Origin of the sequence: Streptomyces sp. NPDC051020, from assembly GCF_040683105.1 — a bacterium.
Taxonomy (GTDB): domain Bacteria; phylum Actinomycetota; class Actinomycetes; order Streptomycetales; family Streptomycetaceae; genus Streptomyces.
The window spans coordinates 1-55,700 of the sequence record NZ_JBFBCG010000019.1 but is presented as its reverse complement, the minus strand read 5'-3'; the positions used below and the strand labels follow the sequence as shown (position 1 = coordinate 55,700).

At 69.8% G+C, this 55,700-nt stretch carries 54 protein-coding genes, 1 tRNA gene and 1 pseudogene; 28 read left to right on the top strand and 28 right to left on the bottom strand.

Annotation, left to right across the window (positions count from 1 at the left end):
• Window positions 1-375 precede the first annotated feature (375 nt).
• The 3 genes from AB0N06_RS13100 (at window position 376) to AB0N06_RS13090 (ending at window position 3,959) form a co-directional block, all read left to right on the top strand.
• Window positions 376-564 (top strand): hypothetical protein, encoded by a 189-nt coding sequence (locus AB0N06_RS13100; protein WP_366134754.1) that lies wholly within the window; start codon window positions 376-378, stop codon window positions 562-564.
• A gap of 126 nt (window positions 565-690) precedes the next feature.
• Window positions 691-2,574, top strand: coding sequence for an ABC transporter ATP-binding protein (locus AB0N06_RS13095; protein WP_366134753.1), 1,884 nt, complete (start codon window positions 691-693; stop codon window positions 2,572-2,574).
• Window positions 2,575-2,681: 107 nt separating this feature from the next.
• A complete protein-coding gene (locus tag AB0N06_RS13090) occupies window positions 2,682-3,959 on the top strand; it encodes an MFS transporter (protein WP_366134751.1) in 1,278 nt (425 codons plus the stop codon).
• 166 nt (window positions 3,960-4,125) lie between these two features.
• On the opposite strand, the gene AB0N06_RS13085 is transcribed toward AB0N06_RS13090, so the two are convergent.
• Entirely contained in the window at window positions 4,126-4,926 is an 801-nt protein-coding gene (locus AB0N06_RS13085) for a VOC family protein (protein ID WP_366134750.1), read from the bottom strand.
• 117 nt (window positions 4,927-5,043) lie between these two features.
• The gene (locus AB0N06_RS13080) at window positions 5,044-6,519 is read right to left on the bottom strand and encodes an acyl-CoA synthetase (protein ID WP_366134749.1); all 1,476 of its coding nucleotides are present in this window, start codon (window positions 6,517-6,519) and stop codon (window positions 5,044-5,046) included.
• A 104-nt stretch (window positions 6,520-6,623) separates the two neighbouring features.
• On the opposite strand from AB0N06_RS13080, the gene AB0N06_RS13075 reads away from it, so the two are divergent.
• The gene (locus tag AB0N06_RS13075; RefSeq protein WP_366134748.1) at window positions 6,624-7,055 is read left to right on the top strand and encodes an Lrp/AsnC family transcriptional regulator; all 432 of its coding nucleotides are present in this window, start codon (window positions 6,624-6,626) and stop codon (window positions 7,053-7,055) included.
• Here the strand turns inward: AB0N06_RS13075 and AB0N06_RS13070 are convergent.
• The 3 genes from AB0N06_RS13070 to AB0N06_RS13060 form a co-directional block, all read right to left on the bottom strand.
• Entirely contained in the window at window positions 7,033-8,553 is a 1,521-nt protein-coding gene (locus AB0N06_RS13070; protein ID WP_366134793.1) for a GAF domain-containing protein, read from the bottom strand. The two genes, AB0N06_RS13075 and AB0N06_RS13070, sit on opposite strands and share 23 nt — an antisense overlap.
• Before the next feature lie 93 nt (window positions 8,554-8,646).
• Window positions 8,647-9,684, bottom strand: a complete 1,038-nt coding sequence (locus tag AB0N06_RS13065; RefSeq protein WP_366134747.1) for a rod shape-determining protein — start codon at window positions 9,682-9,684, stop codon at window positions 8,647-8,649.
• Window positions 9,685-9,832: 148 nt separating this feature from the next.
• Window positions 9,833-10,396 (bottom strand): hypothetical protein, encoded by a 564-nt coding sequence (locus AB0N06_RS13060; RefSeq protein ID WP_366134746.1) that lies wholly within the window; start codon window positions 10,394-10,396, stop codon window positions 9,833-9,835.
• Between the two features lie 78 nt (window positions 10,397-10,474).
• Between AB0N06_RS13060 and AB0N06_RS13055 the strand changes: the two genes are divergently transcribed.
• Window positions 10,475-11,314, top strand: coding sequence for a hypothetical protein (locus tag AB0N06_RS13055; protein WP_366134745.1), 840 nt, complete (start codon window positions 10,475-10,477; stop codon window positions 11,312-11,314).
• On the opposite strand, the gene AB0N06_RS13050 is transcribed toward AB0N06_RS13055, so the two are convergent.
• Window positions 11,311-11,748 (bottom strand): MarR family transcriptional regulator, encoded by a 438-nt coding sequence (locus AB0N06_RS13050; protein ID WP_366134744.1) that lies wholly within the window; start codon window positions 11,746-11,748, stop codon window positions 11,311-11,313. The genes AB0N06_RS13055 and AB0N06_RS13050 overlap by 4 nt on opposite strands.
• 129 nt (window positions 11,749-11,877) lie before the next feature.
• Between AB0N06_RS13050 and AB0N06_RS13045 the strand changes: the two genes are divergently transcribed.
• The 4 genes from AB0N06_RS13045 (at window position 11,878) to AB0N06_RS13030 (ending at window position 15,064) form a co-directional block, all read left to right on the top strand.
• Window positions 11,878-12,897 (top strand): NADP-dependent oxidoreductase, encoded by a 1,020-nt coding sequence (locus AB0N06_RS13045; RefSeq protein WP_366134743.1) that lies wholly within the window; start codon window positions 11,878-11,880, stop codon window positions 12,895-12,897.
• Between the two features lie 88 nt (window positions 12,898-12,985).
• Window positions 12,986-13,414, top strand: a complete 429-nt coding sequence (locus AB0N06_RS13040) for an organic hydroperoxide resistance protein (protein ID WP_366134742.1) — start codon at window positions 12,986-12,988, stop codon at window positions 13,412-13,414.
• A gap of 226 nt (window positions 13,415-13,640) precedes the next feature.
• Complete coding sequence (locus AB0N06_RS13035; RefSeq protein WP_366134741.1) at window positions 13,641-14,441, top strand: EI24 domain-containing protein; 801 nt, start codon at window positions 13,641-13,643, stop codon at window positions 14,439-14,441.
• A 14-nt stretch (window positions 14,442-14,455) separates the two neighbouring features.
• Complete coding sequence (locus AB0N06_RS13030; protein WP_266985987.1) at window positions 14,456-15,064, top strand: LysE family transporter; 609 nt, start codon at window positions 14,456-14,458, stop codon at window positions 15,062-15,064.
• 14 nt (window positions 15,065-15,078) lie between these two features.
• Here the strand turns inward: AB0N06_RS13030 and AB0N06_RS13025 are convergent, their stop codons facing one another.
• From AB0N06_RS13025 to AB0N06_RS13015, 3 genes are all read right to left on the bottom strand, one after another.
• Window positions 15,079-17,016, bottom strand: a complete 1,938-nt coding sequence (locus AB0N06_RS13025; RefSeq protein WP_366134740.1) for an FAD-dependent oxidoreductase — start codon at window positions 17,014-17,016, stop codon at window positions 15,079-15,081.
• A 257-nt stretch (window positions 17,017-17,273) separates the two neighbouring features.
• Window positions 17,274-18,275, bottom strand: coding sequence for an aldose epimerase family protein (locus tag AB0N06_RS13020; RefSeq protein ID WP_366134739.1), 1,002 nt, complete (start codon window positions 18,273-18,275; stop codon window positions 17,274-17,276).
• 50 nt (window positions 18,276-18,325) lie between these two features.
• Entirely contained in the window at window positions 18,326-19,243 is a 918-nt protein-coding gene (locus tag AB0N06_RS13015; protein WP_366134738.1) for an SGNH/GDSL hydrolase family protein, read from the bottom strand.
• A 350-nt stretch (window positions 19,244-19,593) separates the two neighbouring features.
• On the opposite strand from AB0N06_RS13015, the gene AB0N06_RS13010 reads away from it, so the two are divergent.
• Window positions 19,594-20,088, top strand: a complete 495-nt coding sequence (locus AB0N06_RS13010) for a DUF3145 domain-containing protein (RefSeq protein WP_366134737.1) — start codon at window positions 19,594-19,596, stop codon at window positions 20,086-20,088.
• A gap of 228 nt (window positions 20,089-20,316) precedes the next feature.
• On the opposite strand, the gene fabF is transcribed toward AB0N06_RS13010, so the two are convergent.
• The 5 genes from fabF to AB0N06_RS12985 form a co-directional block, all read right to left on the bottom strand.
• Window positions 20,317-21,579: a beta-ketoacyl-ACP synthase II gene (gene fabF, locus AB0N06_RS13005; RefSeq protein WP_366134736.1), complete on the bottom strand. Its 1,263-nt coding sequence runs from the start codon at window positions 21,577-21,579 to the stop codon at window positions 20,317-20,319.
• A gap of 77 nt (window positions 21,580-21,656) precedes the next feature.
• Entirely contained in the window at window positions 21,657-21,905 is a 249-nt protein-coding gene (locus tag AB0N06_RS13000; RefSeq protein ID WP_030925892.1) for an acyl carrier protein, read from the bottom strand.
• Between the two features lie 63 nt (window positions 21,906-21,968).
• Window positions 21,969-22,970: a ketoacyl-ACP synthase III gene (locus AB0N06_RS12995; RefSeq protein ID WP_366134735.1), complete on the bottom strand. Its 1,002-nt coding sequence runs from the start codon at window positions 22,968-22,970 to the stop codon at window positions 21,969-21,971.
• A 13-nt stretch (window positions 22,971-22,983) separates the two neighbouring features.
• Window positions 22,984-23,898 (bottom strand): ACP S-malonyltransferase, encoded by a 915-nt coding sequence (locus AB0N06_RS12990; RefSeq protein ID WP_366134734.1) that lies wholly within the window; start codon window positions 23,896-23,898, stop codon window positions 22,984-22,986.
• A gap of 89 nt (window positions 23,899-23,987) precedes the next feature.
• Complete coding sequence (locus tag AB0N06_RS12985; protein WP_366134733.1) at window positions 23,988-25,187, bottom strand: helix-turn-helix domain-containing protein; 1,200 nt, start codon at window positions 25,185-25,187, stop codon at window positions 23,988-23,990.
• A 143-nt stretch (window positions 25,188-25,330) separates the two neighbouring features.
• On the opposite strand from AB0N06_RS12985, the gene AB0N06_RS12980 reads away from it, so the two are divergent.
• Both AB0N06_RS12980 and AB0N06_RS12975 read left to right on the top strand, forming a co-directional pair.
• Entirely contained in the window at window positions 25,331-25,987 is a 657-nt protein-coding gene (locus AB0N06_RS12980; protein WP_366134732.1) for a pirin family protein, read from the top strand.
• Between the two features lie 119 nt (window positions 25,988-26,106).
• On the top strand, window positions 26,107-26,751 hold the full coding sequence (locus AB0N06_RS12975; RefSeq protein WP_366134731.1) for a dihydrofolate reductase family protein: 645 nt from the start codon (window positions 26,107-26,109) through the stop codon (window positions 26,749-26,751).
• Window positions 26,752-26,784: 33 nt separating this feature from the next.
• Here AB0N06_RS12975 and AB0N06_RS12970 read toward each other — a convergent pair whose 3' ends face one another.
• The 3 genes from AB0N06_RS12970 to AB0N06_RS12960 form a co-directional block, all read right to left on the bottom strand.
• Window positions 26,785-27,375, bottom strand: a complete 591-nt coding sequence (locus tag AB0N06_RS12970) for a GNAT family N-acetyltransferase (RefSeq protein WP_366134730.1) — start codon at window positions 27,373-27,375, stop codon at window positions 26,785-26,787.
• 109 nt (window positions 27,376-27,484) lie between these two features.
• Entirely contained in the window at window positions 27,485-27,679 is a 195-nt protein-coding gene (locus AB0N06_RS12965; protein ID WP_366134728.1) for a DUF397 domain-containing protein, read from the bottom strand.
• Window positions 27,639-28,487, bottom strand: coding sequence for a helix-turn-helix transcriptional regulator (locus tag AB0N06_RS12960; protein ID WP_366134727.1), 849 nt, complete (start codon window positions 28,485-28,487; stop codon window positions 27,639-27,641). The genes AB0N06_RS12965 and AB0N06_RS12960 overlap by 41 nt, the downstream gene beginning before the upstream one ends.
• A gap of 85 nt (window positions 28,488-28,572) precedes the next feature.
• Here AB0N06_RS12960 and AB0N06_RS12955 point away from each other — a divergent pair, with 85 nt between their 5' ends.
• Window positions 28,573-29,010, top strand: a complete 438-nt coding sequence (locus AB0N06_RS12955; RefSeq protein ID WP_366134726.1) for an ATP-binding protein — start codon at window positions 28,573-28,575, stop codon at window positions 29,008-29,010.
• A gap of 6 nt (window positions 29,011-29,016) precedes the next feature.
• On the opposite strand, the gene AB0N06_RS12950 is transcribed toward AB0N06_RS12955, so the two are convergent.
• Window positions 29,017-29,838 carry a serine hydrolase domain-containing protein gene (locus AB0N06_RS12950; protein WP_366134725.1) on the bottom strand — a complete coding sequence of 274 codons (822 nt, stop codon included), beginning with the start codon at window positions 29,836-29,838 and terminating at the stop codon, window positions 29,017-29,019.
• A gap of 117 nt (window positions 29,839-29,955) precedes the next feature.
• Between AB0N06_RS12950 and AB0N06_RS12945 the strand changes: the two genes are divergently transcribed.
• On the top strand, window positions 29,956-30,417 hold the full coding sequence (locus tag AB0N06_RS12945; protein ID WP_366134724.1) for a MerR family transcriptional regulator: 462 nt from the start codon (window positions 29,956-29,958) through the stop codon (window positions 30,415-30,417).
• Complete coding sequence (locus AB0N06_RS12940) at window positions 30,417-31,433, top strand: aldo/keto reductase (protein ID WP_366134723.1); 1,017 nt, start codon at window positions 30,417-30,419, stop codon at window positions 31,431-31,433. The genes AB0N06_RS12945 and AB0N06_RS12940 overlap by 1 nt, the downstream gene beginning before the upstream one ends.
• Window positions 31,434-31,558: 125 nt before the next feature.
• On the opposite strand, the gene AB0N06_RS12935 is transcribed toward AB0N06_RS12940, so the two are convergent.
• The 3 genes from AB0N06_RS12935 to AB0N06_RS12925 form a co-directional block, all read right to left on the bottom strand.
• Window positions 31,559-32,518 carry a DUF4429 domain-containing protein gene (locus AB0N06_RS12935; RefSeq protein ID WP_366134722.1) on the bottom strand — a complete coding sequence of 320 codons (960 nt, stop codon included), beginning with the start codon at window positions 32,516-32,518 and terminating at the stop codon, window positions 31,559-31,561.
• Between the two features lie 246 nt (window positions 32,519-32,764).
• A complete protein-coding gene (locus AB0N06_RS12930) occupies window positions 32,765-33,976 on the bottom strand; it encodes an alpha/beta hydrolase (RefSeq protein WP_366134721.1) in 1,212 nt (403 codons plus the stop codon).
• A gap of 224 nt (window positions 33,977-34,200) precedes the next feature.
• Window positions 34,201-34,896 carry a TetR family transcriptional regulator gene (locus AB0N06_RS12925; RefSeq protein WP_366134720.1) on the bottom strand — a complete coding sequence of 232 codons (696 nt, stop codon included), beginning with the start codon at window positions 34,894-34,896 and terminating at the stop codon, window positions 34,201-34,203.
• A gap of 116 nt (window positions 34,897-35,012) precedes the next feature.
• Between AB0N06_RS12925 and AB0N06_RS12920 the strand changes: the two genes are divergently transcribed.
• Together AB0N06_RS12920 and AB0N06_RS12915 are read left to right on the top strand one after the other, a co-directional pair.
• Entirely contained in the window at window positions 35,013-36,623 is a 1,611-nt protein-coding gene (locus AB0N06_RS12920; RefSeq protein WP_366134719.1) for an MFS transporter, read from the top strand.
• A gap of 175 nt (window positions 36,624-36,798) precedes the next feature.
• A complete protein-coding gene (locus tag AB0N06_RS12915; RefSeq protein WP_366134718.1) occupies window positions 36,799-37,188 on the top strand; it encodes a peptidase inhibitor family I36 protein in 390 nt (129 codons plus the stop codon).
• Between the two features lie 56 nt (window positions 37,189-37,244).
• On the opposite strand, the gene aceE is transcribed toward AB0N06_RS12915, so the two are convergent.
• On the bottom strand, window positions 37,245-39,977 hold the full coding sequence (aceE, locus tag AB0N06_RS12910; protein WP_366134717.1) for a pyruvate dehydrogenase (acetyl-transferring), homodimeric type: 2,733 nt from the start codon (window positions 39,975-39,977) through the stop codon (window positions 37,245-37,247).
• Between the two features lie 481 nt (window positions 39,978-40,458).
• On the opposite strand from aceE, the gene AB0N06_RS12905 reads away from it, so the two are divergent.
• The 6 genes from AB0N06_RS12905 (at window position 40,459) to AB0N06_RS12880 (ending at window position 45,122) form a co-directional block, all read left to right on the top strand.
• Window positions 40,459-40,896 (top strand): DUF3052 domain-containing protein, encoded by a 438-nt coding sequence (locus tag AB0N06_RS12905; protein ID WP_358858917.1) that lies wholly within the window; start codon window positions 40,459-40,461, stop codon window positions 40,894-40,896.
• 175 nt (window positions 40,897-41,071) lie between these two features.
• Window positions 41,072-41,530: a peroxiredoxin gene (locus AB0N06_RS12900; RefSeq protein ID WP_366134716.1), complete on the top strand. Its 459-nt coding sequence runs from the start codon at window positions 41,072-41,074 to the stop codon at window positions 41,528-41,530.
• A 171-nt stretch (window positions 41,531-41,701) separates the two neighbouring features.
• Window positions 41,702-42,277, top strand: a complete 576-nt coding sequence (locus AB0N06_RS12895; RefSeq protein WP_037696943.1) for a TerD family protein — start codon at window positions 41,702-41,704, stop codon at window positions 42,275-42,277.
• 180 nt (window positions 42,278-42,457) lie between these two features.
• A complete protein-coding gene (locus AB0N06_RS12890; RefSeq protein ID WP_366134715.1) occupies window positions 42,458-43,033 on the top strand; it encodes a TerD family protein in 576 nt (191 codons plus the stop codon).
• A gap of 70 nt (window positions 43,034-43,103) precedes the next feature.
• On the top strand, window positions 43,104-44,246 hold the full coding sequence (locus AB0N06_RS12885) for a DUF475 domain-containing protein (RefSeq protein ID WP_366134714.1): 1,143 nt from the start codon (window positions 43,104-43,106) through the stop codon (window positions 44,244-44,246).
• Between the two features lie 141 nt (window positions 44,247-44,387).
• A complete protein-coding gene (locus tag AB0N06_RS12880; protein ID WP_366134713.1) occupies window positions 44,388-45,122 on the top strand; it encodes a Tellurium resistance in 735 nt (244 codons plus the stop codon).
• Window positions 45,123-45,145: 23 nt separating this feature from the next.
• Here the strand turns inward: AB0N06_RS12880 and AB0N06_RS12875 are convergent, their stop codons facing one another.
• Window positions 45,146-46,018: a TerD family protein gene (locus AB0N06_RS12875; RefSeq protein ID WP_366134712.1), complete on the bottom strand. Its 873-nt coding sequence runs from the start codon at window positions 46,016-46,018 to the stop codon at window positions 45,146-45,148.
• 219 nt (window positions 46,019-46,237) lie between these two features.
• Here AB0N06_RS12875 and AB0N06_RS12870 point away from each other — a divergent pair, with 219 nt between their 5' ends.
• From AB0N06_RS12870 to AB0N06_RS12855, 4 genes are all read left to right on the top strand, one after another.
• The gene (locus tag AB0N06_RS12870) at window positions 46,238-47,401 is read left to right on the top strand and encodes an HpcH/HpaI aldolase/citrate lyase family protein (protein WP_366134711.1); all 1,164 of its coding nucleotides are present in this window, start codon (window positions 46,238-46,240) and stop codon (window positions 47,399-47,401) included.
• Between the two features lie 10 nt (window positions 47,402-47,411).
• Complete coding sequence (locus AB0N06_RS12865) at window positions 47,412-49,907, top strand: phosphoribosyltransferase (RefSeq protein WP_366134710.1); 2,496 nt, start codon at window positions 47,412-47,414, stop codon at window positions 49,905-49,907.
• A gap of 11 nt (window positions 49,908-49,918) precedes the next feature.
• Window positions 49,919-50,767: an HAD family hydrolase gene (locus AB0N06_RS12860; protein WP_366134709.1), complete on the top strand. Its 849-nt coding sequence runs from the start codon at window positions 49,919-49,921 to the stop codon at window positions 50,765-50,767.
• A gap of 174 nt (window positions 50,768-50,941) precedes the next feature.
• Entirely contained in the window at window positions 50,942-51,601 is a 660-nt protein-coding gene (locus AB0N06_RS12855) for a class I SAM-dependent methyltransferase (protein WP_366134708.1), read from the top strand.
• A gap of 33 nt (window positions 51,602-51,634) precedes the next feature.
• Here the strand turns inward: AB0N06_RS12855 and AB0N06_RS12850 are convergent, their stop codons facing one another.
• The 4 genes from AB0N06_RS12850 to AB0N06_RS12835 all read right to left on the bottom strand — a co-directional run bounded on the left by AB0N06_RS12850 (window position 51,635) and on the right by AB0N06_RS12835 (window position 54,822).
• Entirely contained in the window at window positions 51,635-51,859 is a 225-nt protein-coding gene (locus AB0N06_RS12850) for a zinc ribbon domain-containing protein (protein WP_366134707.1), read from the bottom strand.
• 98 nt (window positions 51,860-51,957) lie between these two features.
• A complete protein-coding gene (locus AB0N06_RS12845; RefSeq protein ID WP_366134706.1) occupies window positions 51,958-52,479 on the bottom strand; it encodes a DUF4383 domain-containing protein in 522 nt (173 codons plus the stop codon).
• Window positions 52,480-52,627: 148 nt separating this feature from the next.
• Window positions 52,628-53,995: a hypothetical protein gene (locus AB0N06_RS12840; protein ID WP_366134705.1), complete on the bottom strand. Its 1,368-nt coding sequence runs from the start codon at window positions 53,993-53,995 to the stop codon at window positions 52,628-52,630.
• Between the two features lie 71 nt (window positions 53,996-54,066).
• Window positions 54,067-54,822, bottom strand: coding sequence for a DUF4097 family beta strand repeat-containing protein (locus tag AB0N06_RS12835; RefSeq protein WP_366134792.1), 756 nt, complete (start codon window positions 54,820-54,822; stop codon window positions 54,067-54,069).
• 241 nt (window positions 54,823-55,063) lie between these two features.
• Here AB0N06_RS12835 and AB0N06_RS12830 point away from each other — a divergent pair.
• Window positions 55,064-55,138: transfer RNA gene (locus tag AB0N06_RS12830), tRNA-Val, on the top strand.
• 63 nt (window positions 55,139-55,201) lie between these two features.
• Here the strand turns inward: AB0N06_RS12830 and AB0N06_RS12825 are convergent.
• Window positions 55,202-55,342 (bottom strand): annotated as a pseudogene (locus AB0N06_RS12825) (site-specific integrase); the annotation flags it as partial.
• Between the last annotated feature and the right edge of the window lie 358 nt (window positions 55,343-55,700).

Below are 55,700 nucleotides of genomic sequence, written 5' to 3'. Positions count from 1 at the left end.
GAGTCATCAGAAATCCCGTGCACGGGCCTGGTTGGTGTGGGACACGGTGTGGCTCATCGTGCATATGCCAGGTGCATATGCAATTGGCATATGCGCGCTTCACGTCGGGTGTGCGGATGCTCGGTCGGGTGCGCCTTGCCGCGGCGAGGCACCGTCAGGTCGATTGAGCGAGGGCCCCGTACCGCCCGCCGGCGGGCGGTACGGGAGGGGTGTGCCGGAGAGTCACGTGTGGCGAAGCCCGAGAATTCGGGGCATTTCCTAAGTTTCGCCCGAATCAGCTCTTGCCCGACTTGTTGCGAGTTGGGGGTGGTCGTAATGTCGGAAGTGCCGCAGTTGGAGCAAGGGGCGGCACATCAACCTCGTAAGGAGCTGGAGATGAACGCACGTAGCATCTTCCGCCACGGCGGAGGCGGTGGCTGGGGGTACGGCCGTGGAGGATACGGCCGTGGCGGATTCGGCCGTGGCGGATTCGGCCGTGGCGGATACGGCCGTGGCGGATTCGGCCGTGGCGGATTCGGGCGCGGCGGATTCGGCCGTGGCGGATTCGGGCGCGGCGGATACTGACCGTACATCCCCATCCCAACTGCTTCGAGGCTGGCTCGCGCTCCCGCGCGGGTCCGCCTCGAAGTGTTGGGGCCTGCGTCTATGGCGACGGACCCATAGCCCGAGCACCCCTGTGACGTGACGCCCATGAGCCTTCGCAGCTCACCCCGGCATGCGGCCCGCCCCGACGGGCCGACCCAGGACTCGGCGACGGATGTGCCGATCCGCACCGACCCCATCAGTATCGCCGTCTCGTTCCGGCGCTTCTGGCCACTGACGCGAGGCGATCGACGCTGGATCGCCCTGATCTGTCTGTTCGCCGTCATGGCCGCGATCGCCGAGACCGTGACGATCCTGCTCTTTGCCGAACTCACCGACAAGGCCCTGCAGGCAGGCTCCGTCAGCGCCTTCTGGAGGCCTGCCGGTCAATGGTTCGCCGTGGCCGCCGTCGGTGCGGTGGTGGGGTATCTGGGCAGTTCGCTCGCGGCCTGGACCGCTGAACGCTTTGTGCTGCGGCTACGGGCCCAGGTCTTCTCGCATCTTCAGACGCTGCCGCCGCACTTCTTCCAACGCAACCGCCGCGGTGATCTGGTGGAGCGACTGACCGGCGACGTGGAAGCCATCGAGCAGCTCGTGGTCTCCGGCATCGTCGGGGTGGCCTCGGCCGTCTTCAGCACCGTCGTCTTCTCCGCCGCTGCCTTGTGGCTGCGGTGGGATCTGGCCCTCGCCACCTTTGTGCTGGTCCCGCTCTTCTTCGCCGTGACCCGCATGTTCACGCGGCGTCTGCGTGACGTGTCGCGTCGCGGACGTGCGGCGGACGGTGCCATCACCGCAGTGGTCGAGGAGACGCTGGTCAACGTCGTTCTGACCCAGGCGTACAACAGGCAGCGGGAGGAGGAGGAAAGGCTCCAGGACAAGGCGCGCAAGCGGCTGAAGGCGGCGGTGTCCGGCGTCCGCCTCAACGCGCTCTACACCGAGGCCGTGGAGATCCTCGAAACGCTCTGCGTCCTGACGATCATCGGTCTGGGGGCATGGGAGATCGCCGCAGGACGGATGACCCTGGGACAGCTCCTGGCCTTCGCCGCCTTCATCGGCTACCTCTACCCGCCGGTGCGCTCGCTGGGCCAGCTCGGCCTGACGGCCACCGCTGCGACTGCCGCTGCCGAGCGGCTGCTGGAGATCCTCGACGCCCGGCCCGCCGTCACCGACCCGGCCGATTCGGTGCCCGGGCCCGTCCGCAGCCGGGCATTCGGCACGGTGGAAGCACGCCAGGTCTCCTTCTGCTACCCCGGCAACAGCGAGCCGGTTCTCCGCGACGTCTCCTTCACCGCGGGCCCTGGGGAGCTGCTGGTCATCACCGGCCCCAGCGGCGCGGGCAAGTCGACCCTGGCGGCCCTGCTGCTGAGGTTCTACGATCCCGACTCCGGCAGCATCCGACTGGACGGCGTGTCCCTGGACCGGATGCCGCTCACCCACCTCCGCCGCAACATCACGCTCCTTCCCCAGGACACGCTCGTCCTGCACGACACCATCGAGGAGAACATCGGCTGCGGACGTCCCGGCACCACCCACAGTGATGTCGTGGATGCCGCGCGGGCAGCCGACGCCGACGGCTTCATCCGGGCCCTTCCGGACGGCTACGGCACCGTTATTTCCCCCGGAACCGCCCGGCTCTCGGGAGGCCAGTTGCAGCGCGTCGCCATTGCCCGCGCCATGTTGCGTGACGCGCCCGTTCTGCTACTCGACGAGCCCACCACGGGGCTGGACACCGTGGCCGCTCAGCGCATCCTCGGACCGCTGCGGCGCCTCGCCGAAGGGCGCACCACCATCGTGATCACCCACGATCTTGCCCTGGCCTCGGACGCCGACCGCATTCTGGTGCTGGACGAGGGCCGGCTGGTGGAGTCGGGCACGCATGCGCAACTCCTCGGTCGGAGTGGTCTGTACGCCACGCTGTTCTCCGACCGGTCCCCGCCGCGGAACGGCGTCGCCCGCCCTCCTGCCGGCCCGTCAGAAGTCCCCTGGCAGTGAGCGGGTGAGCCCCGGCGTGCCGGTCCGCGCCGGACGGCAGGCCCCGGCTTCGGCGGCAAGGGCAGCTCCGGGCGAAGGCGGGCGGGGGCCGGTCGTTACGATCCGCTGTGACCGAAACGAGCGAAGAACCCGCCCAGCGCCTCCGCATACTCGCCGACCTGACCCCACTGCGGACCTCGCTCGACTACCGCAGGCTCTGGTTCGGGAACACCGTCTCCTGGATCGGGCAGGGGATGACGGCGCTCGCCGTGTCCCTGCAGGTGTACGACATCACCGGATCCGCCTTCTCGGTCGGGCTGATCGGAATCTGTTCGTTCCTGCCGCTGGTCGTCTTCGGTCTGTACGGCGGTGCCGTCGCGGACACCGTCGACCGTCGCAAGCTGGGGCTGGTCAGCTCGTCCGGTTCGTTCGTGCTCTCCGTCGCCCTGGTCGCCGCCACCGTCGCAGGGGTGGAGCAGGTGGGGCTGCTGTACGCCGTCGTCGCCCTTCAGGCGGTCTGCTTCGCGCTCAACTCACCGGCCCGCAGTTCGATGATCGCCCGGCTGCTGCCGGCCGAGCAGCTGCCCGCCGCCAATGCGCTCAACTCCATGACCAGCACCACCGGTGCACTGGTCGGGCCGATGCTCGGCGGGCTCATCGTCGGCTGGTGGGGGTACCGGGCGGCGTACAGCGTCGACGCCGTCACCTTTACCGCCTCGCTGTACGCGATGTGGCGGCTGCCCCCGATGCTTCCCGAACGGGGGGACGGTGCGGGGAAGGGCAGCGGGGAGAAGCGGGCGTCCGTCGCCGACGGGCTGCGTTTCCTGGGAGCGCGGCCCAATCTGCGGATGACCTTCTTCAGCGACCTGTGCGCCATGGTCCTCGCCCATCCGCGGGCCCTCTTCCCGGTCGTCGCCGTGGTCTGGTTCGGCGGTGACGCGAAGACCACCGGGGTGCTGGTCGCTGCTCCGGCGCTGGGGGCGCTGCTGGGCGGGGTGTTCTCCGGCTGGCTGGGCCGGATCAGGCGGCACGGGCTCGCGGTGATCGTCGCCGTGATGTGCTGGGGGAGCGCCATCGCCGTTTTCGGGCTGACCCGTCAGCTCTGGCTCGGGCTGATCCTGCTGGCGCTCGCCGGGTGCTCGGACACCATCTCGATGGTCTTCCGCAACACCATGCTCCAGGCGGCGGTGCCGGACGAGATGCGGGGGCGGTTGCAGGGCGTGTTCATCGTGGTGGTGGCCGGTGGGCCGCGGCTCGGCGACTTTCTGGCGGGCTCGGTCGCCGACCTGACGTCCCCGGCGGTGGCGGTCACCGGGGGCGGGATCGCATGCGTGGTCGCGGTGTCGCTGCTCGCGCTGAGGTGGCGTGGGTTCACCCGGTACGACGCGCGTGATCCGCAGCCGTGACCGGTCGGACGCCGTGCTCTTCAAGTGCGAAGCTCGCGGTCCGGAGCAGCGCTCTCGCTTCTGTGCAGTTGTGTACGGAGCCGAGGGGAGGGGCAAAGACAGCAGCCGGTCGCCGACAGACAGCGACCGGCTGCCGGTGGGCCGGACGGCCGGACTGTGCCGCCGCTCAGGTGGTCGCGTTGGAGAACTCCGGCATGTCGCCACCGGTCGTCTTGACGTCAATCACCGAGAACGCCGCACCCTGCGGGTCGCTCAGCGCGGCGAACCGGCCGAAGGGGCTGGTCATCGGACCGAATCGGAGGATCGCCCCGCGCTCCGTCGCCTTCGCCACCGCCGCGTCGCAGTCCTCGACGGTGAAGTACACGTTGATGTACGGCGGGACCTCGGGCGGGAAGTCGTCCGTCATCTTCATCCGCCCGATGATCGGGTCGGCGCCCAGGTCGTAGATGGAGAAGTCGATCGCCTCGTCCTTCATCTGCTTCACGTTGTACGGGAAGACAGCGGGGAAGAAGGAGTCCGCCGTCGCGGGCTCCCGGGTGAACACCTCCGACCAGCAGTACGCACCGGGCGTGCCCTTGGCCTCGAATCCCTCGTGCTTCCCCGCCTGCCACACGCCGAACGTCACACCGCTCGGATCGCGGGCCAGCAGCATCGAGCCGAAGTCGCCGACCTGCATCGGGCCCATCAGCACCTCGCCGCCGTTGTCCCGGATCTTCGTGGCGGTGGCGGCGGCGTCGGGCGACGCGAAGTACAGACACCATGCCGACTGGCCCTCCTGGCCGGGCATGGGCGGTACGACGGCGGCCACCGCCTTGCCGTTCGCGTACGCCTGCGTGTAGTTGCCGAACTCCGACGACGCCTCGCTGAAGGTCCAGCCCAGCACGTCACCGTAGAAGCTCTTCGCCCCCTCGATGTCGGTGAACATGGCGTCCGCCCAGCACGGCGTGCCCTCAGGTTGTGCGGCCATCTCTCTGCGCTCCTGACTCGATGATTGGTCCGGTTTTTCACGCTAACCAGCCATTCGTCGCCCCGCGCGGTGGACTCGCCGTCGGATGCCGCGATCGCCTGCCGCGCCCTCGGCCGCCTACGTACCGAGGGACCGCTTCATGATCTTGCCCATGTCGTTGCGGGGCAGCGCCTCCAGATAACGGACCGTGCGCGGCCTCTTGTGCGGGGCGAGCTGAGCCGCCACGTGGTCCGCCAGCTCGGCCTCCGTGGGCGGGGCGCCCGGATCGGACGGCACCACCCAGGCGACGATCCGCTCGCCCAGATCCGGGTCCGGCTCCCCGGTGACGGCGGCCTCGCGGACGCCCGGGTGGTCCAGCAGCGCGTTCTCGATCTCGCCCGCGCCGATCTTGTAGCCCCCGCTTTTGATCAGGTCGGTCGCCTTGCGGCCGACGATCCGTACACAGCCGTCCGCGTCGAGGGCCGCCATGTCGCCCGTACGGAACCAGCCGTCCTCGGTGAACGCGGCCGCCGTCGCGTCCGGGCGGTTCAGATAGCCGGTGAAGACGTTCGGGCCGCGTACCTGGATCTCGCCCACAGCGCCCTCGGCCGTCGGGTCGGCGAGCGGGATGCCGTCCTCCTCGACCAGCCGGAGTTCGACGCCGAGCAGGGGTGTGCCGACCGTCCCGGGCCGCGGTTCGCCGTCCGCGCGGACACCGGTGTTCATCAGGGTCTCCGTCATGCCGTACCGCTCGACGACGTGACGCCCGGTCGCCGCCGCGATCCGCTCGTGGTCATGGACGGGCAGCGCAGCCGACCCCGAGACCAGCAGCCTCGCTCCTGCCAGCGCCTTCGCCAGCCCGGCAGCGTCCGTCGCCGGACTGTCGCCGAGGGTCTCGGCCAGCCGGTGGTACATCGTCGGTACGCCGAACAGCATCGTGCCACCGGACCCCAGCTCCCGGGCCACACCCTCGGCGGAGAACCGCCCCAGATGACGCACCGAACCGCCTCGGCGCAGCGGACCCAGCACGCCGAGGATCAGACCGTGCACATGGAACAGCGGCAGGGCGTGGACGAGGACGTCGTCGCCGGTCCACTGCCAGGCGTCCTCAAGCGCGTCCAGGGAGGCGGCGATCGCCCGGCGCGGCAGGATCGCGCCCTTGGGCGGGCCCGTGGTGCCGGAGGTGTAGACGATCAGGGCGGGGGACTCGGGGGAGGGCTCGGGGAAGCCGGCGCCGCTCGCCACCGTTGCCGACGTGCCGACATCCGTACGGTCCAGTGCGCCCAGCACGGGCGGGAGCACGTCGCCCGCTCCGGCCAGCACCGCCGACGGGGCGCTGTCGGCGACGATGTGGGCCAGTTCCCGCTCGCCCGTCCTCGGGTTGAGGGGCACGGCGGGCACCCCGGCCCGCAGCGCCGCCACCACCGCGACCACGGTCTCCGGGGTCGGTGTGGCCCAGACGGCGACCCGCCCGGCGCCCGCGAGCCGCGAGGCGAGGGCGTCCGAGGCCGCGGCCAACTGTGCGTACGTCAGGGTGCGTCCGCCGAACCGGACGGCTTCCCGGGAGGCGGCCCGGCTGGAACCGTCTTGGAGCGCAGGCAGAAGAGGAGTCACCCTTGCGACCTTAGGGCGTCCGAGGACGTACTCCTTGTGGGGCACGGGAACCCGGCCTCAGGTCTCCGTAGTCGCAATCCGGCACAAGCTGCGACAATCGCGGTATGGACCGTCTGGACAGGGAAATCCTCAGCGTCCTCCAGGAGGACGCGCGGATCTCGTATCGCGATCTCGGGGTCCGGGTCGGCCTCAGCGCCAACGCCGCGGCCGACCGGGTGCGCCGGCTGCGCCGGGACGGCGTCATCCGCGGCTTCACCGTGATCATCGACCCAGCCGCCGACACCCGGACGGGCCTGGTGGTCTTCATCGATGTGACGCTGCGTATCGACACGAGCAACGAGGTGTTCGAACGCGCGGTGCTCGCGCTGCCCGGCATCACCGAAGTGGTGCATGTGACGGGCGGGCACGACTATCTCGTACGCGCCACGGTCGCCGATACCGCCGCCCTGGACGGACTTCTGCGCAGGCTCAAGCGTGAGGCGGGCGTCGCCCACTCCAGCACCCGGGTCGCGCTCAGAGCGGCGCCTGCCAGGTGACGGTCGCCGAGCGCGAGCCGTCCTCGGTGCGCCCGTCGTCGGCAACCAACAGCCGGACCGCGGACCGTCCGTCCGGAAGCCGCGCCGTCGCATCCACCTCCACCTCTATGGCCGACACCCCGGCCCGCCGGTGCGCCGCCGCCAGGGCGCCCCGCAACGCCGCGAGGAGCTGCTGGTCCACCGGCTGCCGCACCAGGGCGTCCACCGCCCCGGAGAATTGCACCGACGGCTGGAATCCGAGGACGGCGGCCGCGCCCCCGGTCTCCCGCAGCACCCGGCCGCGGAACGTGGAGGGCGCCTCGGTGGGCGGCTGCTGGAGGGCGAAGATCGCGGTCCGCACTTCCTGAATGGTGGAGTCCAGCTCGTCGACGGCCCGGCTGAGCAGCTCGTCCGTCTCCGGCGCGACGGCCCGGCGGCGGGTTGATTCGAGCATCATTTCCGTCGCGAAGAGCCGCTGGACGACGAGATCGTGCAGATCGCGGGCGATCCGGTCACGGTCCTCGTACACCGCGAGCTGTTCCCTGTTCTGCTGGGCGTCCGCCAGCACCAGGGCGAGCGCCGCCTGCGAGGCGAACTGGGAGGCCAGCAGCCGGTCCACCGCTGTGTACGGCGCGCCGCCGCGCCGCCGGGGCAGAGCGAGGGTGCCGATGAGCCGACCGCCGCTCTGCAGCGGCAGCATCATGCTGGGACCGAACCGGGTCCGTACATGCGTCGTCATCCGCGGATCGGTCGCCGAGTCGTCGATGAAGACCGGCTCCCCGCCCAGCAGCTGCACCAGTACGGGAGAGCCGGGCTCGATGGTGGTGCCGACAATGCCGGCCGGGTCGTCGAGCGTGGACGCGGTGACGATCTCCATGCCGCCGTCCGCGGTCGGCTGGAGTATCACCCCGGCCGAGGCGTCGGCGAGGATCCTGGCCCGCTCGGCGACGGTCATGAGCGCCTCGGCCGCGTTCGTGCCGCTCAGCAGGGCCGTGGTGACGGCTGCCGCTCCCTCGATCCAGCGCTCCCGCTGCCGGGCCGTCTCGTACAGCCGGGCGTTGCCGATCGCGATCCCGGCCTGTGAGGCGAGAACCTGGATCAGTGCCATGTCCGTATCGGTGAAATGCCCCGTGATCTTCTCCGTGAGGTAGAGATTGCCGAACACCTCGTGGTGCACCCGGATCGGAGCCCCGAGGAAGGAACGCATAGGCGGATGGCCGGGCGGCACACCGCAGGAGCGCGCATCGGCGGTCAGGTCGTCGCAGCGCAACGGCTGCGGATGGTCGATGAGCACGCCGAGCAACCCCGAGTGCCCGTCCGGGAAGCTGCCGATGCGCTCCCGCTCGGCGTCGGTCAGACCCGAGGTGAACAGCTCGGTGATGGTGCCTGCCTCGGGATCGAGGACGCCGAGCGCTCCGTACCGCGCCCCGGTGAGCGCGGTGGCGGTGTCCACGATCTGGGTGAGCGTGGCCCGCAGTTCGAGATCGGTGCTGACGCCGAGCACCGCCTCCAGCAGCATCGGCAGCTCGGGAGGCTCGCCGCTGGAGCGGTCCGCCGCCGGTCCGTCCGCCGCGCCCTGGTCCTCGTGCGTCATGCGGCGCCCCCGCGGTCGTCAGGCGGCCAGCGGGTTGAGGACCAACGGCTGGATCTTGCCGTCCAGCATGGCGCCGAGCCCCAGGACGGAGCAGACGTCGGGGCGCTCGGCGATCTGTACCGGCATGCCCGTCGCATCACGCAGCATCTGGTCGAGACCCGGCAGCAGCGCGCTGCCGCCGACCATCATGATCCCTCGGTCCGCGAGATCGGCCACCAGATCGGGCGGGCAGTCGCGCAGCACCTTGCCGACGCCGTCGTGGACCGCGGTCAGCGGGGTCTCGATGGCCTGCCGCACGGCGGCGGTGTCGACGTGCACCGAGCGGGCCAGACCGGTCGCCACGTCACGGCCGTGGATCTCGGTCGTCGCGGGACCGTATGGGGTCAGACCGTTGCTGCTGAGCGCCAGCTGCAACGGGCGTACCGCCTGACTCGGCAGCATCAACTCGTGGTGCTGGCGCAGATGCTGGATCACCGCGTGGTCGATGGCGTCGCCGCCGATCGGGATCCGGGCGGCCGTGACGATCGAACCGAGCGAGAGCACCGCGATCTGCGTGGTCGCCGCCCCGCACACCATGATCATGCTTCCGACCGGCTGCTCGACCGGGAGCCCACAGCCGACGGCCGCCGCGATCAGCGTGTCGACCAGCTCGACCCGCCGGGCGCCGAGCCCGACCAGGGTTTCGACGGCGGCCCGCTGGGCGAGCGGATCGCTGTCGTGCGGGGTGCAGGCGGCCGCCCGCAGCCGCGGCTTGCGGCGCAGCTGGCGGCGGAGCTTCTCGTCGAGCAGATAGCGGAGCATGCGCTGGGCCATCTCGATGTCGATGACGGTTCCGCCGGAGACCGGGCGCGCCACCCGGATGTAGTCGGGGGTGCGGCCCGTCATCTGCTCGGCGAGCGCACCGACGGCGATGAGCGAGCCGGTACGGGTGTTCACTGCGGCGACGCTCGGCTCGTCGACGACGAGCCCGAGCCCCTTGACGTACACGCGGGTGCGGGCGGCCCCGAGGTCGACGGCGACATGGCAACGGCGCAACTGCTCAAGACTGACGGTCACGGCAGGTTCTCCCGAGAGCGCTGATGGGGGTGCCGACGGCAGCCGGCCCTCTCTGCATCGTGCGCCGCCCGGACGAATCGCGCGCGTTGGGATGAGCCGGAGGGAGTATGAAGCTGATGGGTCGACAGATGCGGGCGGCGCGCCGGAGTCAGCCGGGCAGCAGTCGCTGGAACAGCCCCCAGGTGAATTCGGCTACGTACAGCGCACCCGTCAAGGGGTCGGTGATCGCGAGCGCCCAGCGGGTCGGCGCGCTGCCCTCCATCGGGCGGGCCGGGGCGAAGGCACGCGCCACCTCGTCGACGGTGCACGACCAGGGGCGCAGATCCTCGACGGTGCGCAGTTCAGGGCCGGCCGCCCCTGGGGCTCTGACCAGCCATTCGTTCCATACGGCCGCGCCGGGCGCGACCATCACCTCGAACCGCAGATCCGGCCAGAGCGGCACCGGCCAGCGCAGGGCATCGCACTCCAGGTCGCCGATCCGGCGGCGTACGGAGGACTCGGGTTCGCCCAGCACCGATCGGTAGCGGCGCAGCGAACCGCGGCCGCGGGGCGCGCGCACCATCGCCTGCCAGCGGCGGTTCGCCTCCCGCATCTCGGAGAGCGAGGCGTTCAGTTCGTGCCGGGCGTCCTCGACGAGGACCGGCTGGTGGTCGGCCATCCGGCGGAGCAGGACGAGCTGGAATTCGAGCGGACCGAAGGGGGCGGTGGTCATGGAATCAACGCTTCCACACAGGATCCTCACCTGAGCGGCTTTCTCTGGTGTCCTGTCGGCACTTAATCTGCGGGCGCCATGGATTACTGCCACCCGTGTCAGCGGCATCTCAACGGAGCCCTCGCCTGTGCCGGGTGCGGTACCCCCGTCGAGGCGCTGAGCCACTACGCCATGCCCGCCCTCTCCGGCCACGAACCGGACGCGGAGCGCGCGAAGACCGCGCCGCCCATGCCGGCCGGACGCCGCCGCTCCCGCGGCGCCGCCGAACCTGCGCGGCGCGGTGGCCGGGCGGAGAGCGGCGGCAGCGACGGACCGGGCGGCCGGCCAGAGCGGGGTGGCCGGGGCAAGCGACGTGGCCGGGAAGGGCGAGGCGTCAAGGAAGGCCGTGGCCGTCGGTCGCACCGCCGCCGCGGCCGTACGGCTCTGCTCGCCGTCCTCGGAGTCGTGCTCGCCGCCGGCGCCCTGAGCCTCGCCCGTTCGGCCATCGACCCGAACGGCGACGACCACGCCTCCGACTACGTACGTGAGGCCACCGACGTCACGACCGAACCGGCACCGGACCCCTCGTCGAGCCACGACATCGACAGCCCCGCACCGGTGGACGGTCCCCCCGTGGCCCCGGCCCCCGATGGGCACACTTCCGGCACCGGCCGTCCGGCCGCCTCGACCGACACCGGGGCCCCAGGGGGTGAGGGCTCCGCCCCGCCCGCGGCCACCACCACGCCCTCCGGCGGCGCCGGCCCCTCCACGGAGCCGCCGTCCGGACCGAGTCCCTCCGGGACGCCCCGCGACCCGGCGGAGTCGGGGCAGCCCACCGGCAGCACGTCACCGCCCCGGAATCCGACGCCGCCCGCACCCGCGCCCGCGCCCAGCCCGACCGGGACGGAGACGTGCTGGTTCCTGTTCTTCTGTTCCTAGGACTCCGCGTCCACGCCCAGCATCCGTCGCAGCAGATCCCGCAGCACCGCGCGGTCCGTGTCCGACAGCTTCGCCAGGGGCTCCCGGGCGAAGCTGAGCGACTCGCGCAGCTGTCGCGCGGTGTCGATGCCCTTCTCCGTCGGGGCGGCCAGTTTTATCCGCCGGTCGGCCGGGTCGGGCCGGCGCTCGACCAGGCCGCGGGTCTCCAGCCGATCGACGATCCCCGTCACGTTCGACGGCTCGCACTTCAGCTTCTGAGCGATCCTGCGCATCGGCATCGGCTCCAGGGAGAGCAGTCCGAGAACCCTGGCCTGCGCGCCGGTCAGCGAGTGCGCGGCCGCTGCCTGGTCGTACTCCTCGTAGTAGCGCGCCACGACAGTGCCGATGAGCTCGACGACTTCGAGGGTCAGAGGGTCTGTTCGCGTGGTGGCCATGACGCTCAGGGTACCCGGTTACTTGACAACATGAAATATTTAGGAGCATGGTTGTTTCACGTCATGAAGCTTTCCTCCGTTGCAGGAACGCTTCCCCTACCCGTAAGGCATTGAGGAGAACCTGAGCCCATGTCTGCAGCACTTCCCACGTCCAGCCGTGAATGGCACCTTGTCGCCCGCCCCCACGGCTGGCCGAAGGCCGAGGATTTCGCGCTGCGTGAGGCCGCGGTCACCGCTCCCGGCGAGGGGCGCATCCTCGTCCGCAATATGTACTTCTCGGTCGACCCGTACATGAGGGGAAGGATGAACGATGTGAAGTCGTACACCCCGCCCTTCAAGCTCGACCACCCCATGGACGGTGGCGCGGTCGGCGAGGTCATCGCCTCCAACGCCGAGGGGATCGCGGTCGGCGACCACGTCCTGCACGGTCTGGGCTGGCGCGAGTACGCCGACGTCCCCGCCGAGCACGCAGTGAAGGTCGACCCGGACCTGGCCCCGCTCTCCGCCTACCTCGGCGTGCTCGGCATGACCGGCCTCACCGCCTACGCCGGCCTCTTCGAGGTCGCCTCCTTCAAGGCGGGCGACGCCGTCTTCGTCTCCGGCGCCGCCGGTGCGGTCGGCAGCCAGGTCGGCCAGATGGCCAAGCTCAAGGGCGCCTCGCGGGTCATCGGCTCGGCCGGATCCGACGAGAAAGTCAAGCTCCTCGTCGAGGAGTACGGCTTCGACGCGGCGTTCAACTACAAGAACGGCCCGGTGGCCGAGCAGCTGCGCGAGGCCGCCCCCGACGGCATCGACGTCTACTTCGACAACGTCGGCGGCGAGCACCTCGAAGCGGCGCTCTCCTCGCTCAAGGTGCACGGCCGCGCCACCATCTGCGGAATGATCGCCCAGTACAACGACACCGAGCCGGTCCCCGGCCCGCGCAATCTCGCCCTGGTCATCGGCAAGCGGCTGCGTCTGCAGGGCATGCTCGTCAGCGATCACGCCGCGCTCCAGCCGCAGTTCGTCCAGGAGGTCGCCGGCTGGCTGGCCTCGGGCGAGCTGAAGTACAGCGAGACTTTTGTCGAGGGCATCGAGAATGGCTTCGACGCCTTCCTCGGTCTGATGCGTGGCGAGAACACCGGAAAGATGATCGTCTCCCTCGCCTGACAGCCGCTCACAGGCACCCGTTAGTCTCATCACAGGCCGTCGCGATCGTGGGCGCGAGTCGCGGCGCTACAGCAGAGGAACCCTCAGCATGACCATTCAGGACATAACCGTCGCGTACACCGCTGTCGCCACCGCGGAGAACGGCCGTGACGGCCGCGTCTCCTCCAACGACGGCCGGCTCGACGTCGTCGTCAACCCGCCGAAGGAGCTGGGCGGCAGCGGCGCGGGCACCAACCCGGAGCAGCTCTTCGCGGCCGGCTACAGCGCCTGCTTCCAGGGTGCTCTCGGCGTCGTGGCCCGTCAGGAGAAGGCCGACATCTCCGGCTCCACCGTGACCGCCGCCGTCTCCATCGGCAAGACCGCCGAGGGCGGCTTCGGCCTGGAGGTCGCGATCTCCGCGACCATCCCGAACGTCGACACCGCGACCGCACAGTCGCTCATCGAGAAGGCCCACCAGGTGTGCCCGTACTCGAACGCCACGCGCGGCAACATCAAGGTCGAGCTGTCGGTCGCCTGATCGCCCGTACGGCTCGTACGTGACCGAGGGCCGCATCCCCGCCAGGGTGCGGCCCTCGGTTTTCCAGTGCCCCTCCCGGCAACCTTTGCCCCAACCCGGAAGCGTGCCGGATCGTCGGGATCAACCGGCGGACCGGGAAGTACTGGCGCTACGGACGCAACGCGTCCGGCGGCCTGGCCCCGACTCCCCGGTCACCGGTGTCCGCCGTCGCCAGTACGCTGACGCCATGCGTGATCTAGGGGCGGGTTTCAGCTATTTGGTCAAGGGGCAGAGCTGGGTGGCCCGGCACGGGCGATGGTTCGGCTTCGGCCTGATCCCCGGGCTCATCACACTCGTCGTGTACGCGGGAGCGCTCATCGGTCTCGGCTACGGCGCCGACGACCTCGTCGTCTGGGCGACTCCGTTCGCCGACGACTGGTCCAGCCCCTGGATCGGTCTGCTCCGCACTACGCTCACCGTGCTGGTCTTCGCTCTCGGCCTCTTCCTCGCCGTGATCACCTTTACCGCCGTGACCCTGCTGGTCGGCCAGCCGTTCTACGAGTCGCTCTCCGAGGAGGTCGACCGCACGGAGGGCGGCGAGGTCCCCGAGTCGGGGCTGCCGCTCTGGCGCGAGCTGTGGATCTCCGCCCGTGACAGCATCCGCATCCTGGTACGCGCCACGCTCTACGCCGTCCTGCTCTTCGCTCTCGGGTTCGTCCCGGTCGTCGGCCAGACCGTGGTCCCCGTCATCGGCTTCTGCGTCACTGGCTACTTCCTTGCCGAGGAACTCACCGCCGTCGCGCTCCAGCGCCGCGGCATGGTCCTGGCCGACCGGCTCGTCCTGCTGCGCGGCCGCCGCATGCTGGTCCTCGGCTTCGGCGTACCGCTGGGGCTCGCCTTCCTGGTCCCGTTCGTCGCCGTGTTCCTGATGCCGGGCGCCGTCGCCGGGGCCACCTTGCTCGCCCGGCACCTGGTGGCGCCGCCCGCCGACAACGAGGAAGGGGACGAGGGCGCGTCCCCTTCTCCGTACAGCCTCAACACGGACTGAGGAGACCTGAGCCGATGACCGAGATCATCGCCGTCGCCGTCATCACCGTCCTCGCCGTCATCAGCCCGGGCGCCGACTTCGCGATGGTCGTGCGCAACAGCTATCTGTACGGCCGGACGACCGGGCTCCTCGCCGCCGCCGGTGTCGCCGCAGGTGTCCTGGTCCATGTCACGTACACCATGCTCGGCGTCGGGCTGCTGATCGCGTCCTCGACCGTCCTGTTCACCGCGATCAAGCTGGCGGGTGCGGCGTATCTCGTCTACATCGGGGTACGGACCTTCTTCGCCCGCAACGACCTCGCCGTCGACCTGGAGTCGAAGCCGGGACTGAGCCGTCTCGGGGCCCTGCGCACCGGCTTCCTCACCAATGCGCTGAACCCCAAGACCACCCTCTTCGTCGTGTCGACGTTCACCCAGGTCGTCGGACCCGACACCGGCCTGTGGCGGCAGGCCGGCTACGGGCTCTTCATGTCCCTCGCCCATCTCGGCTGGTTCGGACTGGTCGCGCTGTTCTTCTCGCACGCCCACCTGCGCACCGCGATGCTGCGGTGGCAGAAGGTCCTCAACCGGGGCATCGGATCGGTGCTCGTCGGACTGGGTGTCACGCTGGGACTCGCCCGCTGAGTCCGTGACGGACGTCAGCTCGTGTGCACTTCCAGTGCCGTGCGGACCGCCGACTCCAACGCCCCTTCGATCCAGGCGGGCTTGACCGAGGTGTGACAGCCCGCGAAGTGCAGCGGCCCCTCGACCGAGCGCACATCGGCGAACAGTTCGGTGTGCTGGCCGGGCAGCAGCACCGATGCTTCGCCGTACGCGTACGGGTCGCGCATCCACGACTGGGTGGCGCCGACCCCCGTGTAGAAGACCTCGATGCGCTGCCCGTACACGTCCTGCACGCCGCCCAGGGCGTGCGGGTAGCGCTCGTCGTCGTCCAGGGAGTCCCACTTCAGGGCGTCGTCGGCCCAGCTGTACGAGGCGAGGAGGACACCTCCCTTGCTTCCGTCGACCGGGTGGGAGGGCTGGAACATGAAGCGGTTGGCGTTGTCGGTGACGGATCCGCCGCCGATGACATGCGCCGCCTCGGGCTGGTCGCGGGCGGTCGCGCGGTACGCCGCATAGTGCACGCGCTGGTTGGGCGGAAGATGTCCGGGCGGTACGGAGGGGTGCGCGCCGAGCAGTGAACCGTCGGCCGGCGCCTTGCCGAGCCGGTAGGCGTCGTACAGACCGGGCCGGATCCTGTCCAGCTCGGCCTTCCAGTCCTTCTCCTCGAACTCCCACCAGCGGAGGCTGAATTCGAGCAGCACCTTGGTGGCCGCGTCGTAGTGGACCTCGGTGATCGCGCGCCGCTTGCCGTACGAGAGCGCGGGCGTGACCGGGATGTGGCGCAGCCCGGAGAACGGCACGGTGACGATCGCCCGGTCGCCGGTGAACGTCTCCCGCACGACCTTTCCGTTACGGCCCTCGGACACCGTCTCGACCCGGACGCTGTCGGCTTCGTAGCTGATCCTGGCGGCCCGGCGGTCCAGCCGCACCAGGCCCTTGACCCGTGCGTACATGGCGTCGGCCAGGGTCGCCGTGCCGCCGGGCAGCTCGTAGAACGCGGTGTCCGGGCTGATCAGGGAGGCTCCGATGAAGCTGTGCACAAAGGCGAGATGGAGCCGCGAGGTGAGGTTCTCGACCGTGCCGATGAGGTCGATGGTGCGCTCGTCGAGCTTGGCCGCCTCGGTCAGGAAGCGGAACATCGACCAGTGTCCGTACCGCTGGATGACGCGCGCCCAGCCCTCGACGAGCTCCCGGCCCTCCTTGCCCTCGAACTCCTTGCGTACGGGCGCGAAGGCCTCCCGCACGATGGTCGCGGCGGTCTTGTTCTCGAACTCCGCGGGGACCCCGAAGGAGCGGTTGAGCACCTGCGGCTTCTTCGCGTAGTCCGCCTTGCGGACCCGGATGCCGTTGACGTGGATCCAGGTGTGGTTGACGGGCTCTCCCGCGCCGTCGACATCGACGAGGTAGAAGCGGCGGCGCTTCAGACCGAAGCTGTCCATGAGCCCGGTGACGAGCGGGTGGCTGTCGGGAATCCGCATCGCCCCGGCCTCGGCGTACTGCCTCGAGTCGGCGAACGGAGCCTTCGCGTTCTCGTGGCCGCCCTTGCGGAAGGTCTTGATCCGGCCGCCGACCCGGTTGCCGTTGGCCTCGATCACGGTGACGGTGTGCCCGGCGCTGCTGAGCAGATGGGCGGCGGTCAGGCCGGCCGGACCCGCACCGATGATCAGCACCTTCTTGGGGGGCTTGCGGCTGCGCGGCAGGCCCGTGGAGAGCAGGATGTCGCCGTAGTGCGGCACCAGCGGCTCGTCCTGCTCGTCGCGTACGAGGATGGCCCGGGCGATGGCCAGGCAGGCGTTCCAGTCGGAGCCGGGGGCCACCTCGGGGGCCGCAGGCACCGCGAGGGAGTCGGGCGTGGCCGCGTTCGCCGAGGTCACGGCGGTCGTGACGAGGGTGGCGGCGCCGGCGGCGGCGCCCGCGATCATGGTGCGCCGCGAGGGCAGGGCAGAGGTCGCTTCGGCTGGCTCGGTAGTCATGCGGACACCCTGGTGGCGAGGAAGGGAGCGCGTTGCCCGGACACGCGCAGACCGCGCGGAATCACTCGCAGGTGCCGCTTATCGATCTTGTCGTATCGGTGTTGTCGCAGGTCATCTCACTCGTGAGTGGAGTCGTCGCGCTAGCTCGGCGGCGTGCGCCCGACTGCGGCCACGGAGGTCAAGGAGGAGCGGCAGCCCCTCGGTCCGGAGAGCCGTGGAGCGGCACCTGACCCCGCTCCGGGGCTCTCCTCGTCCGGTCACCGCACCGAGAACCCGTACACGGTCGTCGACACGTACTCCTCGCCCGGCCGCAGCACCGTGCTCGGGAACTCCGGCCGGTTCGGCGAGTCCGGGAAGTGCTGCGTCTCCAGCGCGATCCCGGCGCAGGGCCGGTACGGTCGCCCGTCGAAGTGGTCGGCGGTGTACAACTGCATCCCGGGCTCGGTCGTGGCGACGGTCAGGACGCGCCCCGAGCCGGGGTCGCACAGCTCGGCCACCGGACCGTCCACCGCCTCGTCCAGCACGAAGTTGTGGTCGTACCCCGTACCGACCGTCCGCGCCTCACGGAAGTCGAACCGGGTGCCGTCCACCGGCAGCAGCTCGCCCGTGGGAATCGACTCGCCGTCCACCGGGGTGATCCGCCCGGCCGCGATCCGCAGGGTGTGCCCGGTCGCACTGCCACTGTCGGTGCCGGCCAGATTCCAGTACGTGTGACTGGTCAGGTTCACCACGGTCGGTGCGTCCGTCGTCGCCCGGTACGCGATGCGCAGCGCCCCGTCCTCGTCCAGGGTGTACGCGGCCGAGACCGCCAGCCGCCCCGGGAAGCCCTCCTCGCCGTCCTCCGCGACCAGCGACAGCTCCACGCCGCCCGGGACCTCCCGCGCCTCCCACACGCGCTTGTCGAAGCCGCAGGCCCCGCCGTGCACATGGTTGCGCCCCTCGTTCCGGGTCACGTGGTGGGTCTGCCCGTCGAGCACGAAGGAAGCGCCCGCGATCCGGTTCGCGTACCGTCCGACCAGCACCCCGAAGTAGGGGCCCGAGAACGTCTCGTACGCCGCGAGGTCCGGCAGCCCGAGTGCCACCCCGGCCCGCACGCCGTCCCGTCCGGGCACCTCCACCGACTGCACGATGCCGCCGTAGGTCAGGACGTGTACCCGCGTACCGGCCCGTTCCAGCGTCCAGCGGTGGACGGCGGTGCCGTCCGCGAGGGTGCCGAAGAGTTCCGTACGCATCGCCGTGCTGCTCACACCGGTGTCCATGATCACGGACCTTAGACCGACCGGCACATGGGGGGCGACGTCGCGGGGGGCTACGCCGGGGGCTTCCGAGCCGTGATATTGCGGTACGCGATCTCGGCGAGCCGGGCCTGGCCGCTCAGCCCCGGATGGAACCAGTCCCACGGACTGAGCTGCCGGCCGGTGAACCGGTAGTCGAAGACGGCACCGCCGTCGTACCGGCAGCGCAGATCCTTCGCGCACACGTTCCGCAGCACCTCGTTGTACGCCACGACCCGCTCCTGCACCGAGGCGCGGCGCGCCTCGGCCCCGGCGCTCATGTCATCCGCATGGCCCAGCATCGACTTGCAGATGCCCAGCTTCCAGATCTGCTTGCCCAAGGGGTTGTCGCGCCCCGTCGACCAGAGGCGTTTGAGATCCGGCACGCTCGACACGTACACCTGCGCCTTCGGCGCCTTGCTGCGGAGCTGACGCATCGACGCCTCGAACGAGGCCCGGAAGTCCGCCACCGGCGTCATCAGTCCCGCCGAGTCCCGGCAGGCGTCGTTGGCGCCGATCATCACGGTCACCAGGTCCGGCTTCCGCTCCGCCGCGAGAGCCATCTGCTCCGGCAATTGGGCGATCCGGGCCCCGGTCTCGGCGTGGTTCCAGCTGCGCGAGGCCGCGCCCGAGGAGCCGAGCAGCCGCACGGCGAGGCTCCGGACCTGGCTGTCCGTGCCGGTCGCCCAGGAGACCTCGGGGCAGTCGGCCAGCACGGAACAGGCGTCGAAACCACGCGTGATGGAATCCCCGACCGCGGCGACCGACCCTGGACTCGGGTTCCAGACGGGGGACGGTGCGGCAGACGGGTGGTGCCGCCCGGCGGCGGACCCCTTGGTCGTCGTGTCCGGCCCGGTGTCACAGCCGGCCAGCGCGGCCACGGCGATCACCGGAAGCGCCGTCAGAACGGCGGCACTGGTGCGCGAGCGATGGCTCGCGGAACGATTCTGCATCCCTCATGCCCTCCCGTTTATGCCCCCGGCAACCCCCGTGGTCCCAGGCGACACACCCGCGCGCCCTGCCGGGTGAAAGCTCTGCGATTGATGGGCCCAGGACCGACGGTACGTCACACCTCGGGCGCCAGCGCACGGTAGCTTTTCTCCGTCGAACCAGTGCCGCGTTCCGCCACCCGACTCCACTTGGGTGGCTTCGTATCATCACATCACGTCACATACCGTCCCTTTTCCGGAGATTAACCCCCGATGCTGTTTACTGACGACAGCCTCGGGGACCGGCCGAGTAAAGGCGGTACGGGCGCGAGGCCGCTGGGGAAGGCGAACCTCGTCCCACACTGGAGGTCCCGGTGACGACACGTGGAGTTCTGTACGTTCACTCCGCACCGCGCGCGCTCTGCCCACATATCGAATGGGCGGTGGCGGGTGTCCTCGGTGTGCGGGTTCAGCTCGACTGGATCAGACAGCCGGCCTCGCCCGGTACCTGGCGGTCCGAGTTCTCCTGGAAGGGTGCCGCGGGTACCGCGTCGAAGCTTGCCTCCGCACTGCGGGGGTGGGATCTGCTGCGCTTCGAGGTGACGGCGGAGCCGTGTGCGACGGCGGAGGGTGAGCGGTACAGCTCCACGCCGGAGCTGGGCATCTTCCACGCGGTCACCGGCATGCACGGCGACATCCTGGTGCCGGAGGACCGGCTGCGGGCCGCGCTGGCGCGGTCGGTGCGGGGGGAGACGGAGCTGGAGGCGGAGATCGCCAAACTTCTCGGCAAGCCGTGGGACGACGAGTTGGAGTCGTTCCGGCATGCGGGGGAGGGGGCTCCGGTGCGGTGGCTCCACCAGGTGGTGTGAGGGGCGTCTGCGGCGGGCCTGTTCCCCTGGCCGCCCCTTCCCGAAACCGGGGCCCCGCGTCTCACACGCCGGCGAGGCCGGAATCCGGCGCGACACAAATCAGCCCCGCCGGCGATTGAGGAGCGGGGCCCGAAGACAGAGCCCCGCCGAAACGTCCCGCACAGCGGACGAGGCCCGCCTCCCCACTCGGGGGAGGCGGGCCTCGGTGTACCGGGCGCGGGCCGTGGATCAGACGCTGCGGAACGCCAGCACCACGTTGTGCCCCCCGAACCCGAACGAGTTGTTGATCGCGGCGATCGGCCCCTCGGGCAACGGACGGGGCTCATCGCGCACGATGTCCGCATCCACCGCCTCGTCGAGGTTTTCCACGTTGATCGTCGGCGGAGCCATCCGGTGGTGCAGCGCCAGGACCGTCGCAACGGTCTCGATGCCGCCCGCGCCACCGAGCAGGTGACCGGTCATCGACTTCGTCGCGGAGATCGCGACATGGTCGAGGTCGTCGCCCAGAACCTTGCGCAGAGCCTTCAGCTCCGCGACGTCGCCCTGCGGCGTCGACGTGGCGTGCGCGTTGAGGTGCACGACCTCCGACGGCTTGAGATCCGTCTGGTCCAGCAGGTTCTGCATCGCGGCAGCGATCCCGCGCCCCGTCGGCTCGGGCTGGGCGATGTGGTGGGCGTCCGCGGACAGCCCCTGCCCCAGCACCTCGCAGTAGACCTTGGCGCCCCGCGCGGCAGCGTGCTCCGCGGACTCCAGGACCACGACGCCCGCGCCCTCGCCGAGCACGAAGCCGTCACGGCCCGTGTCGTACGGACGAGACGCCTTCTCGGGCTCGTCGTTGTTCTTGGACATCGCCATCATGTTGGCGAACGCCGCGATCGGCAGCGGGTGGATGGCCGCCTCGGTGCCACCGGCGAGCACGACATCGGCGCGGCCGGAGCGGATCATCTCGACGGCGTACCCGATGGCCTCGGCGCCCGACGCACAGGCGGAGACCGGGGTGTGGACACCGGCCTGTGCGTTGACCTCGAGGCCGACGTTGGCGGCCGGGCCGTTCGGCATGAGCATGGGCACGGTGTGCGGGGAGACGCGGCGTACGCCCTTCTCCTTCAGCACGTCGTACTGGTCGAGGAGCGTGATCACACCACCGATACCGGAGGCGATGACCGAGCCGAGCCGGTCGGGCTGGATCTTCTCGTCCTCACCGGCCTTGCCGGTGAAGCCGGCGTCCGCCCACGCCTCGCGGGCCGCGATCAGCGCGAACTGCGCCGAGCGGTCCAGCTTGCGGGCGAGCGGGCGGGGCAGTACGTCGCCCGGGTCGACGGCCGCGAGGGCGGCGATCCGGACGGGCAGTTCGGCGAAACGCTCGCCCTCGAGAGGCTTGACGCCGGAACGACCGGCCATCAGACCTTCCCAGGTCGACGCCGAGTCGCCACCCAGCGGAGTGGTTGCGCCGATACCGGTGACGACCACGGTGCGATTGGTCGAGTTCACTGGAAAATCTTCTCCACGTGTAGAGGGTCGTGAATCAGCGGCGCCACCGCCGGGTGGCGACACACGAGCCGGCTGGATCAGGCCTGGTGCTTCAGGATGTAGTCGGCAGCGTCGCCGACCGTCTTGAGGTTCTTGACGTCCTCGTCCGGGATCTTGACGTCGAAGCGCTCTTCGGCGGCGACGACGACCTCGACCATGGACAGCGAGTCGACGTCCAGGTCGTCGGTGAAGGACTTGTCCAGCTGGACGTCCTCGACCGGGATACCGGCGATCTCGTTGACGATCTCGGCGAGACCGTTGACGATCTCTTCCTGGGTGGCGGCCATGTTGGCGCTCCTTCGATGTGTTTCTGCAGGGTACGGACGTCCGGACCGGAAGGTCCGGTGTGCCTAGGGGAGAGTAACGACCGTCGCGGCGTAGACGAGACCCGCCCCGAAGCCGATGACGAGCGCGGTGTCGCCGCTCTTCGCCTGACCGGTCGCCAGAAGCCGCTCCATAGCGAGCGGAATCGAGGCGGCGGAGGTGTTGCCGGTGGTCTCCACGTCACGGGCGACCGTGACATGCTCCGGCAGCTTCAGGGTCTTCACCATCGAGTCGATGATCCGCATGTTGGCCTGGTGCGGGATGAAGACGTCCAGGTCTTCCGGGGCGATCCCGGCCGCGTCCAGCGCCTGCTGGGCGACCTTCGCCATCTCGAAGACGGCCCAGCGGAAGACCGCCTGACCCTCCTGCGTGATGGCCGGGAACTTCTCCGGGCGCTCGGCGTGGAACTCGTCCCACGCCACGGTCTGCTTGATCGTCTCGGACTTGTCGCCCTCGGAGCCCCAGACCGTCGGGCCTATGGCGGGGACCTTGGAGGGGCCGACGACGACCGCGCCGGCACCGTCGCCGAACAGGAACGCCGTCGCGCGGTCGTGCAGGTCGGTGAGGTCGCTGAGCCGCTCCACGCCGATGACGAGGACGTACTCCGCCGAACCCTCGACGATCATGCCCTTGGCGAGGGTCAGACCGTAGCCGAACCCGGCGCAGCCGGCGGAGATGTCGAACGCGGCGGGCTTGCCCGCACCGATCTTGTAGGCGATCTCGGTCGCGATGGCCGGCGTCTGCTTGAAGTGCGAGACGGTGGAGACGATGACGGCGCCGATCTGCTCCGGCATGATGCCGGCATCCGCGATGGCCTTGCCGGACGCTGCCACGGACATCGCGGCCACGGTCTCCTCCTCGGAGGCCCAGTGGCGGGTGGCGATGCCGGAGCGGGAGCGGATCCACTCGTCCGACGAGTCGATCGTTTCGAGGATCACCTCGTTGGGCACGACACGGGTCGGGCGGTAGCCGCCGACACCCATGATCCGTGCGTACGGGGCGCCCTGACTGGGCTTGATCTTCGACATGCTCTCGGGCTCCTTAGGCGTCTGCGTGCTCAGCGAGGAGCGCGCGGGCCGCGTCGAGGTCGTCGGGGGTCTTGAGCGCGAGGGTCCGCACCCCGGGCAGTGCCCGCTTGGCGAGACCGGTCAGGGTTCCACCCGGGCAGGCCTCGATGAGCGTCGTGACTCCCAGCTCCTTGAACGTCTCCATGCACAGGTCCCAGCGGACCGGGTTGGCGACCTGCCCGACCAGCCGCGAGACGACCTCGGCGCCGGTGGCGACCGGCTTCCCGTCGGCGTTCGAGACATATGTCACAGTCGGCTCGGAGACCGTCAGTGCCGCGGCGGCCTCGCGGAGCCGGTCGACCGCGGGAGCCATGTGGTGCGTGTGGAAGGCGCCGGCGACCTTGAGGGGCACCACGCGGCGTACGCCCTCGGGCATGTCCTTGGTCAGCGCGGCGATCTGCGCGGCGGTGCCGGCGGCGACGATCTGGCCGCCCCCGTTGACGTTCGCCGGGGTCAGCCCGAGCATCTCCAGGTGAGGGACCGTCACGTCGGGGTCGCCGCCGAGCAGCGCCGCCATGCCGGTCTCCGTGACTGCTGCGGCGTCCGCCATGGCGAGCCCGCGGGTGCGTACGAGACGGAGCGCGGCCTCCTCGTCGAGGACACCGGCGAGCGCCGCCGCGGTGATCTCACCAACGCTGTGACCTGCGACGACATCGGGTGACGCGGCCAGTGCGGCGGCGGACAGCAGGCCCGCGGCGACCAGCAGCGGCTGAGCCACCGCGGTGTCGCGGATCTCGTCCGCGTCGGCCTTCGTGCCGTAGTGGGCGAGGTCGAGCCCGATGGCGTCGGACCAGGCCGCGACGCGGTCGGAGGCACCGGGGAGGTCGAGCCAGGGAGTCAGGAAGCCGGGCGTCTGAGCGCCTTGGCCGGGAGCGACGAGTACGAGCACCCTCACACTCTCTCTTGTGAACGGTCCTGAACGCCCGTGGGGACAGGGACGAAGAACCGTAGGGGGAATTGTTGATGTCCGACAAAAGTTTAGGACTGGGTATCCCTGTCGGCCAGGCGCCCCAGAATCAGGGCGATTCGCAGCGTGAACGCCGAGCGGACATCGGAGGGTGACCATCCGGTGACGTCTGTCACACGTCGAAGCCGGTAGCGCACGGTGTTGGGGTGCACGAACAGCATCCGGGCCGCGCCCTCCAGGCTGCTCGCCTGCTCCAGGTACACGCTCAGTGTCTCCAGCAGCGCCGAGCCCGCTTCCTCCAGCGGTCTGTAGATCTCCTCCACCAACTGGTCACGCGCGGCGGGGTCGCCCGCAATGGCGCGCTCCGGCAGCAGGTCATCCGCCAGAACCGGCCGCGGTGCGTCCTGCCAGGCGCCGCACGCCTTGAGCCCGGCGGCGGCGGCCTGGGCGGACCGGGTGGCCGCCAGCAGGTCGGGCACCACGGGCCCGGCGACGACCGGGCCGGCCGCGTAGGGGCCGATCAGCGCCTTCGCGACGTGCAGCGGGTTGTCGCTGCCGCCCGCGATGACGACCAGACGGCTGCCGAGCACCCCGGTGAGGACCTGGAGTTTGGCGTGGCGGGCGGCGCGCCGGATCGCCTCGACGGTCAGTTCGCTGTCGCCGTCGGGGGCCGTACCGAGGATCACGCACACATGCTCGGGGGAGTTCCAGCCGAGCGCGGCGGCCCGGGAGACGGCGCCCTCGTCGGCCTCCCCGGACAGCACCGCGTTCACCACGAGCGATTCCAGCCGGGCGTCCCAGGCGCCGCGCGCCTCGGCCGCCTGCGCGTACACCTGGGCCGTCGCAAAGGCGATCTCCCGCGCGTACACGAGCAGCGCCTCGCGCAGCAGCGACTCGTCGCCGGGCGCGGCGACCTCCTCGATCGCGGCCTCCATGACCTCGATCGTCGTGCGCACCATCTCGACGGTCTGGCGCAGTGTGATCGCTCTGGTCAGCTCACGCGGAGCCGTGCCGAACACATCGGTGGAGATGGCCTGCGGCGTCTCCGGGTGCCGGAACCACTCGGTGAAGGCGGCGATTCCGGCCTGGGCCACCAGGCCGATCCAGGACCGGTTCTCCGGCGGCATCGCCCGGTACCAGGGCAGCGACTCGTCCATGCGGGCGATCGCGTTCGCGGCCAGCCGGCCGGAGGACTGCTCCAGCCGCTTCAGTGTCGCGGCATGCAGGTGGGCGTCATTCGCAGCAGGCTGCTCAGGATCGGGTCGGGGCACGGAGACAAGACTGCCTTATCGGGCCGCGGGCACGGTGGGCCGGGGCCACCGCGGGTCGTACGTCGGGTGCTGTCGCGGGTGGTACTGCCGAGTAGCGGCGAGGGTGGGGGGGCGGGGCCGCCGCACCGGGCTACCGTGGGCGGGTGATATCCGTTCAGCGCTCCGACGACCGCTTCACGGGTGGGGACGAGGCCGCCGGCATCGAGTCCCTGCACGCCTTCTCGTTCGGCGCCTTCTATGATCCGGACAACCTCCGCTTCGGCGCGGTCCTGGCCTGCAACGAGGAGCGGCTCGCCCCCGGCGCGGGCTTCGACGAGCACCCGCACAGCCATACGGAGATCGTCACCTGGGTCGTCGAGGGCGAGCTGACCCACCGCGATTCGGCCGGCCATGCGACTGTCGTGCGGGCCGGGGATCTCCAGCACCTCAGCGCCGCGGCCGGGGTGCGCCACGTCGAACGCAACGACGGAGACGTTCCGCTGACGTTCCTTCAGATGTGGCTGGCCCCGCTCTCCCCGGGCGGCGAACCCTCCTACACGATCGTTCCCGGCATCGCCGACTCCACCCCGTACGCCCTCCCGGAGGCGGGCGCCCTGCTGCATGTGCGCAGACTCGCCGAGGGCGAGCGCACGGCGGTGCCGGACGCGGCGCGGGTGTACGTCCACGTGGTGGCCGGGGGTGTGCGGATCGGCGACGAGGAACTGGCACCCGGCGACGCGGCGCGGATCACCGGGGAGGAGGGGCTGGAGTTGGTGGCGGTCGAGCCGGCCGAGGTGCTGATCTGGGAGATGGCGGCCTGAGCCGGCAGGACACTTGCAGCCCGAAATCCGGTTGGTCACGGACGTGGCGATGAGTTTTCCTGGCTCGAAGAGTCTCATCATTGTTGCCGAAGTTGTTGCCGAAGAAACGGGAGGAACGCATGGCTCAGCTACTGAGAGTCCAGAACTTCAATGTCTCAAGTGACGGAGTCGGGGCCGGTGAGGACCAGAGCTTCGAGAGTCCGTTCGGCCACGTCAACCCCGAGAGGCTGTTTGCCTGGGCCGGCGCCACGGCGAGCTGGCCCATGCGCACAGACCCCGGAGGGAGCCGGGGCCTCGACGACTACTTCACGCGCGACTACGCACACAACATCGGCGCCGAGATCATGGGCCGCAACAAGTTCGGGCCCCAGCGCGGGCCCTGGCACGACCACGAGTGGCGCGGCTGGTGGGGCGACGAGCCCCCGTTCCGCACCCCAGTGTTCGTCATGACCCACCACGGGCGTCCTTCGTTCACGCTGTCCGACACCACGTTCCACTTCGTCGACGGGGATCCGGCCGCGGTCCTCCAACAGGCGCGGGAGGCGGCCGAGGGCAAGGACGTCCGACTCGGCGGCGGAGTCGCCACCATCCGGCAGTTCCTCGACGCCGGTCTCGTCGACACCCTGCATGTGGTGGTCTCGCCGGTGAAGCTCGGATCCGGACTGCGGCTCTGGGAGTCACCCGATGAGCTGCTCGACCGGTACCACCTGGAGGTCGTCCCCAGCCCGAGCGGTGTGGCGCACCACCTGTTCTGGCGGAAGTGACACGAGGGGCCACTCGGAGAGGACGGCGGGGCGCTACCGGTCCGCGCCCCGCCGCCACATCGACCACATCGGTGGCCCGGCCCGGAACGTCATCTCCTCCTGCACGACGAAGCCGTGCCGCCGGTAGAAGGTCAGATTGCGGCGGTTGCTCGACTCCAGGAACACCGGGCGCCCGTCCGCGTCCGCCTGCTTCAGCAGCCCGCCGAGCACCTGCGACCCGCGCCCGGTGCCGCGCGCGTCCGCGTGGGTGCCGATGTACTCGACGTACCAGTGCGCGGGGTCGGCCGGGTGGCGGTGCTCCAATGCGAGCAACCGCATTCCGGTCCGGGGAAGTTGGGCCCGCCCCGCCAGCAGGAGCGTGCCCGCGTTGCGCAGCAGATAGCTCACCGGGAGCTTCCACTTCCCGGGCTCGGCCCACACCGCCGCCACCGTGCGGTCCGGGTCGGTCCACACCCGGCCCGCCGGGACCTGCTGCGCCAGATGCGCGGTGAACAGCAGCCGCAGCCGCCGGTCCCGGTCGTGCGGCATCAGCCAGGACCAGACGGGGTCCTCGGCATAGGCGCTGGCGAGTACGGAAGCGAGCGCCGGTACGTCGGAGGCGGCGGCGCGGACTATGTCGGCCATGGCCGAGGAGGGTAGCGGTTCCCCAGGCCTCGGACGAGGGCCCGTCGCCCCCGGGCGTGTGTAGTGCATATCCGTCCCGAGCCCCTTCGGCGGAGGGCTTCGGGTGCGGTCAGCGGAGCCCGTCGACGAAGCTCTGCCAGGCGGCGGCGCCGATGGTCAGCACGGGGCCGTCGGGGTTCTTGCTGTCGCGGACGGGGACGGCGCAGGGGAGGCCGTCGGCCACCTCGACGCATTCGCCGCCGGTGCTTCCGCTGTAACTGGACTTACGCCACCGCGCGTTCTTCAGTTCGGGACCGGTCTCCATAACGCTCCTCCATCACGCGGGTGATCAGAGCCGCGGAGTCCTCGACAGAGAGGGCGGCGGCCTGCAAGCGAGCGTAACGGAGCGCGGCCTCCTTGACCGTGTCGAGGTTGGCCGTCATATGGCCGGAGACGATGTCTTCCGTGTAGACGATGTCGGGATCGTCATCGAAGCGCATCGTGGTGAACGAGCCGTCGAGACTGGCGTGTTCACCTGCCGCGAAGGGCAGCACCTGAATCTGCATCCAGCGATGGTCGGTGACGTCCAACAGCCGCTGGAGTTGCTTCCGCATCACCTCGTGACCGCCGATCGGCCGGTGCAGCACGGCCTCGTCGAGGACGGCCCAGGCGAGCGGCGGCCGTTCCCGCTCCAGGATGCGCTGGCGCTCCATCCGTGCCGCCACCAAGCCTGTGAGGTCGTCGGGCATCCCGGTGGCGAGCACCGCCCGTGCGTACTCCCCCGTCTGTAACAGCCCGTACACCAACTGCGCCTGGTACGTGGAGATGTACGCGGCGCGCGACTCCATCTCGGCGTACGGCTGGAACCAGGCGGGCAGTTGGCTTCGCAGGACCAGGCCGATCAGCCGGGAGAACACCCCGTCCGTGCCGAGTGCCGCGTCCAGCCGCTCGGCGAAGTCGCGGGTGGGGACCTTCTTCGTCGTCTCGACCTGGCCGATCAGGGAACCCGTGCAGAAGATGATCTCGCCGAGCTGGCCCTGTTTGAGGTTGTTGGCCTCTCTCTGGCGGCGCAGCTCCCAGCCGTAATAGTCCAACGGGGAGGCGCTGGGGTCGAGCGATTGGACGTTGGCCACAGCGGGGCACCTCCGGCGTTCAACGCCTCACGACGTTCGTTTCCGTACGTAGCCGAGCGTAACCACGTCGCTGCACTCTGGTGACATGAATCATGTAATTGATCCGCAGGCCGACGATCTGCTGGAGGCGACCTACCGCGCCGACTTCGCGATCGGTGAGCACTCGGCCAGGCATCTGCGCCGCATCCTGCACCTCTACCTCACCCGCTGGGGGCTTCTCGACGTCGCCGACGCCGCGGAGTTGGCGCTCACCGAACTGATCGCCAATGTCGTACGGCATGTCCCCGGCCGCCGCTGCCAGACGCTCATCTTCCTGCTCCCGGCCAGGGGTGTGCGCGTCGAGGTCGCTGACGACTGTCCGGAACTGCCTCGTGCGGTCGAGGGTGACGCGCTCGACGAGGGCGGGAGAGGGCTGATCCTGGTCGACGCCGTCACCGACGGGTGGGGCGTGGAGGCGCGCCGCGACGGGACCGGCAAGACGGTGTGGTTCGAGTGCCTGGCCACGAAAGCGGCCGACGGGTGACTTCTCTCAGTGGCGGGAGCCGAGCTCCGCGAGCACCGCGTCCGTGAACGACGGCCACACCTCCACCGCCCACGGGCCGAAGGCCCGGTCGGTCAGCGCGACGCAGGCCGCACCCGCGACCGGGTCGATCCACAGGAACGTCCCGGACTGGCCGAAGTGCCCGAAGGTCGCGGGTGACGAGGAACTGCCGGTCCAGTGCGGCGACTTGTGGTCCCGGATCTCGAAGCCGAGCCCCCAGTCGTTGGGGTTCTGGTGGCCGTAGCCCGGCAGCACGCCCTTCAGGCCGGGGTGTACGACGGTCTGCGCGGCCAGCACCGTACGCGGGTCGAGCAGCCGCGGCGCCTGTATTTCCGCCGCGAACCGCACGAGGTCGTCGACGGTCGAGACACCGTCCTTGGCGGGCGAGCCGTCCACTGTGGTCGCGGTCATCCCCAGCGGCTCCAGCACCGCCTGGCGTATGTACTCCGGGAACGGGATGTCGGTGGCCTTGGCGATGTGGTCGCCGAGCACCTCGAAGCCCGCGTTGGAGTACAGCCGCCGGGTGCCCGGCGCGGCCGTCGCCCGGTGCTCGTCGAAGGCGAGCCCGCTGGTGTGCGCGAGCAGATGCCGGACGGTGGACCCCTCGGGCCCGGCCGGTTCGTCGAGCTCGACCGCGCCTTCCTCGTACGCCACGAGCGCCGCATAGGCCGCGATCGGCTTGGTGACCGAAGCGAGCGGGAAACGGTGCGCGGTCGGGCCGTGCGTACCGACGACGGTTCCATCCGCTCGTACGACGGCCGCCGCCGCGGTGGGGACGGGCCAGTTGTCGATCATCGCCAGGCTCTGCATGCGTACGAGCCTAAAGGGCCGTCCTGCACTGCTCGGAGGGGGTGGCCCGACCGCCGCCGAAACCCGACCCCGTTTACGCTTGCTTAGAGTGCACTCCAAGGTTCTAGCGTGGAGGTCATGACGGTGAGGGAGAGCACCTCCGCACAGGCGGACGCAAGCGCATCGGCACCCAGGGCGCATTCGCGCCCCGAGGGGCAGGACCGCTACACCATCAGTGAGGTCGCCGCCATCACCGGGCTCACCGCGCACACTCTTCGCTGGTACGAGCGGATCGGGCTGATGCCGCACGTCGACCGGTCACACACCGGCCAGCGCCGCTTCACCAACCGTGACCTGGACTGGCTGGCCTTCGTCGGCAAGCTACGGCTGACCGGCATGCCGGTCGCCGACATGGTGCGGTACGCGGAGCTGCTGCGCGAGGGCGAGCACACCTTCGATGAACGGCAGGAGCTACTGGAGGCGACCCGCCGCGACGTGAGAACGCGGATCGCGGAGCTCCAGGACACCCTCGCCGTCCTCGACCACAAGATCGACTTCTATGCGAGTGCCCGACGGGCGCCGGAAAGGCCTTGTGCCTGATGACTGACAACAAGATCGCCACGGTGGAGCTCGGCGACGGCGGCCCGCGGGTCGGCGTGCAGGGACTCGGCTGCATGGGCATGAGCGAGTTCTACGGGGACACCGACGAGGCGGCGGCACGCGAGACGCTGGAGACGGCGCTGGAGGTGGGAGTCACCCTCTTCGACACCGCCGACGTCTACGGCAGCGGCGCCAACGAGACGTTCCTCGCCTCGTTCGTCGGAGCGCACCGGGACGAGATCACCCTCGCCACGAAGTTCGCCATCGAGCGGAAGGCCGACGACCCGCAGTACCGGGCCGTACGCAACGACCCCGCGTACATCCGGCAGGCCGTCGAGGACAGCCTGCGCCGACTGAACACGGACGTCATCGACCTGTACTACATGCACCGCCGCGATCCCGCCGTCCCGCTGGCCGAGTCCGTCGGTGCGATGGCCGAGCTGGTCGAGCAGGGCAAGGTCAAGCAGCTCGGGCTGAGCGAGGTCACCGGCGCGGAGCTGCGCGAGGCGTACGCCGTGCATCCGATCGCCGCCCTCCAGTCGGAGTGGTCGCTCTTCAGCCGGGACGTCGAGCGCAGTGCCGTGCCCGTCGCCGTGGAGCTCGGGGTGACTTTCGTGCCGTACTCGCCGCTCGGCCGGGGGTTTCTGACCGGCGCGTTCACGGACGCGGCGAAGGAACTGTCGGAGGGCGACTTCCGTCAGTACCAGCCGCGCTTCACCGGCGACAACGCGAAGACGAACGCCGCCCTGCTGGAGCCCGTCCACAAGATCGCCGCGGCGCACGGCGCTTCGGCCGCGCAGGTGGCGCTCGCCTGGGTGCAGCAGCGGGCCCAGGTGCACGGGCTGACCGTGGTGCCGATCCCGGGTACGCGCAAGAGCAGCCGGCTGCTGGAGAACGTGGCCGCCACCCGGCTCACGCTGACCGGGGAGGAGCTGGCGCTGCTGGAGCCGATCGCGGGGCAGGTGGCGGGGGACCGGTACCCGGACATGAGTTCGACGTCCGCGGCGCGCGAGTAGTCGTTTCCGGTCCGGGTGCCGGGCCGGGGCTCCCAGCCCGGCACCCCTGCGCCGGCCCCAGTGCATACACCGCGAACCCTGCCGCCAACGTCCCGCCACCGCCCCGGCGGGCGTTCGCCGCAGGCCTACAGTTCAGCGAGCAGCTGGGCCTTCTTCGCGCTGAACTCGTCGTCCGTCACGAGTCCCGCCCGGTGGAGTTCCCCGAGGTGCCGGATCCGCTCGGCGATGTCCGCCGGATCGCGGCGCCCCGCGCCCGCCAGGGCGGCGGTCGCCGCCAAGGGGGCGGACTGGTTCCTGCGTACGGATTCCAGGACGGCGGCGGCGAACGGCAGCGACTCGTGCACCGGGCCGTAGCCGAGCCCGAAGATCACCGCGGCGGGGTCCTGATCGGCCTGGGTGGGCCGCGGGGTCATTGCCTGCGGACCGAGCGCGGCGTCCGTACCAATCGCCCCGTCCTCCGCGGCCGCACCGGCTTCCGCGTCCGCCACGGAAACCGCACTCGCGGCGCCTCGCGGGACGAGCCGCAGGTAGCCGCCGAACGCCTCGGGCGACCGCCACTCGACCCCGCACAGCTCGGTGACCGGAAACGTCTGGTCACCCGCCTTCCATTTCGCCGTGGAGGCACCCGTCCAGAACCAGCGGAAGGAGATCCGGTCCCCGTCGAAGCCGGCCCGGCCGTCGTACGCCTTGAACTGCATCGGCGCCTCGGGGGCCGCGACCATGAAACGTTCGGCGGGCTCCCCCGCGTCCGCTCCGAGCAGTGCGCGCAGCTCGTCCGCGTAGTACTCGGCGAGCGTCTCGCGTTCGGCGGGCAGCACCAGCCGGTACGGATCGCAGCCTTCCTTCAACTGCCCTGCCGCAGCCTCGAGCAGGGGATCGGCACCGGGCCTCGGCACCGCATGCAGCACCACCGTGCCCCGCTTGCCGGGAGTCAGCGTCACCGACGACAACGCCGCGTGCGGAATGCGGCGTTGACGCAGGCTCTGGAAGAGCTTCGGTGTGCGAATACTCCGTTCGAAGCGGATGAGCACGGAGTCGGTGTCGAACTCCCAGGTGGCATGAAATCCCGCCAGCACATCACCCATGTGCCTCATCGTATGCGGCACTTGCCCGCACGTCCCCCCTCGGCGTATGCCGCAATTCATGCTCCCCAAGCGCTGTTTAGACCGACCGGCACATGGGAGGCGGCGTCGCGGGGCTGGGTGCGCACATCTGCGGCGTTGTCGTCGGTCACCAACGCTCCGCGTTGCCTCCCTCCTCCGCCTGGCAGCTGCACGCACCCAGCCCCGCTCCTTCTCCCACCCCCCATGTGCCGGTCGGTCTTACGCGCGTCACGCGCCTTCGGCGCCGGAAATTCCCTTGTGGCAGGCGCTGTCGGTACTCACACAGGTCACCGAGCCGTAGGCACCCACGCCGATGGCGGCGAAGTTGCGAAGGCTCTCGGTGCCCGGCACGAAATAGCCGCTGTGCCCGTTGGCGTCGCCCGCCGAGACGACCCGCGCGCCGAAGCCCCGGTCCACCGGATCGGCCCCGTGGCCGAGCCCGCCGACCTCCATGTTCGGTACGTCCTGGATCCAGTCGTTGCGGTCCCGCATCGCCCAGACGGCGGCCGACGTGTGCAGCTGCGCCGCGTGTTCCACCCGCATGCCGGGGCTGCCCGCGACCGTGATGTCGGCGACCCGGGACGGCAGATCCTCCGCGGCGACACCGCACAGCACGGACCCGTAGCTGTGACAGAACAGCGAGACCTTTGCCGTGCCGGGCAGCGCACCGACCAGCGCATTGAGCCGGACCGCGCCGCGCGCGGCGAGGCCCCCCAGGGCAGCGTCCATACCGATACCGGCGGGCGCGGTGTAGTCGGCCCAGGCGATGACGGCGGTCCGGGTGCCGGGGCGGGCGGCGCGCTCCGCCGCGTACAGCGACTTCGCCATGCCGACGGGGGCGGCGTCGACCTTCGGCCCGGTCCGCTCCAGCGTCAGCAGGTTGGTGTCGACACCGGGCACGACCATCGAGATCCGCTCGGCCTTGTCCAGGTCACCGAACACCTCGGCGGCACGGCCCTTCCCGGACGGGTCGAAGGCCAGGAAATGCCGGCCGTGGGCCAGCATCGACCCGAAGCGCTTCATCCGGCGCAGCGCCTCCGCGCGGCCGTCCGGGGAGAGCCTGACGTCGTGCATGCGCCGCCGCTCGACCCCCCGCGCCTGAACCAGGGCCCGCCGGTTGGCGCGGTAGCGCAGGGTGACCGGGGCGCCGTTCATATTGCCGACGACCAACGGGTACCTGGTGGCGAGCGCGGACCGCTGCGCGGCGGTGAGCGTGGCGAAGAACTGCGCCAGCCGGTACGGCGGTGCATCGGCGTCCGGCAGCGGGTGACCCGCTATCCGCCCCCGCGCCCAGGAGGCGAGTGCGATGTCGCGTGGCTCGCGGGAGGGTTGGTGACGTACGGCTGTCCAGCCGGTGGTCGCCAGCATCACGAACACGACCGCGACGGCGAGCAGCGCGCGCCATGCGGTGAGCGTGGGGGAGGAGTCGAAGGAAGTCACTCCGGCCCACATTAGGAGACGCGCGACGACCTCTGTGAGCCGGGTGACGCACATCACTCGCTTGCAGGGAATTGGGCTCGGTTTCCCTCACGCTCCGTGCGCGTGCCCGGTACGCTCCGGCGGGTTTCGCGCCGCTCCGGTCCCGCACGGGCCGGTTGTGGTATGGCAGTTGTGAAGTCCGTCATGCTCCGAGATGAGGCATTCGGCACATGGCCGGGGCGGAACTATCCGGCGGGAGGTGCGGGCGTGGCGGTCGCGGGTTCGACCGGCGTACGCCAGTTCCCTGCGAGCGCCGGGCCCAGTTGGTCCAGATAGTCCTCGGTCAGCGTGCGCAGCGAATCCATGCTGGTGTCCCGCCCCTGCCCCCACAGCTGCCCGGTCACCCGCATCACCCCGGAGAACGCGGCCACGGCGACCCGCGGTCGCGGATCCGTCCGGATGTCGAGGCCCTCGCGCCCGGCGATCACCTCGGCTATCTCGGTCTCCAGGTCGAAGCTGCGCCGCAGGTGGGCCGCGAGCAGGCAAGGGGTCGACTCGATCATCCGGTACGTACGCATGTGGAGTTCGACCGTGACGATCTCCTCGATCGCCTCGCCGATGCTGTTCCACGTGCACAGGACCGCGCTGCGCATTGCCTCGAAAGGGGCTTCCGCTGCGGGTCGTTGACGCAGCTCGGAGAGGAAATGCGATTCGATCATCTCCTGGAGGGAGAAGACGGCCTCCTCCTTGCTGGCGAAATAGCGGAAGAAGGTGCGCTGGGAGACCTCGACGGCGTCGGCGATCTCGTCGATGGTGGTCGCGTCGTACCCCTGGGTGGTGAAGAGGTCGAGAGCGGCATGCAGGAGGGCGTCCCGGGTGTGTCGCTTCTTGCGTTCCCGCAGCCCGGTCGGTTGCTCTGCGGCGCGCCGGACATCGGTCACTGAGCGGTCCTCTTTCTGTCTCTTTGGCCAGCTCAGGGTACCTGTGAGCTAAGTGACAGTTACCGGCTTGTGAAATGGTTTGTCAACTGTCAGCGGCTGACACTAGTGTCCCTCGCATGACTAGTCAGACCACCGCAGAAAAGCCGTTGCGGGAGCCGCAGGGCGCTCCTGCTCCAGCCCCGGCCAAGGGGCTTCGCGGCCACCCCTGGCTGACGCTCTTCTCCGTGGCCATCGGCGTGATGATGGTCGCGCTCGACGGCACGATCGTCGCGATCGCCAACCCCGCCATCCAGCAGGACCTGAAGGCCTCGCTCGCCGACGTCCAGTGGATCACCAACGGCTACATGCTCGCACTCGCGGTCTCCCTGATCACCGCGGGCAAGCTCGGTGACCGGTTCGGCCACCGCCAGACCTTCCTGATCGGTGTCGTGGGCTTCGCCGCGGCATCGGGAGCCATCGGTTTCTCCAGCAGCGTGGCCCTGGTCATCGCGTTCCGGGTGCTGCAGGGTCTCTTCGGCGCACTGCTGATGCCGGCCGCGCTCGGCCTGCTGCGCGCCACCTTCCCGGCCGAGAAGCTGAACATGGCGATCGGTATCTGGGGCATGGTCATCGGCGCCTCGACGGCGGGCGGACCGATCCTCGGCGGTGTCCTCGTCGAGCACGTCAGCTGGCAGTCGGTCTTCTTCATCAATGTGCCGGTCGGAGTGATCGCGCTCCTGCTCGGTGTGGTGATCCTCAAGGACCACCGCGCCGAGAACGCGCCGCGCTCCTTCGACATCGGCGGCATCGTGCTGCTGTCGCAGGCGATGTTCTGCCTGATCTGGGCGCTCATCAAGGGTGCGCAGTGGGGCTGGGGCGACTTCAAGACGCTCGGCTTCCTGGGGGCGGCGGTGGCCCTGTTCGTGGTGTTCGCCGTCTCCCAGAAGAACGTCAGGGAGCCGCTGATCCCGCTGGCGATGTTCCGCTCGGTGCCGCTGTCCGCGGGCGTGGTCCTGATGGTGCTGATGGCGTTCGCCTTCATGGGCGGACTCTTCTTCGTCACCTTCTACCTGCAGAACGTGCACGGTCTGAGCCCCGTCGACAGCGGTCTGCACCTGCTGCCGCTGACCGGGATGATGATTGTCGCCTCGCCGCTCGCCGGCGCCATGATCACCAAGTTCGGCCCGCGGGTCCCGCTGGTCGGCGGCATGGTGTGCACGGCGGTCGCCATGTTCGGGATGTCCCAGCTGGAGATCGGCACCGGCACCCTGACCATGTCCATCTGGTTCGGTCTGCTCGGCCTCGGCCTCGCCCCGGTGATGGTCGGCGCCACCGAGGTCATCGTGGGCAACGCTCCGATCGAGCTCTCCGGCGTCGCGGGCGGTCTTCAGCAGGCCGCGATGCAGGTCGGTGGCAGCCTCGGTACGGCGGTGCTGGGCGCGGTCATGGCCTCCCGGGTCGACGCGGAGCTGGCCGACAACTGGGCGGCCGCGAAGCTTCCGCCCCTCGCGCCGGAACAGCTGGACGCCGCGTCCTCGGCCGTCGAGGTCGGCGTGGCGCCGGTGGCCGGCAACACTCCGCCGGAGGTCGCGGCGCAGATCGCGGGCGTCGCCCATGACACGTTCGTGTCGGGCATGAGCACGGCGTTCATGGTTGCCGGCATCGTCGCGGTGGTCGCCGCGCTGGTCGCCACGCTCACCAAGCGCGGTGCGAACGCCGAGGCCGGCGCGGGCGCGGGTCACATCTGACCGCTCCTCGCGACGCCTCCGTGGCGTCAACACAGTGCGTACAACAGCCCCGCCGGAACGTTCCGGCGGGGCTGTCGCCTATCAGGGTGGTGTGCTCCACAGCCCCTTCCGAGGGTGCTGCCGGGCAGGTCAGGGTGCGTGCAACTGATGCGCACCACCACGGGGGTCGATTTCCATGCGTACGACCGTTCTTGCCGCCGCCCTGGCTGTCACAGCCCTGATTCCGCAGGCGGCGGTCCGCGCCGCGACCCCGCAGGCCGCGGCCCGCACCGCACCCGCCCGCCTCGGAGCCTGCGGAAGCGGTCAGCTCTGCCTCTGGGAGAAGCCGGACTTCACCGGGGCCCGGCAGGTCCACGAACTGTCCACCATCGACATCGAGAGCTGTGTCCCGCTGCCACCGGCCGGACAGGCCCAGTCGCTCGCCAACCGCACCGGCCGGCCCGTCACCACCTACCAGTCGGCGGAGTGCGCCGAGACCGGTGAGTTCGAGACCTATCCGGGCGGTGGCACCTGGGTGCCGCAGTCCCCGTACCGGGTCAGGGCCTTCAAGATCTGGGAGAACTGACGCCGAAGGGCGGCGGACCTGGAGGTCCGCCGCCCTTCGGATCTGTCCGATCGGGCCTACGCTTCGCCGCCGGCCGCGCCCGGCTCGGCCGCGGTCACGTCCAGGAGCTCGTACCGGTCGATCGCCTGCTTCAGCAGCGAACGGTCGACCCGTCCCTCCTTCGCGAGCTCGGTGAGCACCGCGAGGACGATCGACTGCGCGTCGATGTGGAAGTACCGGCGGGCCGCGCCACGCGTGTCGGCGAAGCCGAAGCCGTCCGCACCGAGCGACTGGTACGCACCGGGAACCCAGCGCGCGATCTGGTCCGGCACCGAACGCATCCAGTCCGAGACCGCCACGAACGGGCCCTCGGAGCCGGCGAGCTTCCGGGTCACGTACGGGACACGCTGCTCCTCCTCCGGGTGCAGCAGGTTGTACCGCTCCACCTCGACGGCCTCGCGGCGCAGCTCGTTCCAGGAGGTCGCCGACCAGACGTCCGCCTTCACGTTCCACTCGTCGGCGAGGATCCGCTGCGCCTCGACCGCCCACGGGACCGCCACACCGGACGCCATGATCTGGGCCGGGATCACGCCCTTCTCGCCGCTCCTGAAGCGGTAGATGCCCTTGAGGATGCCCTCGACGTCCACGTTCTCCGGCTCGGCCGGGTGCTGGATCGGCTCGTTGTAGACGGTGAGGTAGTAGAAGACGTCCTCGCTGTTCTCGCCGTACATCCTGCGCAGACCGTCCTTGACGATGTGCGCGATCTCGTACCCGAACGCCGGGTCGTACGCCACACAGCCCGGGTTCGTCGAGGCGAGCAGCTGCGAGTGGCCGTCCGCGTGCTGCAGACCCTCACCGGTCAGCGTCGTACGACCGGCGGTCGCACCCAGCACGAAGCCGCGCGCGAGCTGGTCGGCCATCTGCCAGAACTGGTCACCGGTGCGCTGGAAACCGAACATCGAGTAGAAGACGTACACCGGGATCAGCGGCTCGCCGTGCGTGGCGTACGCCGAACCCGCGGCGATCAGCGACGCCGTGCAGCCCGCCTCGGAGATGCCGTCGTGCAGCATCTGACCGGTCGGCGACTCCTTGTACGCGAGCAGCAGATCGCGGTCCACTGCCTCGTACTGCTGACCCAGCGGGTTGTAGATCTTCGCGCTCGGGAAGAACGCGTCCATGCCGAAGGTGCGGTACTCATCGGGCGCGATCAGCACGAAACGCTTGCCGATCTCCTTGTCCCGCATGAGGTCCTTCAGGATGCGGACGAACGCCATGGTCGTGGCGATCGACTGCTGGCCCGTGCCCTTCTTCGCGGTCGCGTACGTCTTGTCCTCGGGCAGGGCCAGCGGCTTCGCGCGCACCACACGGGTCGGGACGTAGCCGCCCAGACTCTTGCGGCGGTCGTGCATGTACTGGATCTCTTCCGAGTTGCGGCCCGGGTGGTAGTACGGCGGGTAGCCCTCGTCCAGCTGCTTGTCCGTGATCGGGATGTGCAGCCGGTCGCGGAATCGCTTGAGGTCCTCGACTGTGAGCTTCTTCATCTGGTGGGTCGCGTTGCGGCCCTCGAAGTTCGGACCCAGGGTCCAGCCCTTGACCGTCTGCGCGAGGATCACCGTCGGCTGGCCCTTGTGGGCCTTGGCCGCCGCGTACGCCGCGTAGACCTTCCTGTGGTCGTGACCGCCGCGGCCCAGGTGCAGGATCTGGTCGTCAGTCATGTCCTTGACCATGTCGCGCAGCCGCGGGTCGTCCCCGAAGAAGTGCTGACGGATGTACGCGCCCGACTCGGTGGCGTACGTCTGGAACTGGCCGTCCGGCGTGGTGTTCAGCTTGTTGACCAGGATGCCCGTGCGGTCCTGGGCCAGCAGCGGGTCCCAGGAGCGGTCCCAGACCAGCTTGATGACGTTCCAGCCGGCGCCGCGGAACTGCGACTCCAGCTCCTGGATGATCTTGCCGTTGCCGCGCACCGGACCGTCGAGGCGCTGCAGGTTGCAGTTGACCACGAAGGTCAGGTTGTCCAGGCCCTCACGGGCGGCGATGGAGAGCTGGCCCAACGACTCGGGTTCGTCCATCTCGCCGTCGCCCAGGTAGGCCCAGACGTGGGACCGGGAGGTGTCGGCGATGCCGCGTGCCTCCATGTAGCGGTTCATCCGGGCCTGGTAGATCGCACCGAGCGGACCGAGGCCCATCGAGACGGTCGGGAACTCCCAGAAGTCCGGCATCAGCCGCGGGTGCGGATAGCTGGACAGTCCGTTGGGCGCCTTCGACTTCTCCTGGCGGAAGGCGTCGAGCTGCGCCTCGTTCAGCCGGTCGAGCAGGAATGCGCGGGCGTAGATACCGGGGGACGCGTGCCCCTGGAAGAAGATCTGGTCGCCGCCCAGACCGTCGTCCTTGCCCCGGAAGAAGTGGTTGAAGCCCACGTCGTACAGCGAGGCGGAGGAGGCGAACGTGGCGATGTGACCGCCGACGCCGATACCCGGGCGCTGGGCGCGCGACACCATCACGGCCGCGTTCCAGCGGGTCGCGTTGAGGATCTTGCGCTCGATCTCCTCGTCGCCGGGGAAGAACGGCTCGTCCTTCGTGGCGATCGTGTTCACGTAGTCCGTACTGCGCATCTCCGGCACGGCGACGCGCTTCTCTCGCGCGCGCTCGATGAGCCGGAGCATCAGGTAGCGGGCCCGCTCACGGCCGCGCTCGTCGACGGCGGCGTCGAGTGAGTCGAGCCATTCCTGGGTCTCCTCGGGATCGAAGTCCGGGACCTGGCTCGGAAGGCCGCCAATGATGATCGGGTTGCGATCGGATCCGGAAGCCACGCTGTTCCTTCGCTGTTCGGTGCTGCTCTACGGGGCCTGGTTACGGGAGGCATGCCCCCGGGATGTATGCATGTACGCCAGCACCATCGTGTACCGCGACGGCGCGTACGTCATCTCTACCGAGGGGTAACCGCCAGGTGGGGAGGCATCATGTCCGGTGCGCCAGGGCGGCCCGGCAGACGGGTTGGATCAAAACGCAACCATACGCCCAACCCGTCCAAGCGTTCCCAAAGGCTGTTCGACTCCGATTGGCGGACTGAAACGGCATAAGCTGTGCAAGGACGTAAAGGGTGTGGACGGCCGTGTGGAGCCCAGTCAGGGACCTGCCGATCGTGCGGCGACGTGGCAGGGAACGTCACCGTTTAGGCGGTCTCGCACGCTGGGTACTTGCGCGATCCGCCGCGCCCGTGTGGACTACGGCCAATGCCCCGCGCACGCGCGTGGCTGAAGCATTTTCCGAAACATGATCAGGAGGCAACCCGTGAGCGCGACCGCGGACCACGCGGAGGAACGGACCAACTCGGCTGCACGGCTGGGGTTCGAGCCCGGACAGGTGGTCCAGGAGATCGGCTACGACGACGACGTCGAGCAGGAGCTCCGTGAGGGCATTGAGGCCACTACCGGCCAGGAACTCGTCGATGAGGACTACGACGACGTCGCTGACGTCGTCCTGCTGTGGTTCCGCGACGAGGACGGCGACCTTACGGACGCGCTGGTGGATGCCATTGGTCTGATCGACGAAGGCGGTGTGATCTGGCTGATGACGCCGAAGACCGGCCGCGAAGGCTACGTCGAACCGAGCGATATCAACGAGGCCGGCCAGACAGCCGGTCTGTCCCAGACCAAGAGCATCAATGCGGGCAAGGACTGGACGGGCAGCCGTCTGGTCACCCCGAGGTCGGCCAAAGCCAGGCGCTGAACCGCACTCACCACGAGGCCCCCGCCGGTCGTGCACCTGCGGGGGCCTTCGCATGCCCGTACGCATGTCCCGCGCCCGCGCACATCCCTCTCCGCAGGCCCGACGAGGCCTCTGCGTAGGCTGGGAGTCCACCCGGACAGCCCAGCCCGGTGAAGCAGCGAAGGGACGCGTTTCCATGGCGATCGAGGTCGGTACCCAGGCCCCGGATTTCGAGCTGAAGGACAACCACGGCCGGACCGTGAAGCTCTCCGACTTCCGCGGCGAGAAGAACGTGGTGCTGCTGTTCTACCCGTTCGCCTTCACCGGCGTCTGCACGGGTGAGCTCTGCGCCCTCCGTGACGAGCTGCCGCGGTTCCAGAACGACGACACGCAGCTGCTGGCCGTCTCCAACGACTCCATCCACACCCTGCGCGTCTTCGCCGAGCAGGAGGGCCTCGAGTACCCGCTGGTCTCGGACTTCTGGCCGCACGGCGCGGCCTCCCGGGCCTACGGCGTCTTCGACGAGGAGAAGGGCTGCGCGGTGCGCGGCACCTTCGTCATCGACAAGGAGGGCGTGGTGCGCTGGACCGTCGTCAACGGCCTGCCGGACGCGCGCGACCTGAACGACTACATCAAGGCCCTCGACGCGATCTGATCCGGTTCCGGACGATCCCGCCCCGGTGTTCCGGCCGATCTCCTGGCGCCCCCCGGCCAAAAGCCTGTTTTGGCCGGGAACCGGTCACTAGGATCCACTCGTTGATCCGATGCCAACGCAACGTGGAGGCGCCGGCAGTCGTCGGCCCCCAAGAAACCAATGGGAGGACTCGTGGGAGTCAGCCTCAGCAAGGGCGGCAACGTCTCGCTGACCAAGGCCGCGCCCAACCTGACCGCCGTCGTCGTCGGTCTGGGCTGGGATGCCCGTACCACCACCGGTGGAGACTTCGACCTCGACGCCAGCGCGCTGCTGACCAACGCCGAGGGCAAGGTCGGCAGCGACGGTAATTTTGTCTTCTTCAACAACCTCAAGAGCCCCGACGGCTCCGTCGAGCACACCGGTGACAACCTCACGGGTGAGGGTGAGGGCGACGACGAGGTCATCAAGGTGAACCTGGCCGGAGTCCCGGCCGACGTCGACAAGATCGTCTTCCCGGTCTCGATCTACGAGGCCGAGACCCGCCAGCAGAGCTTCGGCCAGGTGCGCAACGCGTACATCCGCGTGGTCAACCAGGCGGACAACAGCGAGCTCGCGCGGTACGACCTGAGCGAGGACGCCTCGACGGAGACTGCGATGGTCTTCGGCGAGCTGTACCGCAACGGCGCCGAGTGGAAGTTCCGTGCCATCGGCCAGGGCTACGCCTCGGGTCTGCGCGGCATCGCGCAGGACTTCGGCGTCAACGTCTGAGGTACGGCCCGGAGCGCGCGACCGGGCCGTACCTGAGAAGGCACAGCCCGGGCCGCGCCCCCGGAGGTGTCCGGCCATGATCCGCCGTACACCCCCAGCACGTCCCTGTCCGGCGCCGCACCGAGTGTGGCGCCGGACGCGCTCAACAGACGGTTCATCGACTCGGGGAGGACTCACACCATGGGCGTCACGCTCGCCAAGGGAGGCAATGTCTCCCTCTCCAAGGCCGCACCCAACCTCACCCAGGTGCTCGTCGGCCTCGGCTGGGACGCACGATCCACCACGGGCGCCGACTTCGACCTCGACGCCAGCGCGCTGCTGTGCCAGTCGGGCCGGGTGCTCGGCGACGAATGGTTTGTTTTTTACAACAACCTCACGAGTCCGGACGGCTCCGTGGAACACACGGGCGACAACCTCACGGGTGAGGGCGAGGGCGACGACGAGTCGATCATCGTGAACCTCAACCAGGTCCCCGCCCACTGCGACAAGATCGTTTTTCCGGTCTCGATCCATGAGGCCGACAATCGCGGCCAGACATTCGGTCAGGTCAGCAACGCGTTCATTCGCGTGGTGAATCAGGCGGACGGCCAGGAACTCGCGCGCTACGACCTGAGTGAGGACGCCTCCACCGAGACCGCGATGATCTTCGGGGAGCTTTACCGCTACAGCGGAGAGTGGAAGTTCCGTGCAGTGGGACAGGGGTACGCGTCGGGGTTGCGGGGCATCGCTCTAGACTTCGGGGTCAACGTTTCGTAAAGCCGCACACAGCGGGGGAGCCCCGTACACATCCGGGGGAGACCCAGTTACATACACGATGGGGTAACCAGTGCTTCTGAAAACCTTCGGCTGGTCGTTCGCGGTCACCGCGCTCGGCCTGGTCGCAGCGGTGATATACGGGGGGTGGGAAGCGTTCGGCGTGGTCGCGATCCTTTCCGTCCTCGAGATCTCGCTGTCCTTCGACAATGCGGTGGTCAACGCCGGAATCCTGAAGAAGATGAATGCCTTCTGGCAGAAGATCTTCCTGACGGTCGGTGTGCTCATCGCGGTCTTCGGTATGCGGCTGGTCTTCCCCGTCGTGATCGTGGCCATCACTGCCAAGATCGGGCCCATCGAGGCGGTCGATCTCTCGTTCAACCAGCCCGACCGCTACCAGCAACTGGTCACGGACGCCCACCCGGCGATCGCGGCCTTCGGTGGCATGTTCCTTCTGATGATCTTCCTCGACTTCATTTTCGAGGACCGTGACATCCAGTGGCTGCGCTGGATCGAGCGCCCGCTCGCCAAGCTCGGCAAGGTCGACATGCTGTCGGTCTGCATCGCGCTCATCGTGCTGCTGGTCTCGGCCATGACCTTCGCGACCCAGGCGCACCAGCACGGCGGTGCGCACGCGGACAAGGCGGAGACCGTCCTGCTCGCGGGTGTCGCGGGTCTGATCACGTACCTCATCGTCGGCGGTCTCTCCGGCTACTTCGAGAACAAGCTCGAGGAAGACGAGGAACGCGAGCACGAGGCCGAGGAAGAGGCCAGGAAGACCGGCAAGAAGGTGTCCGCGGTGGCGCTCTCCGGCAAGGCCGCGTTCTTCATGTTCCTCTACCTCGAAGTCCTCGACGCGTCCTTCTCCTTCGACGGTGTCATCGGCGCCTTCGCCATCACCAACCAGATCGTGCTGATGGCCCTCGGCCTCGGTATCGGCGCCATGTACGTCCGGTCGCTCACCGTCTACCTGGTCCGCCAGGGCACCCTGGACGACTACGTCTACCTGGAGCACGGCGCGCACTACGCCATCGGCGCGCTGTCCGTCATCCTTCTCATCACCATCCAGTACCAGATCAACGAGGTCATCACCGGTCTCGTCGGCGTCGTGCTGATCGGCTTGTCCTTCTGGTCCTCGGTCCGGCGCAACAAGGCGATGGAGGCCGGAGGCGGCGACAACTCAGGCTCCAAGGCGGAGGTCCCGTCCGGGGTGTGACCCGGTAGGGATTGAGGAACGCTCTCAGCGGGGCGGTCCGTACGGCGACGGTTCTCCGGGAACACCCGGACCCGGCCCGCGGGCCGCCCCGCAGTGATGCGTGCGGGGCCTGGGCACTACCGAGACATGTGGGGGTTGGGGATGGCGTTCTGGGACAGCCTGTGGCCGGGGCGGGAAGCACAGTTCGAGTCGGGCAACGCGGCAACCAACTCCATCGTGCTCTCCAAGCGGCACGCCACGGTCTCCCTCACCAAACAGGGCGCGCTGACCGGCAACCTCCGGGTCAACCTCTCCTGGCGGATGCGCACGTCCGACATCGAGGGCAGATCGCGGCAGAGCGGCCGGCTGCTGCGGCCGCTCAAGCTCTTCCAGCCCGATGTGGTCCAGGCGCACACCCAGGGCGTGGTCAACGTCGACCTGGACCTGGGCTGCATGTACGAGCTGACGGACGGCACCAAGGGTGTGGTGCAGCCGCTCGGCAACCTGATCGGCGATCTGAACGCGCCGCCGTACATCAGGCTCAGCGGGGACGACCGCTTCGGGGCGCCGTCGGGGGAGACCGTGTACGTCAACCTCGACCAGCGGGACCAGATCAAGCGGCTGCTGTTCTTCGTCTACATCTACGACCAGACGCCGGCCTTCGACCGTACACACGCCAAGGTGACGCTCTACCCGGGCAACGGCCCGCGGATCGAGATCGAGCTCGACGAGCGGGCCCCGCAGGCGCGCTCGTGCGCCGTGTTCACCGTGGAGAACGTCAAGGGCGAGCTGATCGTGCGGCGCGAGGTGAAGTTCGTCTACGGCTTCCAGTCGGAGCTGGACCGGCTGTACGGCTGGGGATTGCAGTGGGGGCGCGGCTACAAGTCCCGGGCCTGAGAGGGCGCCCGCCGCCGCGGCGGTCAGGAGCGGACGAACTGGGGGCCCTGCGGCGGCAGCACGAAATTCGGGTCCGGGGCGGGCGCGGCGGCCGCCGCGGGCTGCGGATAGCCGTATGCGGGCTGCGGCGCGGCCGGCTGCGGGTAGCCGTATGCGGGCTGAGGAGCAGGGGCGGCCGCCGCGGGCTGCGGGTAGCCGTCCGCAGGCGGGGCGGCTGCGGGCTGCGGGTAGCCGTACGTGGGCTGCTGGTGCTGGACCGTGGCCTGCGAGTCGGGTCCGAGTGCCGGTGCCGGGGGAGACACCGGGGCGACCGTCGGCATGACGGGGGCCGGATCGGGATCGGCCGCGGCCTCCGCCTCGTCGACCGAGATGCCGAATGCGGTCGCGAGCCCCACCAGTCCGGTCGGGTAGCCCTGACCGACCGCCCGGAATTTCCAGCCATCGCCGCGCCGGTAGAGCTCACCGCAGATGATCGCGGTCTCCTCGCCGGTCTCCGGCCGTACATCGAACACGGCGAGCGGGTCGCCGCCCGCCGATGCCGCGTCGTAGAGAAGTATGCGGAGATCGTGGACCTGCTGGAAGGCGGCCCCGTCGGAGGAAGCGGCGACGACCACCTGTTCGACCGACGGGTCGAGCGCGCCCAGGTCGGCCTCGATGGTGTCGGTGAGCCCCTCGGCGACACTGCGCTTCGGTAGCCGTCGTACCAGGCCGGAGGGGTGCCGGGGCTGGTTGTAGAACACGAAGTCCTCGTCCGAGCGCACACGGCCACCGGCGCCGAGAAGCAGGGCCGAGGCGTCCACATCGGGCACCCCGGCGCCCGGAGTCCAGCGCAGCACGGCCCGTACGGCCATGGCATCGAGGGGGACGTTCGAGCCCTTCAGCATCGCGTGCGTCATGGCGGTCATCCTGCCTGCTGGCTGCCTGCGCAGACAACGTGGGGGCCCGAACCATGTCTCGGCAGTGTGTCGGAACCACGTCCTCCGGGCCCTGCGGAACCGTCGGGAAATGGACGAGTTACCCGGAATTCATGCACGTGGGGAACCCTCGACACCCGTCCGTACGTACTATTACCGGCCACACGTCGTCCGGTCGATCCGGCAGTACGGGGGAATTACATGCGTCATTTCGGGCACATCTCGCCCGCTGCGCGGGAAGGTCTGTTCTTTCAGCAGCCGTGCGAATTCGGTGCGGACTCCCCCGCCCGGATGCTTTCGGCCGCTCTCGGCGCCACCCTGTACTCCCCGGCCACCCGGCCGCGGCTGGCCGATGACGTCCTCAAACAGGCCGGGCGCGGTGTCGTCTCGATGGTGCTGTGCCTGGAGGACTCCATCGACGACTCCGAGGTGTTGGACGCCGAGGAGAACCTGGTCAGGCAGTTCCGCGACCTCGCTGCGCGCGGCGCCGAGGTGCCGCTGCTCTTCATCCGGGTCCGCGAACCGGAGCAGATAACGGACCTGGTGCAGCGGCTCGGCAGCTCCGTCCGATTGTTGTCCGGTTTTGTACTTCCGAAGTTCACGGAAGAGCGTGGCCTGCCGTTCATGGAGGCGCTCACCAAGGCCGAGACGGCCGGGGGACAGCGCCTGTTCGCGATGCCCGTTCTCGAATCGCCCGAGCTGCTGCACCTGGAGACCCGCGCGGCGGCGCTCCGGGGAATCGTCCGCACCGTCAACACGTACCGGGACCGGGTGCTCGCCCTGCGGCTCGGGGTCACCGACTTCTGCTCGGCGTACGGACTGCGCAGGGCGCCCGACATGACGGCGTACGACGTCCAGCTCGTCGCCGCGGTCATAGCCGATGTGGTCAATGTGCTGGGCCGGTCGGACGGGACGGGCTTCACGATCACCGGACCGGTGTGGGAGTACTTCCGGCTCCAGGAGCGCATGTTCAAGCCGCAGCTGCGCCGCAGCCCCTTCCTGGAAGGCCGGGCCGAGGAGCTGCGCACGACACTGATCGAGCACGACCTGGACGGCCTGCTGCGGGAGATCGAGCTCGACCGGGCCAACGGGCTGCTCGGCAAGACCTGCATCCACCCGTCGCACGTCGCGCCGGTGCACGCGCTGTCCGTGGTCAGTCACGAAGAGTTCAGCGACGCACAGGACATCCTGCGGCCGGAGCGGGGCGGTGGCGGAGTGATGCGTTCCGTATACACGAACAAGATGAATGAAGTGAAGCCGCACCGCGCCTGGGCCGAGCGCACCCTGCAACGGGCCGAGGTCTTCGGTGTCGCGAAGGAAGACGTCGGCTTCGTGGATCTGCTGGCCGCGGGGCCGGCGGAATGAGCGCGTCTCGATGAGCGAACGCGCAGCAAGGAAAGAGACGGCGAACGTGGTGTGGTCGGGTAGCTGGGTGGCGGAGCGGCTGGGCGTCGAGCTCGTCGGCAACGGAAAGCCCGAGGGTGACGGGGAGCTCCGGGAACTGCTGGGCCTCGCCCTGCGCCGCAACCCCAAGCGGGCCCATCTGCTCGTCTCCAACGTGCTGGGCAAGCATGTGCCGCAGCGGCCCTCCGTGGTGTACGGCGCGGGGTTCGAGCTCGGCCTGAGCGTGCGCGCGCTCCTCGGGGAGGCGGAGGCCCGCCGGGCGGTGGTGCTCGGGTACGCGGAGACGGCCACCGGCCTCGGCCACGCGGTCGCCGACGGGCTGGGCGTGGTCCCCTACCTCCACTCGACGCGGCGTCCGGTCGAGGGCGTGGCCCGGGCGGGCGGCTTCGAGGAGTCGCACTCGCACGCGACGTCGCATCTGCTGCTGCCGGAGGACCCCGCCCTGCTGGCGCGCGGGAGCGGGGCGCCGCTCGTGCTGGTGGACGACGAGTTCTCCACGGGCAACACCGTGCTCAACACGATCCGCGCGCTGCATGAGCTGTACCCGCGCGACCGTTACGTCATCGTGGCTCTGGTGGACATGCGGTCGGCGGCCGACCGCGAACGGCTGACCGGGTTCGCCGCCGAGATCGGCGCCCGCGTCGACCTGGTGGCCAGGGGTACGGGCACGGTCCGGCTCCCGGACGGTGTTCTGGAGAAGGGCCAGGCCCTGGTCGCCGCCCACGAGTCGGAGCGGGAACCCGCCCGGGCCGACGCGGCACGGCGCGGCAGCCCGTGCACCCGGGTGGAGCTTGAGTGGCCCGCCGGCGTGCCCGACGGCGGACGGCACGGCTTCACCCCCGCCCACCGCGAGACGCTCGAATCGGCCCTCCCCGCCATGGCTGCCCGCATCGCGGGCGCCCTGGGCGGTGACGCCCGCCGCATACTTGTCCTCGGCTTCGAGGAGCTGATGTACGCACCGCTCCGGCTGGGTACCGCCCTGGAGGAGCACACCGACGCCGAGGTGCGCTACTCGACCACCACACGGTCCCCCGTCCTCGCCGTGAACGACCCCGGCTACGCGATACGGAGCCGGCTGGTCTTCCCGGCCCACGACAACCCGGCCGACGGCCCCGGCGTCCGCTACGCGTACAACGTCGCGGACGCCGGTTTCGACGCCGTGGTCGTCGTCGTCGACTCCGCCGCCGACACCCCGGAACTGCACGCCCCGGACGGCCTGCTGGCGGAACTCGACGCGCACACCTCCCACGTCCTGCTGGCCGTCGTCCCCTCGTACGTCCCGTCGTCCGCCCCCTCCACCGCCCCCGAACGGCAGGAACCTCCCATGCTGTCCGAGCCCCTCCGCGGCCCAGCCTTCTCCTCCTACGCGCCGGAAGAAGTCGGCTGGCTGCTCCAGGACCTCTCGGACACCGAGCTGGAGGCGCCCACCGAGGAGCGCGAGGAGGCGATACAGAGCGGCGGCGCGCACTACGCCGAGTCGCTGCCCGTCGAGTACCAGCCGTCGGCCGAGTACCAGGACCTGTTCAAGGCGGCCCTGGACCTGTCGGCGGCCCGCATCGCGCGGGCCGTCGGAACCGTCACCGAGACGGTCCTCGCCGAGCGCACCCCCCGCCCCGTCCTGGTCTCCCTCGCGCGGGCCGGCACCCCGGTCGGCGTGCTGATGCGCCGCTGGGCCCAGCACCGTCACGGGCTCGATCTGCCGCACTACGCCGTCTCCATCGTGCGCGGCCGGGGCATCGACGCGAACGCCCTGCGCTGGCTGGCCACCCACCACGACCCCGCCGACGTCGTCTTCGTCGACGGCTGGACCGGCAAGGGCGCCATCACCCGCGAACTGGCCGCCGCACTCGAGGAGTTCGACGGCTTCGACCCCGAGATCGCGGTCCTCGCCGACCCAGGCGGCTGCGTCCGCACCTACGGCACCCGCGAGGACTTCCTCATCCCGTCCGCCTGCCTCAACTCCACTGTCTCCGGGCTGATCTCCCGTACCGTCCTCCGGTCCGACCTGGTCGGCCCCCATGACTTCCACGGCGCGAAGTTCTACCAGGAGCTCGCGGAAGCCGATGTGTCCGGCCACTTCCTCGACACCGTCGCCGCCCACTTCGACCAGGTCGTCGACGCCGTGGACGCCGAGGTCAAGGAGCTGCTCACGGCCGACCGCGCCCCCACCTGGGAGGGCTGGGCGGCCGTCGAGCGCATCAGCGAGGAATACGGCATCCATGATGTGAACCTGGTCAAGCCGGGGGTCGGCGAGACCACCCGCGTACTGCTGCGACGCGTCCCCTGGAAGATCCTCGCCAAGCGCGGCGCCGGTGCCGACCTCGAACACATCCGGCTGCTGGCCGAGCAGCGCGGCGTGCCGGTCGAGGAGGTCGACGGTCTCCCGTACACCTGCGTCGGACTGATCCACCCGAAGTACACCCGCGGAGCGACGGGCGCGGACGGCAAGGCGGTGGCGTCACAGTGACCCACCCGGCCATGACGACCGCCCCGACCGCCCCGACCACCCCTGTGACGCTGGTCGCCAGCGACCTCGACCGCACCCTCATCTATTCGACGGCGGCACTCCAGCTCGCCATGCCGGACGCGGACGCCCCCCGGCTGCTCTGCGTCGAGGTGTACGGGAACAAGCCGCTCTCTTACATGACGGAGACGGCCGCCGCACTCGTCGACGAACTGGCCCGCGCCACGGTCTTCGTACCCACGACCACCCGCACCCGCGAGCAGTACCACCGCATCCAGTTCCCCGGCCCCGCACCGAAGTTCGCCATCTGCGCCAACGGGGGACACCTCCTGGTCGACGGCGTCTCCGATCCCGACTGGCAGGACCGGGTGGCTCGCCGGCTGGCCGACGAGTGTGCCTCGCTCGCCGAGGTCCGCGCCCACCTCGTGGCCGCCGCCGACCCCGCCTGGCTGCTGAAGGAACGAGTCGCCGAGGACCTCTTCGCCTATCTCGTCGTCGAACGCTCGCTGCTGCCCACGGACTGGCTGCAGGAACTGGCCGAGTGGGCGGGGCCCCGCGGCTGGACCGTGTCCCTCCAGGGCCGCAAGATCTACGCCGTGCCCAGGCCGCTCACCAAGAGCGCCGCGATGCACGAGGTCGCCCGCCGCTCCGGCGCCACGCTCACCCTCGCCGCCGGCGACTCGCTCCTCGATGCCGATCTGCTCCTCGCCGCCGACCTCGCCTGGCGTCCGGGCCACGGCGAACTCGCCGACACCGGCTGGAGCGCCCCGCACGTCGACGTCCTGACGGAACGTGGTGTGGCGGCGGGCGAGGAGATCCTCCGCCGATTCATCCGGGCTTCCGTCCCCCGGCGCGCTCTCTGAATCCTGCGCGGCCGGCGCCGAACGGCTGCACCGGTGCGCGGAGCAACACGTCGACTCGATCTTCGACAAGCCCGGACCGACAGGGAACAGTGGCTGGCAGCCGCCGCGTTCCCGCCGTACTCCGGTATTCGGGAACCAGACCAGCCTGCCCGGCAGGCACGAAGAGAGTCTGCGATGAGCAAGGGAAACGAAACCAAGATCACGGACGAGTTGTACGCGTACATGCTGGCGCACAACCCGCCGCTCGACGCAGTGCAGCGTGAGCTCGTCGAGACCACATACACACGCCTTCCCGATCAGGCCGGCATGCAGTCCGCCGAGGAACAGGGGCCACTGCTCGCCTTCCTCGTCCGGCTGACCGGGGCCCGGCACATCGTCGAGGTCGGGACATTCACCGGGTTCTCCGCCCTGGCCATGGCGCAGGCGCTGCCCGCCGACGGGCGGCTGATCGCCTGCGACATCTCGGAGGAGTGGACGGCCTACGGCAGGGAGGCGTGGGAGAAGGCAGGCGTCGCCGACCGGATCGAGCTGCGCATCGCCCCCGCGCTCGACACGCTGAGGGCCATGCCGTCCGACCCGCACATCGATCTCGCCTATCTGGACGCGGACAAGGGCAACTACATCCCCTACTGGGAGGAACTGGTGCCCCGTATGCGGCAAGGCGGCCTCGTCGTCACCGACAACGTGCTGTTCCACGGCGGCGTGACCGACCCGCAGGCGACCGGCGCAGCGGCGGCGATCAAGGAGTTCAACGAGCATGTGGCCGCCGACCCGCGGATGGACAGCGTGATGCTCACCGTGGCGGACGGGCTGACACTCTCCCGCAGGAGGTAGCACCCGCCCGCCGGGGCGAGCGGCACGGCCGTGTCAGCCGCAGCAACCCCCACCGCAGCAGCCCCCGCCGCCACCGCCACCCGACGGGGCGGCGGGCACGGACTTGGCCGAACCCCCGCCCACAGCCACGGTGGAGAGGAGCTTCACGGTGTCCTCGTGCCCGGCGGGGCAGGAGGCAGGGGCCGAAGACTCGGCCATCGGACGGCTGAGTTCGAAAGTGTCTCCGCAGGAGCGGCAGCGGTACTCGTAACGAGGCATGACCCCAGGCTAACGGCTCTCCCGTAACCGGCGGCGCTGCCCGGCAACGGGACCCAGGGCCGATACCGGGAGGGCGCACCACCGCGACGGGGCCGTTCCTACGACCGGGCAATCGGCATGGATTGCCGCCGGCTGCGGCGCAACTCCTGGGCTGCCTCATCGGGATGGCGGGCCTGCCAGTACGGGTTGTCGTGCGGGAGCCCGCCACTGACCCTCCCGTACATCCCGAACATCATCAGCATCAGCCCGACGACAAAGCTGAACAGCACGTTCTGCAGGTGGAAGGCCAGGAAGTTGTAGTCCGAGTCGAGCAGCGCGAGATTGACGAAGCCACTGAGGATGAACGCGATTCCGAAGAACATGTTGAGCGTCGAGGCGAAGTTGCCGCCGATCACCATTCCGATGAACAGGAGCAGGCCGACGCAGATGGACAGGACGCTGAGCGCGCCGTTGGTGTTCAGGCCCGCGACGGTGGCACCGCCCGTGTCGAAGAAGCCGATCTTGTCGATGAGCCCCAGGATGCCGAAGGCGAGCAGCACCAGCCCCATCAGCCCTGCCCCGACGCGGTAGACGCTGCTGAGCCGGTGATCGACCGGGAGATGCTCGTCGAGGCGGGCCATTCTGCCGGGTCTTGCCGGACCTCGCGCCGCTCGCTGCGGGTGATGAGGGAGGTGCGGGAGACGCGGAGCATGAGTATGGGCCATGGTGATGCGGCCTCCTTCGGACTACCACCATGATCCGCCCCGCCCCGGGCCCCGACAACTCGGCTCAGCCCCCGGCGCCACGCTCCTCCCGGATCTCGGAGACCACCCTCGCAGCCGTCTGCCGCACCGCTTCCGTCTCGGTCAGAAAGTGCCAGTAGTCGGGGTGGCGGCCCTCCAGTCCGGCGACGGCGCGCTCCAGCCGGGCCACCCCGTCGTCCAGCGGCCGGGCATGGCGCGGGTCGGGCGTGTTGCGGCCCGCCATGGCCAGACGCTGCGCGTCCCGGATCGCGAACCGGGTCCGCTGGATCTCCTGCTGCGGATCCTTGGCCACGGCGTCGAGCCGGTGCAGCCGGTCACCGGCCGCGGACACCGCCTCGTCCGTCGCGTTCAGCAGGGCCCGTACGGTGGAGAGCCGCGAGGTCGCATCCGCCCAGCGCTGCTCGTCCCGCGCCGTGGCCGCCTCCTTGAGCTTCTCCTCGGCCTGCCGCACATGGACCGCCGCCTGCTCCGGAACCGGCTGGAGGTCCTGCCAGCACGCGGCCGAGAAACGCCGCCTCAGCTCACTCAGCACCGGCTCCACCGAGCCCGCGCGAGTGGTCAGCGCCTGGGCACGGGTCCGCAGCGACACCAGCCGGTGGTCGATCTCGGCGGCACGCTCGGGAAGCTGCGCCGCCTCCGCCCGAATGGCCTCCGCACCGCGCAGCACCTGATCGGCGCGGAGCAGCGTCTCCTGTACGCCGTGCCGGCCGGCGCCCTGGTTGAGCTTGGTCAGTTCGGGGGCGAGGGCCGCCAGGCGCGCGGCGAGATCGTCCGCCCGCAGCCCGGACGCGCGCACGGAGTCGAGAGCATTGCTCGCACCGAGCAGCGCCTGCCGGGCCCGCTCCACAGCGGGCGCGAGCCGGGCGAGCTGTGTCTCCGCGTTTCCCAGGAGCGGACCGAGTCCCTGGGCGAACCGGTCGAGCTCGCCCTTGACCCGTACGAGCTCGTCCTTGGCGCCCGTCAGTTCCGTCCTGGCACGCGCCGCGATCGCCGGTTCGAGATCGTCCCGGTCCAGGTCGTGCGCGTCCACCGCAGTGATGTACGCATGGCTCGCCTCGTCGATCCGCCGCCCCAGAGCAGCGAAGTCGTCCACGACCTTGCGCGCGGCGGGCGAACTGTCCACCGCGGTGATCGTCTCGATCGAGATCTGCAGATCGCGCTGAGCGGTGTCCAGCTCGTAGAACGCCTCCGCAGCCGCATCCTTCGCCGCCTGCGCCTCGACCCGCTGACTCTCCCCACGGCCGCCGAACCAGCGCCGCGTACCTCCACCGGCGAAAGCGGCCGGCAGCGCGGCGGCGAGCAGCGGCACCGGCAGCAGCATCAACCCGAGGACGTCCCTGACGGCGGAAATGGCACCCGCTCCTGCCTGCGGCCGCGCGTCTGTCGCCGTCACATCCCTCTCCCGTGCCGTTTCGCCCTGCCCGGTACATTCTCCCACCAGGTAAGGACGAACACACGGGCCGGTTAGTTCGCCGTTCGCACCGTGATCTGACCGTTGTCGCTGTGCGCCTTCACCACATGAGCACTGCCGTCGCTGCGTGGCACCTTCACCGAGACGCGCCCGTTCCTCGCGGTGGCGGTCACCGCGTACGCCTGCGAACCGCTCGGCAGATCGATGGTCACCCGGCCGTTGTCGCTGACGGTGTCCACCAGATCCGGCACAGCGCTGAACCCGAGCCGGATCCCCCCGTTGTCCGAGCGCGCGGAGACGGACCTGCTGGAGATCCGCTCCGTGACGAGGCCCCCGTTGTCGCTCGCCAGCTTCAGCGGACCGCTGGAGTCACGCACGGTCACCTTGCCGTTGTCGGAGTGGAGCGTGAGAGGAGTGTCGAACCCGGACGCGAGGATCCGCCCGTTGTCCCCTTTGACCGTCACCGCGACGCCACGCGGCACCTTCACCTGATGGCGCGACCCGCAGTTGCTGATCAGTGCGTCGCACTTCACCCGCAGCGTGAGCGTGTCGTCCCGCATCGACCACCGGGCATCGGGCCCGCTCCCGAGCATCACCCACCCATCCACGCGCCGGGTCACCTCGACCTTGCGCACATCGGCTGGCACGAGCTCCACGGTCGTACCGCCGGATTCGATGGTCAGCGTCTTCCCACTCAGCGCGAACGACCTGTGCTCGGCCGGCGCGTCGTCCACATCCGCGCTGCCACAACCGGTGAGGGCCAGGGCGACGAGGACGGCCCCGCCGGACGCGACGAGCGCGCGAGGCAGGGTGCGAGCGCGAGCGCGGGTGTGGGTACGGGTGCGAGTGCGGAGTGCCACGGTGATCGATCCCCCATCCGGTCCGGCGGGCTGTCCCGCCGGTATGGATCCACCGTAGGGAGCGAGCCGGCCCCGGGAGAATCCGGGCGGCTACCGTAAGCGGGGTGGGGATATCCCCCGTCTCCCCGCCGGTCCGGACAACCGTTTGTGAGCATGGGCCCTGTGCCATGTACGCTGTTGCTTCATCCACGGGTGCGTAGCTCAGGGGTAGAGCGCTGCTCTTACAAAGCAGATGTCGGCGGTTCGAAACCGTCCGCGCCCACCAGCCAGAACGCCCCCGCAGCGAGCCGCTGCGGGGGCGTTGACGGTAGTTCTTGACGGCAGTCGCTCAGTCGGACGGGCGGCGACGCCGCAGCAGGCGGTCCATGTGGCCCATCGCCTCCCTTCGATTGTCGTCGGAGACGTGGGTGTAGATGTTCATCGTGACGGCGATCTGTGAGTGACCCAGGATCTCCATCACGACGCGCGCCGAGGGGCGCCGTTCGCGAGTGCCGGCCGGAGCATGGCGAGCGTCGTGGGGGCTCCCATCCCGACCACCTCCGACCCCAGGCAGAGCCGAGCAGTCGTGGCCCAGGGCGTCAAGGTCGTTCGTACAGTGGCGCGCTCCACCTTGACGCCCTGAACCACGCTCGCTCCACGGTGTGTGGGTCGAAGGCGGCACCCTCTCTGACATCGTTGGGTGAGACACCTCGGCGTTATCAGTTAGCCTGGGTGGACGAACGAGCGGGAGAGCCACCCGTATGACGAGCACCAGCGGTCCCGGCGCCGATCCGGCGCCGAAGCCGAAGCGTCGCACCTTCACCGCCGAGTACAAGCTGCGGATCGTC

Excerpts from the sequence above, each read along its gene's own strand:
- AB0N06_RS13085 (WP_366134750.1), bottom strand. The coding sequence starts at position 4,926 with ATGGCCGCACAACCTGAGGGCACGCCGTGCTGGGCGGACGCCATGTTC.
- AB0N06_RS12890 (WP_366134715.1), top strand. The coding sequence starts at position 42,458 with ATGGGCGTCACGCTCGCCAAGGGAGGCAATGTCTCCCTCTCCAAGGCC.
- AB0N06_RS13060 (WP_366134746.1), bottom strand. The coding sequence starts at position 10,396 with ATGACCACCGCCCCCTTCGGTCCGCTCGAATTCCAGCTCGTCCTGCTC.
- AB0N06_RS12970 (WP_366134730.1), bottom strand. The coding sequence starts at position 27,375 with ATGGCCGACATAGTCCGCGCCGCCGCCTCCGACGTACCGGCGCTCGCT.
- AB0N06_RS12870 (WP_366134711.1), top strand. The coding sequence starts at position 46,238 with ATGCGTCATTTCGGGCACATCTCGCCCGCTGCGCGGGAAGGTCTGTTC.
- AB0N06_RS13045 (WP_366134743.1), top strand. The coding sequence starts at position 11,878 with ATGTCTGCAGCACTTCCCACGTCCAGCCGTGAATGGCACCTTGTCGCC.
- AB0N06_RS12855 (WP_366134708.1), top strand. The coding sequence starts at position 50,942 with ATGAGCAAGGGAAACGAAACCAAGATCACGGACGAGTTGTACGCGTAC.
- AB0N06_RS12945 (WP_366134724.1), top strand. The coding sequence starts at position 29,956 with ATGACGGTGAGGGAGAGCACCTCCGCACAGGCGGACGCAAGCGCATCG.
- AB0N06_RS13075 (WP_366134748.1), top strand. The coding sequence starts at position 6,624 with ATGGACCGTCTGGACAGGGAAATCCTCAGCGTCCTCCAGGAGGACGCG.
- AB0N06_RS13050 (WP_366134744.1), bottom strand. The coding sequence starts at position 11,748 with ATGGCCACCACGCGAACAGACCCTCTGACCCTCGAAGTCGTCGAGCTC.
- AB0N06_RS12975 (WP_366134731.1), top strand. The coding sequence starts at position 26,107 with ATGGCTCAGCTACTGAGAGTCCAGAACTTCAATGTCTCAAGTGACGGA.
- AB0N06_RS12915 (WP_366134718.1), top strand. The coding sequence starts at position 36,799 with ATGCGTACGACCGTTCTTGCCGCCGCCCTGGCTGTCACAGCCCTGATT.
- AB0N06_RS12845 (WP_366134706.1), bottom strand. The coding sequence starts at position 52,479 with ATGGCCCGCCTCGACGAGCATCTCCCGGTCGATCACCGGCTCAGCAGC.
- AB0N06_RS13020 (WP_366134739.1), bottom strand. The coding sequence starts at position 18,275 with ATGGACACCGGTGTGAGCAGCACGGCGATGCGTACGGAACTCTTCGGC.
- AB0N06_RS13100 (WP_366134754.1), top strand. The coding sequence starts at position 376 with ATGAACGCACGTAGCATCTTCCGCCACGGCGGAGGCGGTGGCTGGGGG.
- AB0N06_RS13015 (WP_366134738.1), bottom strand. The coding sequence starts at position 19,243 with ATGCAGAATCGTTCCGCGAGCCATCGCTCGCGCACCAGTGCCGCCGTT.
- AB0N06_RS12940 (WP_366134723.1), top strand. The coding sequence starts at position 30,417 with ATGACTGACAACAAGATCGCCACGGTGGAGCTCGGCGACGGCGGCCCG.
- AB0N06_RS13030 (WP_266985987.1), top strand. The coding sequence starts at position 14,456 with ATGACCGAGATCATCGCCGTCGCCGTCATCACCGTCCTCGCCGTCATC.
- AB0N06_RS12920 (WP_366134719.1), top strand. The coding sequence starts at position 35,013 with ATGACTAGTCAGACCACCGCAGAAAAGCCGTTGCGGGAGCCGCAGGGC.
- AB0N06_RS12995 (WP_366134735.1), bottom strand. The coding sequence starts at position 22,970 with ATGTCGAAGATCAAGCCCAGTCAGGGCGCCCCGTACGCACGGATCATG.
- AB0N06_RS13040 (WP_366134742.1), top strand. The coding sequence starts at position 12,986 with ATGACCATTCAGGACATAACCGTCGCGTACACCGCTGTCGCCACCGCG.
- AB0N06_RS12850 (WP_366134707.1), bottom strand. The coding sequence starts at position 51,859 with ATGCCTCGTTACGAGTACCGCTGCCGCTCCTGCGGAGACACTTTCGAA.
- AB0N06_RS13055 (WP_366134745.1), top strand. The coding sequence starts at position 10,475 with ATGGATTACTGCCACCCGTGTCAGCGGCATCTCAACGGAGCCCTCGCC.
- AB0N06_RS13070 (WP_366134793.1), bottom strand. The coding sequence starts at position 8,553 with ATGCTGCTGGAGGCGGTGCTCGGCGTCAGCACCGATCTCGAACTGCGG.
- AB0N06_RS12875 (WP_366134712.1), bottom strand. The coding sequence starts at position 46,018 with ATGACGCACGCGATGCTGAAGGGCTCGAACGTCCCCCTCGATGCCATG.
- AB0N06_RS12955 (WP_366134726.1), top strand. The coding sequence starts at position 28,573 with ATGAATCATGTAATTGATCCGCAGGCCGACGATCTGCTGGAGGCGACC.
- AB0N06_RS12950 (WP_366134725.1), bottom strand. The coding sequence starts at position 29,838 with ATGCAGAGCCTGGCGATGATCGACAACTGGCCCGTCCCCACCGCGGCG.
- AB0N06_RS13025 (WP_366134740.1), bottom strand. The coding sequence starts at position 17,016 with ATGACTACCGAGCCAGCCGAAGCGACCTCTGCCCTGCCCTCGCGGCGC.
- AB0N06_RS13035 (WP_366134741.1), top strand. The coding sequence starts at position 13,641 with ATGCGTGATCTAGGGGCGGGTTTCAGCTATTTGGTCAAGGGGCAGAGC.
- AB0N06_RS12865 (WP_366134710.1), top strand. The coding sequence starts at position 47,412 with ATGAGCGAACGCGCAGCAAGGAAAGAGACGGCGAACGTGGTGTGGTCG.
- AB0N06_RS13000 (WP_030925892.1), bottom strand. The coding sequence starts at position 21,905 with ATGGCCGCCACCCAGGAAGAGATCGTCAACGGTCTCGCCGAGATCGTC.
- AB0N06_RS12935 (WP_366134722.1), bottom strand. The coding sequence starts at position 32,518 with ATGGGTGATGTGCTGGCGGGATTTCATGCCACCTGGGAGTTCGACACC.
- AB0N06_RS13095 (WP_366134753.1), top strand. The coding sequence starts at position 691 with ATGAGCCTTCGCAGCTCACCCCGGCATGCGGCCCGCCCCGACGGGCCG.
- AB0N06_RS12880 (WP_366134713.1), top strand. The coding sequence starts at position 44,388 with ATGGCGTTCTGGGACAGCCTGTGGCCGGGGCGGGAAGCACAGTTCGAG.
- AB0N06_RS12965 (WP_366134728.1), bottom strand. The coding sequence starts at position 27,679 with ATGGAGACCGGTCCCGAACTGAAGAACGCGCGGTGGCGTAAGTCCAGT.
- AB0N06_RS12900 (WP_366134716.1), top strand. The coding sequence starts at position 41,072 with ATGGCGATCGAGGTCGGTACCCAGGCCCCGGATTTCGAGCTGAAGGAC.
- AB0N06_RS12860 (WP_366134709.1), top strand. The coding sequence starts at position 49,919 with ATGACGACCGCCCCGACCGCCCCGACCACCCCTGTGACGCTGGTCGCC.